The organism is Fluviicola taffensis DSM 16823, from assembly GCF_000194605.1.
GTDB classification, from domain to species: Bacteria; Bacteroidota; Bacteroidia; order Flavobacteriales_D; family Crocinitomicaceae; genus Fluviicola; species Fluviicola taffensis.
Genome location: NC_015321.1, coordinates 288,357 through 346,027, shown reverse-complemented (window position 1 = coordinate 346,027; position 57,671 = coordinate 288,357). Strand labels below are relative to the sequence as shown.

At 36.3% G+C, this 57,671-nt stretch carries 46 protein-coding genes (1 of these 46 only partly in view); 26 read left to right on the top strand and 20 right to left on the bottom strand.

Annotated features, from left to right (window positions below):
* Positions 1–517, top strand: the 3' portion of a protein-coding gene (locus FLUTA_RS01615) for a hypothetical protein (protein WP_043023568.1). Its footprint begins 5 nt before the window's first position; only the last 517 of its 522 coding nucleotides appear in the window; its start codon lies off the left edge, out of view; its stop codon occupies positions 515–517.
* A gap of 62 nt (positions 518–579) precedes the next feature.
* Here FLUTA_RS01615 and FLUTA_RS01610 read toward each other — a convergent pair whose 3' ends face one another.
* The 6 genes from FLUTA_RS01610 to FLUTA_RS20435 form a co-directional block, all read right to left on the bottom strand.
* Positions 580–1,119: a hypothetical protein gene (locus FLUTA_RS01610; RefSeq protein WP_013685105.1), complete on the bottom strand. Its 540-nt coding sequence runs from the start codon at positions 1,117–1,119 to the stop codon at positions 580–582.
* A gap of 11 nt (positions 1,120–1,130) precedes the next feature.
* Positions 1,131–2,330, bottom strand: a complete 1,200-nt coding sequence (locus FLUTA_RS01605) for a PDDEXK-like family protein (protein WP_013685104.1) — start codon at positions 2,328–2,330, stop codon at positions 1,131–1,133.
* Between the two features lie 31 nt (positions 2,331–2,361).
* Positions 2,362–3,384 carry a putative phage abortive infection protein gene (locus FLUTA_RS01600; RefSeq protein WP_013685103.1) on the bottom strand — a complete coding sequence of 341 codons (1,023 nt, stop codon included), beginning with the start codon at positions 3,382–3,384 and terminating at the stop codon, positions 2,362–2,364.
* 158 nt (positions 3,385–3,542) lie between these two features.
* Positions 3,543–4,430 carry a type I restriction enzyme HsdR N-terminal domain-containing protein gene (locus tag FLUTA_RS01595; protein ID WP_013685101.1) on the bottom strand — a complete coding sequence of 296 codons (888 nt, stop codon included), beginning with the start codon at positions 4,428–4,430 and terminating at the stop codon, positions 3,543–3,545.
* 1 nt (position 4,431) lies between these two features.
* Positions 4,432–4,686: a hypothetical protein gene (locus FLUTA_RS01590; protein ID WP_013685100.1), complete on the bottom strand. Its 255-nt coding sequence runs from the start codon at positions 4,684–4,686 to the stop codon at positions 4,432–4,434.
* A 25-nt stretch (positions 4,687–4,711) separates the two neighbouring features.
* Positions 4,712–6,463, bottom strand: coding sequence for a P-loop NTPase fold protein (locus FLUTA_RS20435; protein WP_148235370.1), 1,752 nt, complete (start codon positions 6,461–6,463; stop codon positions 4,712–4,714).
* Between the two features lie 186 nt (positions 6,464–6,649).
* On the opposite strand from FLUTA_RS20435, the gene FLUTA_RS01580 reads away from it, so the two are divergent.
* Complete coding sequence (locus tag FLUTA_RS01580) at positions 6,650–7,177, top strand: hypothetical protein (protein WP_013685098.1); 528 nt, start codon at positions 6,650–6,652, stop codon at positions 7,175–7,177.
* A 71-nt stretch (positions 7,178–7,248) separates the two neighbouring features.
* Here the strand turns inward: FLUTA_RS01580 and FLUTA_RS01575 are convergent, their stop codons facing one another.
* Entirely contained in the window at positions 7,249–8,205 is a 957-nt protein-coding gene (locus FLUTA_RS01575) for a T9SS type A sorting domain-containing protein (RefSeq protein WP_169312045.1), read from the bottom strand.
* Between the two features lie 587 nt (positions 8,206–8,792).
* Here FLUTA_RS01575 and FLUTA_RS01565 point away from each other — a divergent pair.
* Positions 8,793–11,684, top strand: coding sequence for an outer membrane beta-barrel protein (locus FLUTA_RS01565; protein ID WP_013685096.1), 2,892 nt, complete (start codon positions 8,793–8,795; stop codon positions 11,682–11,684).
* 351 nt (positions 11,685–12,035) lie between these two features.
* Here the strand turns inward: FLUTA_RS01565 and fumC are convergent, their stop codons facing one another.
* Together fumC and FLUTA_RS01555 are read right to left on the bottom strand one after the other, a co-directional pair.
* On the bottom strand, positions 12,036–13,424 hold the full coding sequence (fumC, locus tag FLUTA_RS01560; RefSeq protein WP_013685095.1) for a class II fumarate hydratase: 1,389 nt from the start codon (positions 13,422–13,424) through the stop codon (positions 12,036–12,038).
* 153 nt (positions 13,425–13,577) lie between these two features.
* On the bottom strand, positions 13,578–14,906 hold the full coding sequence (locus FLUTA_RS01555; protein ID WP_043024014.1) for a peptide-N-glycosidase F-related protein: 1,329 nt from the start codon (positions 14,904–14,906) through the stop codon (positions 13,578–13,580).
* Between the two features lie 308 nt (positions 14,907–15,214).
* Here FLUTA_RS01555 and FLUTA_RS01550 point away from each other — a divergent pair, with 308 nt between their 5' ends.
* Complete coding sequence (locus tag FLUTA_RS01550; RefSeq protein WP_013685093.1) at positions 15,215–16,141, top strand: lipid A deacylase LpxR family protein; 927 nt, start codon at positions 15,215–15,217, stop codon at positions 16,139–16,141.
* A gap of 145 nt (positions 16,142–16,286) precedes the next feature.
* Here FLUTA_RS01550 and FLUTA_RS01545 read toward each other — a convergent pair whose 3' ends face one another.
* From FLUTA_RS01545 to FLUTA_RS20425, 3 genes are all read right to left on the bottom strand, one after another.
* Positions 16,287–17,657, bottom strand: coding sequence for a formylglycine-generating enzyme family protein (locus FLUTA_RS01545; protein WP_013685091.1), 1,371 nt, complete (start codon positions 17,655–17,657; stop codon positions 16,287–16,289).
* Complete coding sequence (locus FLUTA_RS20430) at positions 17,650–18,171, bottom strand: RNA polymerase sigma factor (RefSeq protein WP_013685090.1); 522 nt, start codon at positions 18,169–18,171, stop codon at positions 17,650–17,652. Before FLUTA_RS20430 ends, FLUTA_RS01545 begins: the two co-directional genes overlap by 8 nt.
* 124 nt (positions 18,172–18,295) lie before the next feature.
* Positions 18,296–20,215, bottom strand: a complete 1,920-nt coding sequence (locus tag FLUTA_RS20425; RefSeq protein WP_013685089.1) for a T9SS type A sorting domain-containing protein — start codon at positions 20,213–20,215, stop codon at positions 18,296–18,298.
* 339 nt (positions 20,216–20,554) lie between these two features.
* On the opposite strand from FLUTA_RS20425, the gene FLUTA_RS01530 reads away from it, so the two are divergent.
* Complete coding sequence (locus tag FLUTA_RS01530; protein ID WP_013685088.1) at positions 20,555–21,001, top strand: SRPBCC family protein; 447 nt, start codon at positions 20,555–20,557, stop codon at positions 20,999–21,001.
* A gap of 21 nt (positions 21,002–21,022) precedes the next feature.
* Here FLUTA_RS01530 and FLUTA_RS01525 read toward each other — a convergent pair whose 3' ends face one another.
* From FLUTA_RS01525 to FLUTA_RS20420, 3 genes are all read right to left on the bottom strand, one after another.
* A complete protein-coding gene (locus FLUTA_RS01525) occupies positions 21,023–21,694 on the bottom strand; it encodes a MarC family protein (protein ID WP_013685087.1) in 672 nt (223 codons plus the stop codon).
* A gap of 153 nt (positions 21,695–21,847) precedes the next feature.
* The gene (locus FLUTA_RS21265) at positions 21,848–24,526 is read right to left on the bottom strand and encodes an AsmA-like C-terminal region-containing protein (protein ID WP_013685086.1); all 2,679 of its coding nucleotides are present in this window, start codon (positions 24,524–24,526) and stop codon (positions 21,848–21,850) included.
* A 122-nt stretch (positions 24,527–24,648) separates the two neighbouring features.
* Positions 24,649–26,505, bottom strand: coding sequence for a VWD domain-containing protein (locus FLUTA_RS20420; RefSeq protein WP_013685085.1), 1,857 nt, complete (start codon positions 26,503–26,505; stop codon positions 24,649–24,651).
* A gap of 214 nt (positions 26,506–26,719) precedes the next feature.
* On the opposite strand from FLUTA_RS20420, the gene FLUTA_RS01510 reads away from it, so the two are divergent.
* Genes FLUTA_RS01510 through FLUTA_RS01490 form a run of 5 tightly spaced genes read left to right on the top strand, consistent with a single transcriptional unit; the run spans position 26,720 to position 31,322 of the window.
* Complete coding sequence (locus FLUTA_RS01510; protein ID WP_013685084.1) at positions 26,720–27,649, top strand: PfkB family carbohydrate kinase; 930 nt, start codon at positions 26,720–26,722, stop codon at positions 27,647–27,649.
* Positions 27,650–27,686: 37 nt separating this feature from the next.
* Positions 27,687–29,384 carry a DUF349 domain-containing protein gene (locus FLUTA_RS01505; protein ID WP_013685083.1) on the top strand — a complete coding sequence of 566 codons (1,698 nt, stop codon included), beginning with the start codon at positions 27,687–27,689 and terminating at the stop codon, positions 29,382–29,384.
* Between the two features lie 3 nt (positions 29,385–29,387).
* Positions 29,388–30,050 carry a hypothetical protein gene (locus tag FLUTA_RS01500; protein WP_013685082.1) on the top strand — a complete coding sequence of 221 codons (663 nt, stop codon included), beginning with the start codon at positions 29,388–29,390 and terminating at the stop codon, positions 30,048–30,050.
* Positions 30,050–30,424, top strand: a complete 375-nt coding sequence (locus FLUTA_RS01495) for a hypothetical protein (RefSeq protein WP_013685081.1) — start codon at positions 30,050–30,052, stop codon at positions 30,422–30,424. Before FLUTA_RS01500 ends, FLUTA_RS01495 begins: the two co-directional genes overlap by 1 nt.
* On the top strand, positions 30,417–31,322 hold the full coding sequence (locus tag FLUTA_RS01490; RefSeq protein ID WP_013685080.1) for a DMT family transporter: 906 nt from the start codon (positions 30,417–30,419) through the stop codon (positions 31,320–31,322). Before FLUTA_RS01495 ends, FLUTA_RS01490 begins: the two co-directional genes overlap by 8 nt.
* A 76-nt stretch (positions 31,323–31,398) precedes the next feature.
* On the opposite strand, the gene FLUTA_RS01485 is transcribed toward FLUTA_RS01490, so the two are convergent.
* The gene (locus FLUTA_RS01485) at positions 31,399–33,852 is read right to left on the bottom strand and encodes a DUF5916 domain-containing protein (RefSeq protein WP_013685079.1); all 2,454 of its coding nucleotides are present in this window, start codon (positions 33,850–33,852) and stop codon (positions 31,399–31,401) included.
* A 41-nt stretch (positions 33,853–33,893) separates the two neighbouring features.
* Here FLUTA_RS01485 and FLUTA_RS01480 point away from each other — a divergent pair, with 41 nt between their 5' ends.
* Positions 33,894–34,778, top strand: coding sequence for a hypothetical protein (locus FLUTA_RS01480; RefSeq protein ID WP_013685078.1), 885 nt, complete (start codon positions 33,894–33,896; stop codon positions 34,776–34,778).
* Here FLUTA_RS01480 and FLUTA_RS20415 read toward each other — a convergent pair.
* On the bottom strand, positions 34,770–36,710 hold the full coding sequence (locus FLUTA_RS20415) for a ComEC/Rec2 family competence protein (protein ID WP_013685077.1): 1,941 nt from the start codon (positions 36,708–36,710) through the stop codon (positions 34,770–34,772). The two genes, FLUTA_RS01480 and FLUTA_RS20415, sit on opposite strands and share 9 nt — an antisense overlap.
* 109 nt (positions 36,711–36,819) lie before the next feature.
* Between FLUTA_RS20415 and FLUTA_RS01470 the strand changes: the two genes are divergently transcribed.
* From FLUTA_RS01470 to rplT, 6 genes are all read left to right on the top strand, one after another.
* Positions 36,820–37,674 (top strand): hypothetical protein, encoded by an 855-nt coding sequence (locus tag FLUTA_RS01470; RefSeq protein ID WP_013685076.1) that lies wholly within the window; start codon positions 36,820–36,822, stop codon positions 37,672–37,674.
* Between the two features lie 7 nt (positions 37,675–37,681).
* Positions 37,682–38,185 (top strand): hypothetical protein, encoded by a 504-nt coding sequence (locus FLUTA_RS01465; protein WP_013685075.1) that lies wholly within the window; start codon positions 37,682–37,684, stop codon positions 38,183–38,185.
* A gap of 62 nt (positions 38,186–38,247) precedes the next feature.
* Entirely contained in the window at positions 38,248–40,191 is a 1,944-nt protein-coding gene (gene thrS / locus FLUTA_RS01460; protein WP_013685074.1) for a threonine--tRNA ligase, read from the top strand.
* Positions 40,192–40,199: 8 nt separating this feature from the next.
* The gene (gene infC, locus FLUTA_RS01455) at positions 40,200–40,745 is read left to right on the top strand and encodes a translation initiation factor IF-3 (protein WP_013685073.1); all 546 of its coding nucleotides are present in this window, start codon (positions 40,200–40,202) and stop codon (positions 40,743–40,745) included.
* 106 nt (positions 40,746–40,851) lie between these two features.
* Positions 40,852–41,049 carry a 50S ribosomal protein L35 gene (gene rpmI, locus FLUTA_RS01450; protein WP_013685072.1) on the top strand — a complete coding sequence of 66 codons (198 nt, stop codon included), beginning with the start codon at positions 40,852–40,854 and terminating at the stop codon, positions 41,047–41,049.
* A gap of 144 nt (positions 41,050–41,193) precedes the next feature.
* Complete coding sequence (gene rplT, locus FLUTA_RS01445; protein WP_013685071.1) at positions 41,194–41,541, top strand: 50S ribosomal protein L20; 348 nt, start codon at positions 41,194–41,196, stop codon at positions 41,539–41,541.
* A gap of 733 nt (positions 41,542–42,274) precedes the next feature.
* Here rplT and FLUTA_RS01440 read toward each other — a convergent pair.
* On the bottom strand, positions 42,275–42,868 hold the full coding sequence (locus tag FLUTA_RS01440) for a hypothetical protein (RefSeq protein ID WP_013685070.1): 594 nt from the start codon (positions 42,866–42,868) through the stop codon (positions 42,275–42,277).
* A 171-nt stretch (positions 42,869–43,039) separates the two neighbouring features.
* Here FLUTA_RS01440 and FLUTA_RS01435 point away from each other — a divergent pair, with 171 nt between their 5' ends.
* A complete protein-coding gene (locus FLUTA_RS01435) occupies positions 43,040–43,528 on the top strand; it encodes an OmpA family protein (RefSeq protein ID WP_043023563.1) in 489 nt (162 codons plus the stop codon).
* A gap of 7 nt (positions 43,529–43,535) precedes the next feature.
* On the opposite strand, the gene FLUTA_RS01430 is transcribed toward FLUTA_RS01435, so the two are convergent.
* Positions 43,536–44,645: a fatty acid desaturase family protein gene (locus FLUTA_RS01430; protein ID WP_013685068.1), complete on the bottom strand. Its 1,110-nt coding sequence runs from the start codon at positions 44,643–44,645 to the stop codon at positions 43,536–43,538.
* Between the two features lie 332 nt (positions 44,646–44,977).
* Between FLUTA_RS01430 and lon the strand changes: the two genes are divergently transcribed.
* The 4 genes from lon (at position 44,978) to FLUTA_RS01410 (ending at position 51,973) form a co-directional block, all read left to right on the top strand.
* Entirely contained in the window at positions 44,978–47,404 is a 2,427-nt protein-coding gene (gene lon, locus FLUTA_RS01425; protein WP_013685067.1) for an endopeptidase La, read from the top strand.
* 175 nt (positions 47,405–47,579) lie between these two features.
* The gene (locus FLUTA_RS01420; RefSeq protein WP_148235369.1) at positions 47,580–49,316 is read left to right on the top strand and encodes a S41 family peptidase; all 1,737 of its coding nucleotides are present in this window, start codon (positions 47,580–47,582) and stop codon (positions 49,314–49,316) included.
* Positions 49,317–49,375: 59 nt separating this feature from the next.
* The gene (locus FLUTA_RS01415) at positions 49,376–50,821 is read left to right on the top strand and encodes an MBOAT family O-acyltransferase (RefSeq protein ID WP_245545462.1); all 1,446 of its coding nucleotides are present in this window, start codon (positions 49,376–49,378) and stop codon (positions 50,819–50,821) included.
* Complete coding sequence (locus tag FLUTA_RS01410) at positions 50,822–51,973, top strand: alginate O-acetyltransferase AlgX-related protein (protein ID WP_013685064.1); 1,152 nt, start codon at positions 50,822–50,824, stop codon at positions 51,971–51,973.
* 62 nt (positions 51,974–52,035) lie between these two features.
* Here the strand turns inward: FLUTA_RS01410 and FLUTA_RS01405 are convergent, their stop codons facing one another.
* Entirely contained in the window at positions 52,036–52,842 is an 807-nt protein-coding gene (locus tag FLUTA_RS01405; RefSeq protein WP_013685063.1) for a peptidase associated/transthyretin-like domain-containing protein, read from the bottom strand.
* A gap of 271 nt (positions 52,843–53,113) precedes the next feature.
* On the opposite strand from FLUTA_RS01405, the gene FLUTA_RS01400 reads away from it, so the two are divergent.
* The 4 genes from FLUTA_RS01400 (at position 53,114) to menD (ending at position 57,398) form a co-directional block, all read left to right on the top strand.
* Positions 53,114–53,539: a hotdog fold thioesterase gene (locus FLUTA_RS01400; protein ID WP_043024008.1), complete on the top strand. Its 426-nt coding sequence runs from the start codon at positions 53,114–53,116 to the stop codon at positions 53,537–53,539.
* Positions 53,536–54,507 (top strand): chorismate-binding protein, encoded by a 972-nt coding sequence (locus FLUTA_RS20410; RefSeq protein ID WP_013685061.1) that lies wholly within the window; start codon positions 53,536–53,538, stop codon positions 54,505–54,507. The genes FLUTA_RS01400 and FLUTA_RS20410 overlap by 4 nt, the downstream gene beginning before the upstream one ends.
* An 89-nt stretch (positions 54,508–54,596) precedes the next feature.
* A complete protein-coding gene (locus FLUTA_RS01390; protein ID WP_013685060.1) occupies positions 54,597–55,577 on the top strand; it encodes a hypothetical protein in 981 nt (326 codons plus the stop codon).
* Positions 55,578–55,697: 120 nt separating this feature from the next.
* Complete coding sequence (gene menD, locus FLUTA_RS01385; protein WP_013685059.1) at positions 55,698–57,398, top strand: 2-succinyl-5-enolpyruvyl-6-hydroxy-3-cyclohexene-1-carboxylic-acid synthase; 1,701 nt, start codon at positions 55,698–55,700, stop codon at positions 57,396–57,398.
* Positions 57,399–57,671: the final 273 nt, after the last annotated feature.

Genomic DNA, 57,671 nt, shown 5'->3' with positions numbered 1-57,671 from the left:
GGAACCAGATTGGATGATGGATGATCAATTGCGTAGCTGGAATAATGGCATTATGATTTGTCTCAACACGGCAACGTTTCTGATTCTTCCGATAGGTTTGATAGTAGCTTTTATCGATGATCCCAAATACATACATGCTTTGTGGGTAGGCATTGTTCTCCTATACCTGCTTTATGAACTCGGAGTGAATGCGTATATCCGCATTCGATATTTGAATGGCACTTTAACGTTTGAGCGCCCGCTGAGAAAATACAGTTTGTTATTTCGGAAGAGGAGAAGGGAACTGGTGATTCAACCCGATGAATGGACGGAATTGTATTGGTTTAGACCCAAAAGCAGTTTTGCCTATTATTTTAGAAACGATCATACTGCTGCGTATTTTGTAGCGGGTGACGGTTTTATGAGCTTGCATCGAAAACTGGAAAAGCTTTTTCCGGGTCGATTGAAGACCAGCCCGGATTTTCCGAAAGAAACGAAGAAAAGGATGAAGAAGGCAGAGCCAGGGAGGGTGTTTTAGGGGTTTCCACTAACAACGATACTATGTTTTTCTTTTTTATAGATTGCATTGTGGGGGATTATTTAAGAGTTATTTTCGTTTAAGATAGAAAGTCCCAAAATTTCTCTCATCGCATTAACTTGATTTTTATTGAAATTTAAATATTTGCCATCTTTTCTAGATTTATCAGTCATACGAGCGCCCGCGATTTTATTTTTACCCAAAGCTTTTTTCTCAATTTCTTTGAATGTATTTATATAAAAACCAATTGGTTTGAACTCTTCATCTAGAGAAATTAAATACAATTCGTCAAAAGCGTTATTACTTAAATTTATTGGAGCGATCGTTCTTGTTTTTGAATGTGCAGACACACATTTTACTTGAATCTTAAGTTCATCACGACTGCCAAATGTTTTATAAGTCAGGTCATGAGTGTCTCCAGCTTTTGCGTAATTAACAGAAACAATACCTTGTTGCATTTGGATATAACATTTTGCATAGTACTCACCAATAACACCCGTTTTTTGATCGCCTTTAGCAAGAATGTTTGCCTCTTGTAACCTCTCAAATTCATGATATAATTCGGCGTATTTTTTAATTAGATTTTCAATTTTAGCTTGCATGATATTTAAGTTTATGAATCGTGGTTATTCAAATATTCTTCGATAAGCCCTTTATTCTCGTTGAAATAATTCTGAAAGAATATTGCTATATGTTCAACTACTCCTGAAAAAAAATCTTCTGATTCATTTAGCTGTCTGATCAAATTGCTATTATCCATTCTTAGTTCAATTCCCTTATATGGCGGTATTCGTTCGAGATTAGACCAATATTGATTGTGGCGGTCAACAGATTCTAATTTCTCGAATTCTGAGTCGCCGTAAGTAAATGTCCCAACGAACATTCTGTCAGAGGCTTTGGTGCCAAAAGGCTCAATGCCGAACTGAACTTTTGCCTTACTGGTTGTTCTATTCAGTATCCAAACCTGTGCATAGGATAATGTGATTTTTGCTCCGGGAATGGCGAAGTAATTTGTTTCAACGAGCAACTTGTCTATTTGATTGATTACCGCACTTCGTAATCGTGTGCAAACCATTTCTTTTGCCTGATCAAAGTTTCGTGTGATTAACTCAGCAGCTTCGTAATTTTTGAGAATCAATTGCTGTAATTCTTCTTTATTAAGATTATCCATTGTTTTGGTTAGTTTCTGAATGAGAATCCGGTATTGTTTAATGCTTTCGCGCAGTATTGGTTCATTAGCAGCTTCCTTGATACAGTTATTCAACCAATTAATTATACCTTCTTTGTAAGATAATAAAAAGTAATGTTCACCTGATTTAAGCTCTCCTTTACTAGTTGTTTTTGGTTCTGATCCAAAAAGTGTCAAGTAAAAAACTCTGTTTCTATCACTATTATGATTTACGTATCGCTGAATTTGATTTGGTTGATCATCTGCATTAATTTTGTTCTCAATTGAAATACTTTGTCCTATCCCGTCTGAAAGGTAGATATCGATTCTTCCTCCAGTTTTTGTTAAATGATTTGTAGGTCCGCATGAATATTCAAGAACCACTGCTGTAGTATCTAACTTGATATGATCTGAACTGTCAATTTCTTCGAGAAATAACTTAAGAAACACTTTACCCATTAAGTGGGTACCTTTCGGATTAAGTAAGTTCCCAATAAAATTGGAATGGGTAGTGTTTTCCTTGGTTTCCATACCAAGGAGGGAAAATACATTGAAAGTTTCTCCTTTGGCTTTTTTTATTAGTTCTTCCTTGGAAATAAGTATTTGTGCTGAATCAAAAAGATGATTAAGTAGTTGTTTGTCCATGTTAGATTGGGGAATAATTCAATATCTTAATTTAATCGAGCTGGTGTTCAAAATATTTTTCAGGGAAATCACTTTCTCGAAAAAACTCAGTTTCCGGATTAAAAAATCCAGGAGGAATATTTTTTATCATTTTATACTTTATCAAGTAATCTTTTGTCCACCATCTGTTTCCTAATTGTGTTAATGAGTTTATATACAGAAGAGCTTGCTCATGGGTGGTTAATTGTGCCCTTAAAGCTTTGACATAAGAATACTTGTCAATATCTATTTTTTTTTCGTGGATAAAATCTACCGTTTGATATAAATGTCTGAAATAATGCCCCAATCTTGATTGGTGACCTTCAAAAGGAGTATATTGAAGTTTCCTTTCTTTCATAGCAACTAACTTTAAATCTTTATTATCGAATTTCAATTTAAGTAAATCGAATAAACCAGTTTTATTATAATGATTCAGTGCTATTTCTAATTGACGTGATGAGTTTGGACCGAAACCAAAAAATAAAATGAGATATGATACTTCCATCAATTGTCTACTATTTAAATTGATCCTTTCTTCAAGATTTATTTTCTGGAGTTTTATATGAATTAAACGAAACTCACGAATCAAGGTGACGAATATTTTTTTTCCGTAACTATCTCCGATTCCTATTTCAGCTACATTATCACGATGTAATTTTAACAATTCAAAGAATCTGCTTTCAATTTGTTGTAATTGGAATTGATCATTGACTAGTTTGTTTGCTTCAACTTGTGCATTAAATGCTAAATAGACAAGAACTGCCGATAGTCCATTTATAAATGGAGCGGTGATTCCCCCGATAGTATCTCCAATTTCATTGCTTTTACCATAACTATTGAAAATTGAGTTAGAGAAAATCCAGGGGATAAAAAGGATACCTATAATAATGAGTAGAATCATCATTATAATATTTGAATAATCTTTTTTATCCTCACTTTTTTTAAACTGTTTGGATATATTTCTTGTTTGGAGAAAAAGATAGAGCCCTAATCCAAAAAAAAGAATTGATATTATGAGAAGTTCATTATTACTCATATTACCCAATTATCCCATTAATAAAAGTCTCAATAAACTCCAATATTTTGTCTGTTAGTCGCTCGGCAGTAATTCTTGAATCAGTTAGTACCTTATCCACATGATTATTTCCATTGTTATCATTAATTTGTAGTTTGAATATTCTCATTTGTTTATCGTTAACTTATAATTCGATTTATTTGTAAGGGAAGAAAAATTTCTTTGTCATTTTCCTCAAATTTTTCACCAACTCGGCAATCAATATTAATATAAAAGACTGTATCAGCAAAAGCTATGGACTTTCTGACTTTAGGATCTCTCTCTAACAGTTTTTCAATTGCCTCATTTGGGATTTTTCCAATTAATTGCTTTAGTACTGTTAAATCAAAGTCAAAAGATACAGCGTATCTGCTCCCTTCAATCTCAGTACCGCTGGAGGTTGTAAACATATTATTATCAAGTTGACCGATATGTGTAATTGGAACACTAGGAAAGATTAAACTATTGAATTCGTCAAATCCTAAGCGTTTTAAATGTAATCCGAGATCTTTCGCAAGTTCTAAGTTTGATTTATTAAGTATTCTTTCAGGGGAAAGTACCTTCTTTAGATCACCCCAATAAACTGACAATTCTTTGATTGAAAAGTACATTATCGGATCGACTTTTTGAATGTGATATAGGGCAAACTCTTTCCCATTACACAAGCTAAAAAAATCAACACGAACCTCACTATGTATTGCATATGAATAAGCTTGCTCAACGTGTTTTGATTTAACAATAGATTGTAATGGAGACTTAGCATCTAATATCCATGCAGGAGTATTATTGACTTCAAATAAATAATCTGGAATAATATTGATCTTTTTCTGTTGAGACCCAATTGAAACAAAAGGATGCGTAAGATTTCTGCTCCTAATTATTTGAAATGGTTGTTGAGCGGAATAGCCTAAAGCTTTAACAATGGGAACCACTATTTCTTCACGAACAGAGTCTTCTTTAAATTCAGGGTCGTTTAACAATTCAAAATCAAAACCTTCTAAAACATTATATAATTTTTCACTTCTCATATTAGATCAACTTATCCCATTTGTAAACTTTACTTTCAAGATGTTGAACATATAAATCTTTTAAATAATCAGAAAGCAGTTTTGGGTCTTTGATGACTTTTATATTTTGAGTTGCGCCTTTTCCGAAATCATTCTCCAAAGCTGATTTAGTCCAGGGAGTTAATTGCCCAAGTTGGACGTTTGAGATGTCTACGTTGATTCGAAATAATTTATGACGAATGAATAAATAGTTTTCAATTTTGTCTTTAGTGATCATATTTAAGCGTCTTTTGAATTAATTATTAAGTTAGAACATCAAGGTGTTCAATTACTAAATCACAGAAATGTTTCTTAGAGAAATTTGTTATCCTTGGATTCCCAGGCATCATTGCGTGGTTGCGTTGATTAATTTCTGGATTTATTATTATGTCATAGTGAATATTTAAGTCACAATCTATTTCATAAGAATTTCCTGAATAATTTGTTGTTATGTTTTTCCCATTTGTTGCCCATGTTCCTAATCCTGCTAGAAGATGAGCTGACTGTTTTTGAAAATCAATTGAAGTTTTAAAATTCTTTGATTTTAATCGTTCGAATTTGAGAGATAATTCTCTGGAAGTATATAAATTCTTCAAGAAGCGAAGAGATTTATAGAACTGACCGTTTTCAAAAGGAGATGAAGTCGTATTTGTAATCCTAAAACTTTCAAAATCATTCAGCAATAATTTTAACATCTCTCTTAGAGATAATTCTTCTCCTTCAAGAAGAAGTCTTAAAAGCACACTGTGGGCAAAAATTCTGGGATCTTTAAATCGTTTCTTATCATAGGATTCTAAAATTTCATCAAGATATCCTTTGACACTGCTGAGATTTTCAAAAACATAAGGTCTTGTGCTATAGTACTTATTTATATAGCCCTCGAAATTAGTGTTCACGCCATATCTGTGATGAAAGATACTACGTATATTTTCAATGTCACAAACCAAGATGATTTTATCAATTCCAAACTTATTATGTGTTTCATTGCCGTTATACTTGTAAGTATCGTAATGCGCGGAAATGACATTTAGAATACGAAATATATGATCAGGATCCATTCTATCAAGATCTTCTATAATGAGAACATTTGGTATGTTGTTTCTTTCTTTAGTTCGTTCTAGTAATTGCCTAATAAGCTGACTATAAAAATTATCTTCAAACAATGATCCTTCTTGATCATATATACTTTTAATATATGTTTTTGCGGCTTCTTCGTCATCACTTTGTTGAGATTCATGATAATTAATTATTGGTTCCATGAATTTGTTAAATGCTTTAATAGATTTATCAAGCATTTCTGTTTGCGCATTGATTTTGGACACATTTCTTAAAAAAGAGAAAATCGTTTTCTTTGGATTGAGATAAACATATTCTTGAAAGGCTTGTTTAATATCGATTGAAGATTTATCGAATTCAATATCAAAGCCTAGTAATTGAAATAGAATGTCAGCTTTGATATACTTGAAAATATCTTCATTAGAAGCTACTGAATAATTAACAGGAAAAACCCGAAAAACGTTATATGATTTTTCATATGCCTCATTAAAGTAAAAATTTAGAAATGTAGTTTTTCCTTGACCAAATCCGCCGGAAAAAAGAATTTTTGAATTAGCTCTATTTTGTATAAAATCATGGAACAATTTAATTGGACTTTCAACATTAATACGATTTCTGCCTTTTTGAACTACAATTGAAATGTGAAAATCCTTCAATGTTGATTTTTCTGATAGATGTATTTCAACTAATTCAATATTTGGATCAGAAATTGGTGTAATCGAACTTATTCCATTTTTTGTATTAAGGGAATCTTGATTTGAAAAAATAATACTCTCTTCGATTATACCATGCTTAGCATGATGAAATTTGAAAACTACTTCTGCTATTAATGTGTTATTAGAAGACACTGTATTATAACCACTTCCTGAAGATGAAAACGAAATGTATGGGTCTTCGGGGTTATTTTCTATTTTAAGAAAAGATTCTTTTTCGTTAAGTTCTAGCTTTAAGATTTCCATGTTTTCAGTTGTAGAAAACAAACTTGCAAATTCCCCGTCACCCCACAATCGTTTTTAGTTGAAAATAACTTCTCCCACCATCATTTTCAGTATTTACCGCAATTCACCCTTTTCAAAAATGTGGTTTACCGAAGTAGAATTCAAACATTTCCTTAAAAACTACTACTTTCACGAAAAAATCAACCAATGGACATCCTTGATCAACCAACATCTCTTCATTTCAAAAACGGAAAAGTTTTCCCGCCAAATGTTGTTTTCATGGGATATATTGTTGTGGGTGCGGCTGTCGCAGTTTTTATTCTGGGAAATATCTTTATTGGATTTGGGGTTTTGCTCCTTTCACTATTTCTTTCGTTTACCAATTATGGCGTGGAGATTGATCCTGAAACATTCACAATTAGCGAGTATACGTCGTATTTGGGATTCATTAAAATCAAGAAGAAGATTGATTTTAGAAAGTATGCTATTATAACGGTTGTTCCAAGTAAGCAAAGCAATACCATGTATGCTCGAACGAATACTTCAACCAATTATACGGATTATTATCATTCCGTTTGCTTGCTCACTAAACAATACCGAGGTAAGAGAGAATTGACGAAGTTTACACAAAAAGCGCAAGGAGTGGAAGTCGCTAAGAATTTAGGGCATAGAATGAACTTGGAGTATTTTGACTATGATCCGCGAGTTATTCGAGATAAGATGCTGGGGCGATAAATCATTACTGACTCTTTCACCGCGAAGGACCCATAGGCGCAAAGATTTAGGCACTTTCCGTTCCTGACTCGTTACCAATTCTTTGTCAATCGAATAATTTCTGAGTTGCTATTTAGAAAACGTAGTAGATAAACACCATTTTCCATTCCAGAAAGGTCAATTAAAGCTTGATTGTCAGTCAAAATAGTTTGTCCCAAGGAATTGAAAACCTCATAAGAAGTTCCTTTGTAATTATCAGATAAGGTAAAGATTCCGTTTGATGGATTCGGGTAAATTTCTACTGGTGTTGCTGCGAATTCATTTAGTGATAAGAAGTTACCGCTGTATCCATAAACGTGAGAACGTGTAAAATTCCACCCGCCAAAGTATAGACGTCCGTTGTATTCCGCCCCCGAACCCAGGATACTTTCCGAATGTGGTAAGTTGTAGGTGGTCCACTGCAGTCCGTCCCAGCTGGCAATGTCGTTTGCAGTCTGACCTCCTATGCCGTCGAAATCACCAACTGCGAAAAGCAGGTTGCCGCAAGGTACGAGGTCGCGAATCCCATTTGCACTAGTACCAGTAACACTGCCGCCTACGTCCGACCAGGAAGTGCCGTTCCATTTAGCGATCTTTTTAGCTGGTACTCCGCCAGCTTCAACGAAAGATCCGGCCACGTAAAGCTCGTTTTGATAGATCACAGCAGAAGAAACGCTGCTGGCAACACCTGTTCCAAGAGCTTCCCAAGTAGTACCGTTCCACAAAGCAATATTGCGTACGGGAACACCTTCCAATGTGGTGAAATTTCCCATCACGCAAAGTTTTCCCTGGTACATGATCATTTCAAAAATAGAAACATTGCCACCCGTGGAGGTGTTGCGGAAGGTTTCGAAAGGCATATCAGGAGTCCTCCGGAGAATGTGTCCGTTGGAGGTAGCAATGTATAAATAATTGCCATCTGCCACCATGCTCCAGTAATTCGTGTGGGAACCGTTTTCCCAAAGTCCACCCTGTACCCAGTTCCCGAATGAGCCGTTCCATTTAGCCACACCAATATCCGAATCAGCAAGGAACTCCCAGTCTCCTACAGAGTAGAGGTCGTTATCGAAAATAGCAAATTTGCGCGGACCTCCGCCATAGATAACCGCAGTCTGGCGTTTCATTTCGGTGCCATTGTAATAGGCGGTCCAATAGCTCTGAATGGTATCCTGGAGCGTGGTGAAGTTTCCGCCGATAAAGAGTTTGTTGTCGTAAACGATCATGTCCCGGATTACCTGGTTAACATGTGAAATCGTATCGAATTGCGCGTTAGTATTTGAAACCGCAAGCAGAAGAAACAGAAACAAAACGGAAGTTTTCATGTGGTTGACTCAATTGATGATGGAACAAAAGTAGGCGTTTTAAATGAACCGCAAAGAGAAGAAGTATGCAAAGTATGTAATTGATTAAAACTTCCACGCCATGCGTCAACACTGAAGCTAAGGCGCAAGCGTTCCGCAGGAGACTTCGCAGGCACGATTTTTGCTTGTTGCTCCAATTCTTATGCTGAAGCTTTAGCGAAGGCATAGATTTTTTTCATGGTTTAACTAAACCTTTTGCCTCCGAAACAATCAAAGCTTTTAAACAAACCCATTTTATGCAGATTCGTTTTATACCTGAAGTGTTGAAACAATTACTTCAGGTCATTCTTCTAACAGTTCTTTTTGCTTTTAGTAGCTACTCACAAACTCAACTTTCAGGTAAAATTACCGATAAACAAACAGGCGAATTCTTAATGGATGCTCGGATTTCATTGCTTTCAATCAGTGACTCTTCGGTAGTTAAAGTTGCTGTTTCAGATGAGAGTGGGGAATATACAATTGCAGGATATGAACCAGGAGCGTATTTGTTGAAAGTAACTAGTTTGGAATATGCAGATCAGTTTAAACGCGTGGAACTTCCTGCGGGAAATACTAAGGTAGATTTTATACTGAAAACGGATACCAAACTCGATGAGGTAACGATAGAGGCAAAATCCGTTCGGGTGGAGCAAAAGGGAGATACCACACAATACAATGCGGATGCGTATAAAACGAATCCAGATGCTACGGTGCAGGATTTGATTACCAAAATGCCTGGAATTACGCTGGAGAATGGGGTTGTAAAGGCGCAAGGTGAGCAAATTACGAAGGTGATGATTGACGGACAGGAGTTTTTTGGAGACGATGCTGCGGCTGCGTTGAAAAACTTACCTGCGGAAATAGTTGCCAAGATTCAGGTGTACGACCAAGCGAGTGATCAGGCAAAGTTTACAGGGATTTCGGATGGAAATGAGGCGAAGGCTCTGAATATCGTGACGAAGGCTGGAAAGAATCAAGGACAATTCGGAAAAATTTATGCCGGTTACGGAACACCAAATAATTTGTACATGGCTGGAGCGAATGTGAATTTCTTTAAAGGAACGCGCCGGTTTTCGATTGTTGGAATGTCGAATAATGTGAATCAACAAAACTTTTCTACGGACGATATTTTGGGTGTTACTGGTTCTACGGCAAGTACACAGGGAAGAGGTGGTCCAGGCGGACGTGGTGGAATGGGCGGTGGTGATAATGAGAATTACCTCGTTTCGCAACAAAACGGAGTCAGTACTTCACACGGATTGGGCTTGAATTATTCCGATAAATGGGGAAAGAGCAAAACAACAAAAGTAACGGGAAGCTACTTTTTCAATGCATCGCGGACAGATAATTCGCAGTTGACAGGTAGAAGTTACGTGTTGTCAACCACTGCTGGCCAAAATTACGACGAAGACTTCTCTGCGATTCTGAAAAATGCGAACCACCGCTTGAATTTTAAATTTGATATCGCACTCGATTCTATGAATTCCTTAGTGATTACTCCAAAAGTGAGTTATCAAGGAAGTAACCGCACGCAAGGAACAAACGGAACAACCGTGGATGGGAATAGTGCTTTAATCAATCAAATTAACAATCAAACATTTAGTGATAATAGAGGATTGAATGCAAGTACAAGTGTTTTGTGGCGTCATCGTTTTGTGAAACCAAGAAGAACTTTTTCTGCGAATTTAACAGGAACTTATACCTTGAAAGAGGGAAGTAGTGGTCAGGAATCGCGATCGCGCTATTACGATGAGTTCAACAATGATTCCTTGGCTTCTATTAATCAAAACAGCAACAATCAAACCAACGGATACGGAGTAAATGGTCGTTTTTCATTTACAGAACCCTTGAGCAAATGGTGGTCGAGCGAATTTTTCTATGCGCCGGCTTATTCGGTGAGTAATGCAGATAAACGTACGTATGATTTTGATAATGTGACGAATAGCTATTACTTCATGGATACAACCCTTTCGAATGTGTTCAACAACCAAACGATTGTGCAAGAAGGTGGAACCAATTTTCGCTTTCAGAAGAATAAAGTGAGCTTTCAACTGGGATTGAGCTATCAGAATTCGATGTTGATGAATGTGCAGCAATTCCCAACGGATAGAGATACGAATTTATCGTTCAACTCCATCTTACCGAATGCACGATTCAAGTACGAATTTTCAAAATCGAAAAGTTTTATGTTGGGATACCGAGCTGGAACACGAAACCCAACGATTGACCAATTGCAAAATGTGATCGACAACTCAAATCCGCTGTCTTTGTCTTCCGGTAATCCAAATTTGAAGCAGCAGTATAATCACCGATTATTTGGTCGTTTTAATTCCACCAATATGAACAAAGCAACGAATTTCAACGTGTTTTTTGGTGGAGAAGCAAACAGTAATTACATTTCAAACGGAACAATCATTGCAACTTCAGATACTGTGGTGAATGGAAATGTGGTTTTGCAACGAGGAGCACAGTTTCGTCAACCAGTGAATTTAGATGGAAGTTGGAATGCCCGCACCACCGTTTCTTATGGAATTCCGTTGACGAAGTTGAAACTGAATATGAATTTCTATGTGGGAGGAGCGTATACCGTTGCACCTGGTTTGATTAACAATGTGGTGAATAAAGCAAAGACAACGAATGCAAACGGAGGATTAACTGTTTCAAGTAATATCAGCGAAAAAATTGATTTCACAGTTGGTTACACACTCAACTATAACAACGTGGTAAATACCCGTCAGAATGTAGCGAAGAACGAATACTTTGTGCACAATGTGAGCGCTCGTTTCAATTGGATCATCAAAGAACGTTTGGTAATCAACAGTACTTATTCTGTGAATGCGTATGCAGGTTTAGGTTCAGGATTCAACCAAACAATTATGTTGTGGAATGGTGGAATTGGGTACAAATTGTTGAAACAAAAACAGCTGGAACTCCGTGTTTCGGTCTTCGATATTTTAAACAACAACAACAGCATTAGTAGAAATGTTACCGAATCGTATATCGAAGATGTTCAATCCAATGTATTGAATCGCTATTTCATGTTCACGGTGACTTACAATATCCGCAATTTCGGAACAAAAGCTCCAGAGACGAAAGCAGAAAAACCACAAGAAGGAGGATTTGGCGGACCGTTTGGACCACCTCATTAATAAGTGTGAATTCCTGTCACATCGAGTGTTCGCCATGTGTTCTCGATACTTTACGCTTGTCATTTCGAGTGTCCCGACATTTCCTGTCGGGATGTATTGAGAAAACAAGCGTAAAACTCGAACTGACACGGCGAAAGTATCGAGATGGACATGAAATATTCGGGATATAGATTAGTATGTTTGATTAATCGAAAAATCTGCTACCCTTTGCTGCCATTGGGTAAATAGACACATGTCTATGTGTCATTTTAATCTTTATTCAACATCCAATATTTTAAGACCTTAGACAAGGATCTGTCTAAGGTCTTTAGTCTTTCATCTCAGGTCTTAACCTTTTCAATTCGTAATTCACTAAACCATTTTTTCTGGCACCACCCATTGATCAAATTCTTCAGCGGTCAAATATCCCAATTTCACAGCCATTTCTTTCAAAGTCGTTCCTTCAGCATGTGCTTTTTGAGCAATTTCTGCTGCTTTGTAATAACCGATTTTGGTGTTCAGCGCCGTTACAAGCATCAAACTATTATCTACGTGCTTTTTGATATTTGCTGTGATAGGTTCGATTCCTATAGCACATTTGTCGTTGAAAGAAACACAGCCTTCGCCAATCAATCTTGCAGAATGCAAGAAATTGAAAATCATCACTGGTTTGAATACGTTCAACTCGAAATGGCCGTTTGAACCACCAATTCCGATTGTAACATCATTTCCCATTACTTGAGCAGCAATCATCGTTAAAGCTTCACACTGTGTTGGATTTACTTTCCCAGGCATAATGGAAGATCCTGGCTCGTTATCTGGAATGTGAATCTCACCAATTCCACTGCGCGGTCCAGAAGAAAGCATCCGAACATCGTTTGCAATTTTCATCAAACTTACAGCAACGGTTTTCAATGCTCCGTGAGCTTCAACAATGGCGTCGTGAGCTGCGAGAGCTTCAAATTTATTTTCAGCAGTGATGAAAGGTAAACCCGTTAAATTGGCAATGTGTTTGGCTACGTTTTCAGAATATCCGGGAGGTGTGTTGATTCCTGTTCCAACAGCTGTTCCTCCCAAAGCGAGTTCGCTCAAATGCGCCAAGGTATTTTTGATTGCTTTCAATCCATGATTTAACTGACTCACATATCCGCTAATTTCCTGACCCAATGTCAAAGGAGTTGCATCCATGAAATGTGTTCGTCCAATTTTCACGACTTTCATGTAATCGGTACTTTTTTGAGCCAAGGTATCGCGTAGTTTTTCAATTCCAGGAATCGTCACTTGCATCAATGTTTGATACGCCGCAATGTGCATGGCAGTAGGGAAGGTGTCGTTGGACGATTGAGACTTGTTTACGTCATCGTTTGGATGTAATACTTTCTCCTTATCTGTCAAAGAACCTCCGTTCAAAACGTGTGCTCGGTAAGCAATCACTTCATTGACGTTCATATTGCTTTGAGTACCGCTTCCAGTTTGCCAAACAACCAATGGAAATTGATCGTCTAATTTTCCAGCTAAGATTTCATCAGCTACTTTTCCAATTAAGTCTGATTTTTCTTGAGGCAAAATGCCCGCGTCTAAGTTCGTAAGAGCTGCAGCCTTTTTTAAATACGCAAAAGCACGAATAATCTCTTTGGGCATTTTGTTGGTATCCTGAGCTATTTTAAAGTTTTCAATACTGCGCTCGGTTTGAGCTCCCCAATATGCGTTTGCGGGAACTTTCACTTCTCCCATTGTATCTTTTTCTATGCGGTATTCCATGTTCCGTTTTTTGAGATAAAATTAACGAGTAGTAAGTTACTGAATAATCCCCTTTTTAGGTGAATCTTTGAATAAAAATCTACTTTTAATTTGGTACAAAACAAAAAAGAGAAGTACGATGAATACTTCTCTTTTAAAACAAACGAATATAAATTATTGCTTTATGAAGCGCTGTCTACTATACATTCCATCGGTAAAACGAACTTGAAGAAAGTAATATCCTGAGTCTAATCCGATGAGGTTGATTGTGTTTTTAGTGTCTGTTAAAATTCTTTTCCCTGAAGCATCGATAATGTCAACTTGCTCTACTTCTTTTTCTGTTTGAAATTGGATCATGTCATTTGCTGGGTTTGGAAATAAATGAATGAATGACTGATTTAATTCTTCCAAACTCACAAAATCTTCGCTTCCTTGTAAGTAAAGAGAAAGGGGGAAATTTCCATCTTGTCCAGCGAATTGTGCAGCAGGTACAGCAATTTTGAATGTGTGATTTCCTGGTGCTAAAGTCCCTAAATTAATTTTGCGAATAGCAATTGTATCTCCAGGACACCAGTTGTTCCATCCTGTCCACCAAGAAGCCGATTGTGGACTTTGCCCATAAATTCCATTTCCTTGTGTGTTGAATTGACGGTATGGTTCACATGATTTTCCTCCTGGAGTATATGTTAATACTTGGTTTCCATCAAAAGTCACATTGTGTACGCGTCTTACGTATTCTTCTCCATTGTTACCAGCTCCATGATTGGAAGTGATTAAATAGAATTTCGCACCGTAAATAGTTTGAGTTGTTGTGAAATTAATCGTTTTAACGGTTGTTCCTACAGCATCCGTTGCGGCTGCGTTGTAGTTGTTAAAGTTTGCTTTAAAAGACAAGGGTTGAATGATGACACTTGGATCGTAGTTCGCAATTGGTCCATTAGTCACAAAATCTACTTTTCCTTTAAAAACATCATTTCTTCCAGAACAACCAGCAACTTGAGTATTTGCAGCATAAGGAACACCAAAAACTTCTAGTTCTAACCAAAAATCGTACAGTGCATTTAATTCAGATGAATTCAGAATTTGTGCAACGTTGTCTACCACAAAAGTATAAGGAACGGAAGTTGGTGATACATTTTTATTCATGAAAGGTGTAATAAAACGACCAACTTCAATTCTACCAACAGCATCTGGATTATAAGTGGTACTTCCTTTTGGAACCATTGCTAGGTTTACTCCTCCAATGCGATCGTAATTGTCACAAAGAGCAGAAATGGTAATATTAATCGTCAATTGATTACCAATCATATCTAATTGCTGAGAGGTAATTTGCTTGGCCATTAAATCATTTCTAAAACGAATAACGCCAGCTGGGGTTGGGTCACTTACAACACTGGCATAACCATCAAAAAACACAACATCATTCATGATATTAATGGTGGATTGAGCCGTTGCATACAGTGATGAAAAGATTACTGTAAAAGCTATAACTATTTTTTTCATATTCATATATTTCGCTAATTTCAAAATTAGCTCAACTTCGTTTACGGAAAGCAGAGAGTTCCTTTCAATAGGATGAGCTGTGAAATTTCGGGACATTTTTAGTTTGTGATTAAACATGATTAAAATACTGGTTTACAATTATTTATATTTATTATTTGTAGATTATGTTTAAAATTTAATGGAAGTATTGTCGTACAATTGTCGTGGTTTTGTCTCATTGATATTTTAGTAAATGGATGGAATTGGATGGTTTTTGGTTGTAAATAACGATTTATCGGATTTCTTTCCGCTGAAAAAATCCAATAATCGTGGAAGTTCGTATTTCTAGTATGCGTTTACTAGTGTTTGTCCCAATCATTCTTTTTACTTCTCAACTTTGGGCACAGGATAGTCTGGTGTATAAAGAAGCGTATACTATTCGGTATGAGAATGATTTGTTTGCTCGAAGAGATCAGTATTACTCGCAAGGTATTTTTTTACAATACGATCACTTGGACATCAATTTGAAATGGCTGAACAAGTTCTTCTTCAAGGTTCCAGATATTCAGCGGAGTTTGCAAACAGGAGTTACTCAAAAAGTCTATACTCCATCTTCTATTACTTCCGACACCTTGCTTTTGGGTGATAGACCTTATGCCGCAACTTATGGTTATACGGCTAAGTTTAGCGCTCGAAGCAAATCGAAAAATTACATCCTAAGTTGGAGTTTGAATACTGGATGGATTGGCAAACCAGCATTTGGAAAGGAAACGCAAACGGCCATTCACCGCTGGACAAATAATGAGAAACCACTGGGTTGGGAGCATCAAATTAATACGGGGTTGAGTATCAACTTGAGCTTTGGCTATACAAAGATGTGGTTTACAAATACCAAATGGTTACGAATCGAAGGAACAAGTTTCACAACCTTTGGAACTTTAACGAATGAAACACGTGCATTGGGAATCTTGAAATTGGGATACATCAGCAATCAAAAACAATACTTCATTTATTACAATCCAGAAGCTCGATTGGTCGTTTATGATGGAACACTTCAAGGCGCAATCTTTGTAAAACCAAGTGAGGTGCGTGTTGCAACTTCACAAATATCTCGCTTGATTTCTGAACAGGAGTTTGGTTTTAAAATTGTTCACAATCACTTTTCGTGTTCAGCTTATGGACACTTTCAATCCAAATTGTTTAAGAATGCAGCAAATCATGCTTGGGGCGGAATTGGGTTCAGTTATTATTTTTAAATGGGTATATAAATTGTTAGGGACGCGATGCACAATAAATTATGGGGATGGGATGTGAAAAATAAACTGTGGGGACGCGATGCGAAAAAAACTGTGGGGACGCGATGCGTCGCGTCCCTACTACAGTTTTTTTTACCAACCAATTTTATTTTTTGGGAACAACCAAAGAAGTACTGACCACTCGGAAGCCTATTGTTGGTTTGGGATCAATGACCCCTTTGTTTTGATCTGTGGCATAAATTTTTATTTCTTCTGAATTATTTCTCCAACTCCCACCAGCTGTTCCAGGTCCCACCTCATTGACTTCCTCGTAAACCATTTCTGCCACATTTCCACATAAGTTATAGAATCCTAATTTACTTGGCCAAAAGGATATCGAAGGAGCAATAATCATTATTTGCTTTGTATTTTTGTTCTTTTTGTTGATAGAATCTACGGCGGGATCGTATTTTTCCCAAATGTGATTTGCTAATATCAATCCTTTGGAATTTCGTACATAGGGTCCGTCCCATGTATAAGGAAGTTGCTTCCCTTCATTGCTTGCTGCTTTCACCCATTCTACCCGAAGTGGTAAACGAATATCATTTAAAAGAGGTTCTTTTTCATTACCAATGTATTTTCGAACTTCTTCGGAAAGCCAAAGACAATACATTTCTGCTCCTTCACGAGAAACATTGACTGCAGGATAATTGTTGTATTCAGTATACGAGAAGTAATTATTTTTATTTTGCTCAGCAACTTTTGGATGAATTCTCTCTTTGAACCATGCTTCTTGATTAGGCTTTGCTTTCAAAAACTCTTCGTTTCTTCCTTGTATCAATAAATCAAACAAAAAGGTGCGGTATTCAAAATTGGTAATTTCTCCAACTCCCATGTAAAATGCCTGAACAGAAACCTGTTTACCGTTGTAATCGAATGTGCCGCTTGGAACGAAGATATATTCATCTTTGTCGTGTTTGACAAATGCCTTCAGCATAGCCTTTTTCTTCTTTTTGGTAATGGCAATTTCTTCTTCGGTGAGTTTTGGAAAAGGAACTGGTTCGTCCAATAAATTTGGAGGTATTACTTGTTGATATGGTGGAACAATGATTTGATTTTCAAATTGGTTGTTTTCAGAAATAAAAGGGAGTTGTAACATTGGATTTTGGATCGAATTGAAGAAAGGATCAGGTCTTTGAATCGTTTTTTCATTCCTTTTTGATTCTTCTTGGATTTGTTCGAATTTCTCGTGTTTATTTACTGAAATAGGTTGGGTTTTATCTGCTGTATTGATTTTTAGGTCTGACTTACTAACTTCTTTGTTATTCCAAAATAGGAACAGTGAAAGACTGATTGCACTTACAGTTGTTAACATGATAATCCATTTTTTAGTGAATACTCGTTTTGTTTTGGTTTTATTCACCGAAATGGATTCCATAGAAGAAATGAAGCGATCACTCGTCTGTTCAAAAGACTGCGCTGCTTGATCTTGTTTTGCAAGCAAGAAGAGTTGATCTAAATGTGATTGCTTATCCATGACTTTCTACAATTTTTAAAGAAGATTCATAGGTGAGAATTTCCATCAATTTTTCCCGCCCCCTTTTTAATCGCTGTTTCACAGCTGATTCGGATGCGTTTTGAATGACAGAAATCTCTTGAATACTGAATCCCGAAATTTCAAACAGAATGATACTTTCTCGTTGGTCAGCAGATAGTTTAGCCAACCCTTCGTAGAGATAATGAACATCTGCATGCGATTGTGGATTGGCATTTCTATCCCAAACTTCCAAGTGAGCACTTCCTTCAGGAATTCGGGATTCACGCTTCTTTTGGTGATAATTCCCTAAAACACGTACACAAATGCTGAACAAAAATGAGAGAAAGGCTTCTTTTGATTTCAAAGAATCGAACTTTTCATAAGCCACTAGCAGACTATCATTCATTAAATCTCTAAAATCCATTTCATTGTAAACTCTAGCTCTGCAGAAGCGTTCAAACCGTTCATGAACCGGCTCGTAGAGTGTGAGAAATGCCTTTTGTTTTTCCTTCATTCTTGATAAATCACAATTGGGTACAACTGTATGTTTGACAAAAATGGAAAAAGTTACATGGATATTGCAAAAAAAACTGTGGCGACGCGACGCATCGCGTCCCGCGTCCCCACAGTTTTTATTTTTAGCTCGTTCTCTGCAATACAACCTTTCCGCTCAACCAATGATTGTTCTCATCTAAGTAACGAATGAGGTAGATTCCTGTTGGATATGCAGAAAGATCTACTTGAATACGTTCGTTTTTACTCAATTTTGGAAGTACTTGAAGTACTTTTCCACTTAAATCCGAGATATACAGTTCTTTGATATCCGCATTTGGAAGGATGTTGACAATTCCATTTGTTGGATTCGGATAATAACTCCAGGTAATATGTAAGGCTTTTGGATCACTTGCAGATGTATCGCTCGAATCTTTAATCGGAACGTTTGATACAATCGAATCTGGAATGTTCAATGCTAAATCAGGAATCTGTTGCTGACAATCGGTCATATAGGTATAGCTTTTTACGATTCGTACCAAAAGTGCATTCAGCGTTTCTACTTCGTAACTATCAGTTGACGGTTTAATGTGACTGTTTCCAATTCCGCTGTGATCGGTCAGAAACGTATAAGTGCCATTCGTTCCTAATGCCAATGCACGCATTAAATATTCCGTGCTTTTATCAATTCCGCTGGCTCCAATTGGAACAATCCGAATGCCTTTTTCAGCTGCTTGAAGAATTAATTTTTGCAATCGTTCATTTACTTGCGGACTTTGGTGAGGGGGAGCATCGAGAATCAAGAATAAAATTCGTGCTCTTGCATGTTCGCTCCAACTTAGGTTATTGATAGCAGAATCCAAACCTACATCCATTGCTTCGGGGAAATCGCCACCTCCGCCAGCATTTTGTTCGTCAATGAAAGCCGTTGATTCGGTTAGAATACGATTAAAGTTCATGCTTTTAGTAATGTATGAATCGGTCATATCTCTGTAAAAAACATTCGCAAATCGGAAGTTTAATTTGTTGCTAATTTTCCTTGATTCGAAAATAACATCGTTCATTTCTGCTTTCAAAAAGTTGATTTCATCACCCATAGAACCTGTAGCATCAACTACAAAAGCAACGTCTACATTTTCAACTTCTTGACAAGAAATTTTCAGTTTTTGGTGATTCAATCCTTTGTCGAAGGCAGTTACTTTATTAATTGTAACGGTTTTTCCATTGGTTGAAATTTGGATGGAGAGCTTTCCATTCAAAACAGGGGTTTCATTTTTGATGGTTAGCCAACATTCTGCTTTTCCTGTATTATCGCTTCTTGTTGTAAAAAGCACATCGCGATTCAGAAGCAATTGTACAACTGCATCAACAATCGGAATTCCGTCTTCTGATTGAAGCATCACGGTATATCTTCCTGATGGCGCAATTTGCCACATTTTTTGATAAGCTGACAATTCTCCTTTGGAAAGGTCTTGCCACATTTTCCATTTCGAAAAATCATTGATTTCACCCGCAGTTAATAGTTTTGAGCTGGCTGTGTTGGTTGAAAGCCCTTCAAATTCAAGATCTCCCGAGTGAGTGCTCATAACTCTACCGCTTGAAATAGTCGGAGAAGCATCATAAGCGTCGGTTCTACTTTTTCTTAAGGCTACTCCCTTTTTATCGCTTTTGGAACTAACTATTGCGACTTCTTCGATTTCACGCATTTCTTTTCTCAGATCTAGATCACCGTCATCTGCTTTTGTTGTTGGTTTTTTAGCCTTTGGATCTTCTTTCATTTTGAAATCAGCGACTTCATTTCCAGTTACTTTTATTTCTTTTGTGATAGGAGTGAATCCTGCATAATTCATCACACACACATACGTTCCTGTATCAAGTGCGATGGCAAAATTCCCTAATTTATCTGTGAGAACTGAGGCAACTAATTTATCTCCTTTGTAGATGTCCACATTTCCATAGCGAAGTGCTTCATTGTGGGATTCTGAATTCATGTTTCCAGAAATAGATTGGGAAAAAGCTATACTAGAACCAAGTAGTAGCATGCAAAGTAGAGCAACGAATTTCATAATGTCCAGTTTAGAATTATTACTAGTTACACCTAAGATGCCATTGGGTTCAAAAATCCATAAATCAATTACAAACTTCTAATTTCGAAAATGTGGTTCTGTGATCTCCTGTTTTTTTGTTGCACATATTTGTTATTGATGGTCCAATATTTTCTTGAACTTATAAATAAAGGTGCTTCATTTGGTTTACTGTAGTAGTTGATGATTTATATTTCATCGTTAAACAACGGCATTTGTTAGAAATCGTTGCAGACAACGGAGTAAAAACCAAACGTGTTCTAGTTCAACATCATTGAATGAACCTTCTTTGTTATTGAGTTGTTTATAAAATAAAAAAGTATGTACCAACTCAAACGCACCCAGTTTATCCCAGCAGATTTAAAAGTTTGCTGGGATTTCTTTTCCAATCCAAACAACTTGCAGAAAATTACGCCAGAATACATGCGTTTTCAAGTTTTGACAACTGTTCCAGAAAAAATGTATGAAGGATTGATGATTGGCTATACAGTCCGTCCTGTATTGGGAATCAAATTGAATTGGTTGACAGAAATCACCCATGTTCAGGATCAGCAATTTTTTGTCGATGAACAGCGTATTGGACCATATCGGATTTGGCATCATGAACATCATTTCAAAACAGTTGAAGGAGGGGTTGAAATGACCGATATTGTGACTTATCAACTTCCTTTAGGTTTTTTGGGAAAATTGGCGCATTGGCTTTTTGTCCGTAAACAATTGGAACAGATATTTACACACCGATTTGCAAGTGTAGAAACTCTATTTTGAATCTACCTATTCGAGAGCATTTTATGCAATAATAAGTGATTTAATACCTGTTATTCCAATTTGAAGCCCCACACAAAAAATGAGGAATGCCATGATTCGATTGAGGATTTGTTCTCCTTCTTTACCAATTACTCGAATTATTTTTTTTGTATTCAGATAGAAAAAATAAATAAGTAAACAGATTACAACGATTGCTGAAAGAATTGCCCCAGTATTGATTAGGTACATGTTTATATGGGCATTGGCGCTGTGAGCACTCAATGTGAAAAGAACCGAAATAGATCCAGCTCCTGTTGTTATTGGGAATGTAATGGGGTAAAATAATTTGTCCTGAATGAGTGTGTAATTGGAATTTGGACTCTCACCAGATTCATCTATGAGTGTTTTTTCTTCTTTTTTATCCGAGGAAAGAAATTCCCATCCTATCTTGCAAATCATTATACCTCCAGCAAGCTGAACTACGGGTATGGTGATACCAAAAATTTCCAAAATCCAATGCCCCGCAAAAAGAGCGATTGTACATAAAATGAATGCATAAAGCGCGATTTTCTTGACAGCTTTTCTTTTTTCTTGAATTTCTAAATTCGACAGATACGGATTTACAATAAATGCAGATCCAATTGGGTTGACAACAGGAAAGAGTGTGATTACTCCTATAAAAAGCATGTCAATAAAAGATTGAATCCCACTCATTCTAACATTTTTAGTGTGTAATAATACAGTATTATTATGAATATCTATGACCTGATCATGTCAAATCGAGTTTTCGCCATTTGTTCTCGATATCCCGTATTTCCAGGACTCGAACTGACAAGGCGAAAGTATCGAGATGGACATACTCCGTAACTAATCCACAGTAAATTCTTCTGTCTCTTCTTTTTTACCTTTTTCTTTGAGTTTCTCTCCAAATTTCTTGAGTCCTTTTTTTTCTTTTTCGATTTTCTTTTTCTCTTCAAATGGATTGACTTCTTCCTCTTTTCCAAATTCAATTTCAAGTACTTCGTATTCTTTCTTCGGAGGTTGGTATTTTTTGATGGTGGTATCTTTTTTAAACAATCCCAATTCTGATTTTAGAATGGAGATGGCTTCTGTTTTCGCTTCTTCACGGTTTTGTTTGGCGTCTTCTTTGCGTGAAGATTTATCCCATTCAATGATTGGATTTGCCAGATTTCCATACATGCGAACAAAGACTTTAATTCCTGTTCCGTCGTCTTCCACAATACCAAATTCAGATTCGTCTTTTGTTTGTTTCAATTCTCTAAAACGGAAAGCAAATTTGTAATCAATATCGTTGTTGAATTTGTGTTGTCCATCAATTGCAATGGTTAGCGCATTGGTCTTGATTTCCATTTTCGGAATAATAATCGTACTCTTTTTAATGAAAATCGTGTTTTCCAAGGTTTCAAACTGAATGTTGTTCAACTTTCCTTCTAAAGCAGAAATATCTCGTTGTTTTAGAATCAATTTTGTTTTGGCAGTTTTCAAATCTTTGGTCAAAGCAGTAAATGTTTCTACATTTTTTAATTGTCCGCCGATAATTTTTAGTTGAATCTGCGCTTCTATTTCATCCTTTAGAATTCCGTATTGTAGGTCAAAAGGAGCTTTGAAATCCAAAATAGCTTCGGCTCTTCCACTGATATTGTCTTCTTTAATAACGCTTTGATCAAAGTTGTTCCATTCTCTGAAAATGGGCTTAAAATAAATGTCTTTGGAGCTCAAATTCGTTGCCAATTGAAAATATTCGGGAGCAGATTCTACAATGGCTAAAGTTCCACGTACGGTTGCATTTCCAGTTATTCCGTGTAGTTTTTGGATAGAAATTGCTCTGTTTCCAACGGTCATTTCTCCATTGATTTGTGTAAAAACATGATTTTCCATATGAATAGCATCCACATTTAGTTTCACATTTCCATTAATTAAGGTTGGCAGCATCCATTCACGAGCAGTTGTAGTCGCTTTTGGATCTCCAGCAATCGTATTGGTGAAATCTTTCAGATTGATTTTTTTACTTTCTGCAATAACGGATACATCTAAAGTGTGTTTGTCTTGTAAAAATTGATCGATGTAATTAAAACTTCCATTTAACTGTAAATCAGACTCGCCAAGACGAACTTTCAAATCCTCCAAAACGGCATCGCTGCGATTTAAAATCAGATTTCCATAAATGTCCTTGAATTGTCGAGAATCTTTTTCCATACTAAAATCAACATTGTTCATCAGAGCAGTGCCATTTCCATCTCTAATTTCTACAACTGCTTCGTTGTTTTCAAAAACAGTTTCCAAATAAAAATTGGTATTGACAGTTACTTTTCCTGAAAGCTCTTCAATTTTCGGAATTTTAAATAGTGCATGAATAACTTCTAAATCGAGAGCACCTTTAGCAGATCCTTTATAGCTTGGTTGCGAGAATCTTCGGATAGCTAACTTTCCTGAAAATGGTCCGCTGATAGTTTGAAACGACACATTTCGAATGGTCAATTCTTCCTTGTTTTTTCCTTTTAATGAAGAATATTCTCCTTTCAAATCAATATTGCTCAAGGTGAGTCCTTTAGTAGGTTCAGTCAGTTTTCCATTGTCAATAGAGAAATTACACGCTACTTTTGGATAGGAATCTTTCTTGAGTTCATTGTTCATGGAAAGGTGAAAGCTTCCAGTTCCTGATCCCTTCAATTTTGAAACGGTTTCTACTTCCTTAAAAGCGAGTTTATTTGCGAGTTCAGCCAAAGGAATTTTATCTGCATCAATATTTAGTTTGATGGATGTTGAGTCGACCTTCAAATTAAAATCGAACGGAATTTGCGCCAGTAACAATTTTCCATTATTAATTTCAAACAGTTCTTTTACTTGGTCTATATGAATTGAAACTTGGGTAGAAGCCTGCTGATTGATTACGAAAGGAACCAATCCGTTTTGGATACGCTGAATGTAAAAATCTGCATTGGTTGAAATATCAAATTGGTCTTGTGTGAAATTACCTACAAGCTGAATGTCTTGAATTTTGGCTTTGTAACTATTTTCATTCACTTTGTTTGAATACGAAAATCGGATGCCAGAAGCTTTGATTGATTCTAGAGTTAACTTGAAAGTTGTTTTCTCCTTCGAATCAGATTCTTTTAATATGTCATAATTCTCCTCACCATTTTTGCGAATTTTCAATTGAAGCGTTCCTGGTTTGATGACTATTTTCTTGACATGGTAATTTTCGTTCCAAATATCTGCTGGACTAAATTTCAACCGAATTTGTTCTGTGTATAGAAGGGTGTCTTTTGATGTGGAGTTTTTGAAAGGATCTTGAATGAATACGTGATTGAAGTCCAGGCTTAAATCTGGAAATGTAGCCCAGAAAGTAACATCAATTTTATCAACGTTTACTTTTGCTTTTAACGATTTATTAATTTCTGAAACAGCATAATCAATAATATCGTCTTTGAATGCATAGAGAAGGATGGTAATTAGCAAAAAGAGGCCTGAAAAGATTATAAAGAACCATTTCAATGTTTTCACCAGCCACTTTTTCCACTTCATACATCAAATTTACATCGAAAGAAAGGCTTTTTTGAGCCTACCTACAAATAGTAATTAACGTTCGATTCTTAATTTGTTTCAAAATTGGGTAAAAAGAAAGGAGTCCGAAGACTCCTCTCGCGTTAACCACCTCTTCTTATAGGGGTAGTTATTGGTTTTGAAGGGGTTGTAACTGGTGTCGAAACTGGCGTACTTGCAGGACGCTGAACTGGTTTCGGTACCGGGTTACTTGGTGGAGGTGTATATCTTGGTTCTGATTTCACCGGTTCCGTGCGAATAGGTATTGTTCTTTCAGGTTGAGCCCTCACAGGCTCCGTCCGAATAGGTTCTGTTCTTATCGGTTGAGTTCTTATGGGTTCTGAGATTACAGGTTCCTTGCGGATAGGTTCTGTTCTTTCTGGTCGTTTAATTTCAGGTTCTTTAACTGGTTCATTACGAATTGGCTCCGTTCTTTCTGGTTTAGTCACTTGTGGCTCTTTAATAGGCACATTCACTTTTTCTTCAACGGGTTTTACAGTACCTCTTCCTGTAGTCGAAACAGGTCTCGTTCCAGGATTACTTACCGCACCAGGATCTTGTGGAATTGGTTTAATGGGTTCTCTAACGACTGGTTTTTCTGTTTCAATTGGACTAGTATTCCGAACTTTGGGTTCTTCAACTATTGGAGTTGGATAACGTTCTCTGAAAGGCTTTTGACCTGGGTTTCTATTTGGAGATGGAGTTCTTACCGGATCCAATTGTCTTCCTGTCGTGCGGTTTGGGATAGTTGGTTTCGGAGTAGGTTCGATACGCAAGAAACCATTGTCATAAACACATGCACTTAAATCATACCCCGTAAACCCTCTACGTTCGCACTCTCTTTGTGCACGTCTGCGGTCATCATCGTTTAAATCACCTAAAGTTCTATGAACACGAGGAAATGACTCATCGGTGAATGCAAAAGTACTTTGGTTGAAACCGTAATCAAATAAAGATTCTTCTGGGGAAATGCGGTATTGTCGTGCAAAATCTTTGGCTAAAAACGCCAAGTATTCTTTCTCTAAAACCTGATCACGTTGGTTAGTTGATCCAAAAACACCCATGTTCCAGTTAGAAGAAGCGATTCCTCCTTGTGTGTTACGAACATCGAAGTCGTCTGAACTTCTTCCATTTGCATTTCCTAAGATTCCATCAAAATTATCAGCACAAGGATAAATTTCTACTGCAATATTATAGAATCCCATCCCTCCAGTTTGTGAAGCATCTAGTTTCACACGTTCGCCAGTTGGCCATGTTACCACATAGTCATTTTTAGATGAACGACTAATCGTTCCACCATGTTCTAGGTAATAATTTTCACCTTCCACATAAATGGGTTCGCCTCCAATACGAAGTGGTGTAGAATTATTTCCATCGGGTTTTTCATTGGCATAAAAACAAACGCGGTCTCCACCAACATTCATTGCTACTGCTGTGTTTAGTGAAAAGTCATCAGATTGATTGCGCTGACGTACTTGTACATTCATGTTACCACTTCCAGATTTAACCAAAGTGAATTCTCCTACAGTTTGAAAGGAATAAGTCGCTCCATCAAACGATTTTAAATGCGGGTCTCCATAAGTTCGACCCATTACAGGTTTGCAATTGGGAGTTCTTGAAGTAAAACTGTTTAAACGATTCCATTTCGTGCGAGAGATACTATCAGAATTAGTAGTTGAACGTTGAATTTGACCCCTTACTTTTTCTTGTGTAGCAGTTGGCATCGCATTAAACATTTCTGCGGGAGTATATTCTTCCGGAAAATTACGATCCGGCGTCGGTTTTTTATCCGCCATTGCCTCCATAGAAGAAGCTAGCCATTCACCGCGCACTGCATCCCAAGCAACCATTTCTTTTCTGATTGATTGAAAATCTGACCCTAAGGCTGAATTTTGCTGAGCATGAAGTGTTCCCAATGCCGCTAGAGCGAATAGTCCAAAGAAAGTAAAGTATTTTTTCATAACTGTTGGTTTAATTCTGAAATCGATTAATCAATAAGCGTACCGAAAAATGAAAAGATCAATTTTTGTTAAAATAATTACAATTTACCATTCAATCACATTTAAATTTAAAACTCAAGAAATGCTAAAACAGGCTTTTTTGACAAATAGATAATAGATTTTGAGCGATTTAAACCTAAATAAATGTGTACATTTGCCCAAATAAATTAAGAAAATGAGTCTATTGACAGTTGGTAGTGTGGCTTTTGATGCCATTGAAACACCTTTCGGAAAAACAGATAAAATTGTAGGTGGGGCAGGAACGTTTATTGCGTTATCAGCATCTAACTATGTGAAAGATCAACGAATTGTTTCCGTTGTGGGTGATGATTTCCCTCAAGAGACCTTGGATTTACTAAAATCAAAAGGTGTTGCTTTGGAAGGTTTGCAAATCAAAAAGGGAGAGAAAACGTTCTTTTGGTCTGGTCGCTACCACAACGATATGAACTCTAGAGATACTTTGGTTACTGAATTAAATGTATTGGGCACTTTTGACCCAATTATTCCTGAATCATATCAAGGAGCTGAGTATTTAATGCTTGGAAATTTGAGTCCACAAGTTCAACGTCAAGTAATTGAGCGTTTAACAACCAGACCCAAGTTAATTGCAATGGATACCATGAATTTTTGGATGGATATTGCATTAGATGATTTGAAAGAAACACTGAAATTGATTGATGTTTTAATCATTAATGATGAAGAAGCGCGTCAATTATCGGGAGAATACTCTTTGACTAAAGCGAGTAGAGTTATTCGTGCAATGGGTCCAAAAACATTGATTATTAAGAAAGGTGAGCACGGAGCATTGTTATTCCAAGAGGAGAAAGTATTCTTCGCGCCAGCTTTGCCTTTGGAAGATGTATTTGATCCAACAGGAGCAGGAGATACATTTGCAGGAGGATTTATTGGATACATTGCTTCAACGGATGATATATCTTTTGATAATATGAAACGTGCAATTATTGCGGGTTCTGCCTTGGCATCTTTCTGTGTAGAAAAATTTGGAACACAGCGTTTATTAGAAATTTCAAAAGAGGAAATCGAAGCAAGAATTGATCGTTTTGTGACTTTAACAAATTTCGAAATGTCAACTGTAGTTGGTTAATTATTTGTAAATTGAGAAACCACTAAAAAGCTTTATCATGGAAAAGGCAAGTTTGTTAGAAGCATTAAAAAATCTCGTTCAGCAAGAGGATGCGCTTTCAGTAGCGCGAGAAGTGAGTGAATTACGCAATCAGTTTGAAGACGTAATATTGGAAGAGGATCGCCAATTTCAAATAAAGCAATTGGAGGCTAAAGAGAATGGTGAAACGGTTGAAGAACGACCTTTTGATACTGTTCGAGAAGAGTTTTACAATTTACACAACGAATTCCGTGATCGCAAAAAATCGCTTCAAAATGCGAAGAAAGAGGCTGAAGAAGCTAATTATCGCCGAAAGAAAGTGTTGCTTGAGCGCATGAAGGATGTGGTTGAAAAAGAAGAAAATATTGGCGCAGCGATGACTGCATACAAGGAAATACATGATGCTTGGAAAGAAGTGGGAGATATTCCTCGTGAAAAACGCCAAGATATTCAATCAGAATACTCGCGTTTACTCGAGACTTTTTTCTATCACATCAAAATCTACCGTGAATTACGCGAGCATGATTTACACCGGAATCACCAATTGAAATTGGATGTGATTCAGCGAATTCAAGAGTTATCAAAAGTAGAGAATTTGAAGGATGTTGAACAAGCGATCAAATCACTTCAAAACGAATGGGACGAAACGGGTCCTGTTGGAAATGATGCATGGGAAAGCTTGAAAAATTCCTATTGGGATGCAGTAAGAGCTGTTTATACTCGCATTCAAACGTTTTATGATGAGAAGCGAACGGAACTAGCTGCAAATCTAGAGCTTAAAAAAGAAATTGCGAAGAAGGCTATTGAAATTGTAACTGATTTTACATCTACCAATACAAAAGATTGGGATACTGCAACAGCAACTTTGTTGGCGTTACAAGAAGAGTGGAAAAAAATTGGTTTCGGTCCGCGAAAAGAAAATGAAGATGTTTGGAAAGAATTCCGTGCTGCTTGTGATGAGTTTTTCGCGAAGAAGAAGACGTTTTTCGATTCAATCAGAGGGAAGTTTGATGAAGTTGCCACTAAAAAACAACAATTGGTTGATAGATTGGATGAAATGAAACATTCTACTGATTGGAAAGCAACAACTGATCAAATCTTGAGCATTCAAAAAGAATGGAAAAATTTAGGAAGTGCTGGTCAACGTTTTGAACAAAAATTATGGAAAGATTTTCGTGCTGCTTGTGATCATTTCTTTGAAGCAAAACAAACTCATTTCAGTTCAAAAGACAAAGAGTTTGAAGGCAATTTGGCTTTGAAAATGGAATTGATTGAGCGAATTAAAACAACTGAAATTCCCGAAGATAAAAAAGAAGCATTGTCGTTGTTAAAGACTTTCGCAACGGAGTTCAATGAAATTGGGCATGTTCCAATGAAAGAGAAAGATCGTGTTTTCAATGCGTACAAAGAGGTTTTAGATGGTCACTATAAAAAATTGAAACTAGAAGGTGCAGAACAAGAGAAGATGTTGTTCCAAGCTCGTTTAGAAACTTTAAAGGGTGATCCAAATTCAGATAGAGCTCTTGCACGTGAGAAACACGATTTGAATGAAAAGATAAACAGATTGAAATCGGATATTTTGCAATTCGAGAATAACTTGGGCTTTTTCGCAAAATCGAAAGGTGCTGATTTATTGAAAAAAGAAGTAGAATCAAAAATTTCAGCTGCGCAACGCAAAATTGAAGAGCTGAGAGCAAAGATTAAAATGATCCAATAATCGATGAATCGATCTATCAATATTTTACTAATATTCTTTTCGTTTCCTTCTCTTGCATTTATTATATGCTTAGCGTTTGATATCCGTTTTTTGAATATTCCAATTGCGGATTTACCTTACAGATTCCACATTTTGGTAGGAGTAGCAACATTCTTGCTCTTACTCATTATTCGGAGATCTGTGAGTCGCTGGGTGGGTGTTACGATGACCCGCAAACCAGAACGCTTTATTTGGAGTACGCCTGTTTCGAAAGACCGAAAAAAGCAAGTTCGTTTGTTTTTAATTTTGGAAGCAGTCATTGCGTTTTTTGCCATGATAGCAGTATTGATGTTAACGGATGAAGCTTGGCCTGTTGCACTAGTTTACGGAATTATGGTGATAGATCAGTTAGCTTTTTTACTAATTGCTCAGGGCTGGTTCCGAGTAGGGATTACACACAAGGCAGTTGTGGTGGCAGATAGAGAAGTGAGATTGTTGTTTTTCTCTGGATTGAGAAGGGTTGAAACTCATCAGCAAACACTTTATTTTGAATACATAGAAGATTTACAATTGTCTTTTCCAATCAATTGTATTCCAAAAGAAAAGTATCCTGAATTTCGTGAAGTAATGGAAGAACGTGTAAACCGAGATCGCGTATTCTTTTCGGAAGGATTTAAAGCCTTGTAATGATGAAAAAGTTAGTCGAAAAGCCATTTTTAATTGGAATCTTAGTTTCGGTTTTATTGTTCATTGTGTGCTTGTTTATTCGAATTCCGATGTATGATGGCATTTTTTATTACGATAACGCATTGGTACATTTTCAATTAGAGTCTAAAATCGCATTGAGTTATTTCATGGGGATTGGATTAGATAAAGCAAGTGTGAATGGAGTTCCTCCAACACATTTCGAATTTAAACCCATTGGTTACGTTCTTTTCGCGTTAATCCATATTGGGCTTCCAGCATTAATTATTATTCGTTTCAAGTTGAGTAATGCTCGCAACGCTTATGCTAAAGCTTCAGAAAAGGAACAAAAGCTCGAAAATTTTTCGAATGACTAAGGATTTTCGGAGCTGGATTTTCTTATTTATTTTAGCACTTATTTGGGGTAGTTCATTCATTCTGATGAAGCGTGGAATGTATGATGAACTTGGCCAATCCATTTTTTCCGATTCACAAGTTGGCGCGCTCCGAATGGCTATTGCAGGTTTAGTCATGCTTCCTTTTGGGATTTGGAGTTTACGTAGAATTACCCATTGGAAACAAGTTTTCTATTTGTTAGTAGTTGGTACTTGCGGAAATTTTTTCCCCGCATTTTTATTTACGTTTGCAGAAACAAAACTGTCATCTGGATTGGCTGGAATGCTAAATAGTTTTACACCATTTTTCACCTTGATAATTGGTTTTTTGGTTTTCAAACAGCGTGTGCAACTCAAACAAGTACTCGGACTTTTCATTGCTTTTGCAGGAATTTGTATTTTAGTCGGAATACTGAATAATGCACCACTTGAAATTTCTATGTTACATGTTGGGGCAATTTTGCTAGCAACCTTGATGTATGGAACCAGTTTGAATACCATTAAGTATAAATTGGCTGAGTTCAAATCGTTGGAGATTGCTTCCTTAGCGTTTACTTTTTTAGCAATTCCATCTTGGATTACAACTTGGAATTTGGATACTCTGAGCGTTTTTAAAACAAATAAACATGCATACGAAGCCTTGTTTTATATCAGTATTTTGAGTGTTTTCGGAACCTGTTTGGCACTTCTTATCTTTAATCAGATTATCAAGTTGAAATCTCCCATGTTTGCCAGTTCGGTTACTTATATGATTCCGATTGTTGCTGTTATTTTGGGGGTCTTTTTGAATCAGGAGACGTTTCATATCTCTCAGTTTTTAGGGATGATTGTGATTGTTGGTGGAGTTTATTTGGTGAATTCTAGACAAGTTAAAAAGTAAAATTCTCAATTATTAATTATCAAGGTTGCAACTCTTCTTGATAATTAAGTCATTCATAATTGATAATTAGTTTGAATCATACCACCTTCTTTCGAAACCACTTCCCTGCATCAATATAAAAAAGAGCCTTCACAGAAAATGAATTCAAATACGGATTGTCGAATAAATTACGGAACGTATTGAAATAACCTTCATCCAATCCTTGCTTCGAAGCATAAATATTGTATTTCCACACAAAGCGAATTTCACTTCCTGGATAAATCACCCAACGCAAATCAAAATCTACTGTAAATGCATTGAAACTCGTATTGTGGTAACTTTGACCTAATGAATCAACTCCTATATAGGAAGAACTTGTGTAGCTTCCATCATTGTGTAATTCCATGAATGATTTATAGGCAACCTCCTGCCAATAATGGTTGAAGCGCAATTTCAATCCGAAGGTTTTGGTAAAGTTATAATCCAAAGAAATGGAGTTGGTGACAACCCAACGTTCTCGATTTCCGAGCGTAATTTGATCCGTATAATTGGTATCCGTTACTCGCACATATCCAAAATTGTTGAAAAAGCGTGATACACTGGAGCTCAAAACAGTAAATATTTTGGGTGTAATTCGAATTCTCGGACTCAGATTCAAATCCAGGTTTGACATTTCTTTTCGATCAAAAATGCGGTGATAAGCGAAGAAGTCTAAAGCAAATCGCTTGGAATAATCGCTGGAATAAAATCCTCCATACTGAAAGGAAGCAGGGAAATGAACTGGAATTCCAAAACTACGCGACTCGAAAAAATCGTGTTCTCCCAAAGGGTATAAATTGAGTGAAACACCTGTGGAAAGGAATTTTTTCGTGGTGATAATGTATTCTGTGTTAATGGACCAATATCCAATTTTTGTTGGTTTGTACAAGTATTCCAGCGTGCTTTCGACGGAGAGATTTCTGCGCAATAATTTTTTAGTTGCTTTATATCCTGTCCAGAAATACTCGCCGTTAAATCCTAAAAAATTGTTTCGAGCAAGAAACCCTAATTCATTGGAATTGTATTTATGGTCTGAATCGTAATAATCAATATTAAACCGATGCGCGCCTTTTACCTTTCGGAAACTCAAAGAAGACGAACGACCAACAGTCATTGAATTTCCAATTGAATTTAGCGAAATTTTTGTATTTCCTGAAAGACTGTAATCTCTTGATTTATTGAAAACCAAGCCTTCAAGTGTACTTATATTTGATATGAGATTGATTTCAGGACGAAAAACATTGGTGTTTAGAAAAGAAATATTTGCATTGTTTTTTAAGTTTTGAGATAAAACAAAGACGTTGTAATTGGAAACCGGATGTGCTAAAATTTTGTAATCATTTCCTGCTGAATCCTCATAATGTAGGAAGGATTTGTTCTCAATTGCATTAAAAACACCAATTCCCAACCCGCCTTTTGTGCGACCAGAAATTTTTAATGCGTTGATTAATTGTGCTCTGTCAGGAACAGAAGTAATCCTGTTATTTGGATCTTTGGAGGCGGAGTCAACGGCTTCGTATTTCAAATAACTTTCCGCACCAATTCTGCGCGAGTAAAACAAATCGCCAATTCCGAACAAGTCCATTCCTTCTAAAAAGAAAGGTCTGTTTTCGGGATAGCGTACTTCGAATGGAGAAAGATTCAGAACCAATCGATCTGAAACTGTTTGTCCAAAGTCTGGAATTAAAGTGGCATCTAAGGTGAAAGATTCGCTTAACCCAAGTTTCATGTCCATTCCCAATCGAGGTCTAAATCCCCAATCTTGACGTTGTTTGTTTTCGTCATAACTGTCTTCCAAATAGATGGTGGAATAAGGTGAAAAGGAAAGGCGAAGAGGTGAACCTAAATTCTCGATTCCTTTGATATATCCGCTTTGTGCAATTTCTCCGTATTGTTGCGGGTCCACTGCCGACCAATGAGAAGTTTCGCGGTTTCTGCGTACGTTTCTAACGTAATTAATGCGCCAGTTTTGAACTAGTTCTTTTGGGAATCGCAATTGAGTGAGCGGAATCCGAATCTCAATACTCCATCCTTCGGATATTCGTTTTACTTTACTTCTCCAAACAGCATTCCATGAAAAATCTTCCGTGGTTTGATTGATGATAGCATCCAATTCAGTTCCAGCAGCCGTGACATAAAACCCAAATGCATTTTGTCCAGCACCGTAAGGATCGATTAAGACACCAAACCAATCCGCATTCCCAAAGTCATCTCTTTCTGATAAAAATGCAATAATTGAATCGGGTTGATTGTCTACTAATTTCGCTCCAATATAGATATACTGATCGTCGTATAAAAAAGTCACTTCACTTTTATAACGGCTTGCATTTCCGGGATCGGGATAATTATTGATGAAATCAGTTGCTTTTTCACCTTCATCCCACGCTACTTCCAACAGCATTCCATCCAAAGTAATGGCATGATTTATTTTTTTTCCAGAAACTGTTTTTTGTGCAAAAAGAGATCCCGAAATCAGAATAAACGTTATTAGAATGGAGTAGCAAGATTTCACCCATCAAAAATCGTTATTTTTGAGAATATAAAGTCATCATTATGTCAGGAATTCATTTTCCCTTTCGTTTCATTTGTTTTTCACTTCTTGCAATTGGATTACATGCTTGTGGATTGAAGTTTACGCCGAGTCCGAGTTTGGCTGAATTGGCTAATACACGAAAAACGAAGTTAGAAGATCAATTAAGAGCAGATTTTGATGCCGTAAATAAAGCATATATTCCATTAACGTATGGACAATCAGTTACGGTGAAACCCATTTCTTATCAGAGATTGGATTCGTTGTTTGAGGCGAAATACCAACTGAGTCAGCGCGGAATGTCGACCAAAGAAATAGATCCACAAATCGAAACTCAAAAAATGATTTTGCTTTCAGATACCACAGAGGTCTTGTTTATGGAGACTCATTGGTTTGAATTGGTTCAGGATACAACTTATGAGTTTATTATTGCGAATTGTTACCTGAATAATCGCAATATACTTCGGAAAATGGAGTATGTGGATTATTTCACTACTGGAAAATGGAATCATACATGGGCGGAGCGCTACATGGAAGAAGATTGGTTTACCCAGAATCTAGGATATACTCCGAATGAAGATCTGAAGTTTTATGAAATGATGAAAGGGAAGGAGTTCAATTTGGTAGGAGAAGAGAAGGCTGCTTTTTTGGAGAATGTTTTTTTAGTCATGCGCTTTGCAAATGGAGCTGGAAATTTGTCGTACCAAACGATTATGATAAAGCTTGCTGCTCATCAATTGAAAAATGAAATTCCCGATTTTAAAGTGGGGGATTATGAATTCTCATTCAAGAAGGAGTTGAATCCATTTACAAAACAAACGGAATACATCGTTGAAGCGCTATCAGTTGAGGATAAAAACATCCTTATTACACGCAAATATGATTCATTTTTCATGCCCTTAAATTGAAATTTTAAAAGGTTGAATTGTTTCATTTCCGTATAAGTATCGTTGCAATTTTACACTCATTAATTGCTTGTTTTCAAAACTATTGGGCGTTCCTTTTGTTCGATACTGAATCTTCAATGTATCTACATGAATTTCCCAGCCATTTTTTGTTTGATTAATCAGGAGATTTTTCTTTCCAATAATTAGCTTGTTACTCGATTGAAGAATGATTGGCTTCGTGAGATTTAATCCTGAAAAACGAACGGCGTTTTTCAATGTTTGTTCAATACTCTTATTTCCTTCAGGAATTTCCGAGAAAGTAATAATTTGTCCATTCCATTGAATCATTCCACAAAAATGCTTGCTTGAAAACAAGTAAAGATTGTTTTGATTGAATTTCTCTTCGCGTTTCCATGAAATAAGAAAAAAGCAGAGAGCTAATGCTAGAAAAGCACCTTTAGGAATGAGTTTTCGAACCAAAAACTGATGAGCACAAAATCCAATCAAAGACGCAGTCACTAAAAATTCAACGAAGCTCAATTCAAATCCAGCTGAAACTCCGCCAGGAATGTCATTTACCCACTGAATTCCAAGGATTAATAGTTGAAGCGATAAAGCAGTGAGAAAAATAATGAGTGTTTTGAAATAAGGAATCCAAGCAGTAGCCATTAGAATAATAGGCAATAATAGCACAACAAAGCCGAGAAGCATCACCACAATGTTGGACAGCAAAAAGTAATTGGGAAACTGATGAAACCAATAAAGCATAAATGGAGTAGTGGTAATAGTTGCGGCAATCCCAACAGCACTTCCTTTCCAAATCCAATCTAGTGGTTTGTTTGAAACATAAATGAGTTTGTAGATAGGAGTTTGAAACAGAAAAATCCCAACAAGTGCCACATAGGAAAGCTGAAAGCCAATGTCAAATAAGTAATAGGGATCATACATCAAGAGTAGAATGGCTGAGAAAATGAGGTTATTTAATCCGCTGTTTTTTCGATTTAAAAGCTGTCCTAAAACAAGGATGCTGAACATCACCACTGCTCGGATAACAGAAGGTGAAGCACCACTTAGTAACCCAAAGCTCCAAATCAAAACCACGGAAAGAATGATAGATTGTTTTTTTGAAATCCATCTGCTAAACAATTGAAGAATCGCTTGAAAAATAATTAGAATGATTCCTACATGTAAACCTGAGACTGCTAATACGTGCATAGCTCCTGTATTGGAGAATGAATCCAGAACTTCCTGATTAATATCTGTTTTTGCACCAACTAGTAAAGCGATTCCAATGCCGGAAACAGACTCAGGAAGCCATGATTTTAGTTTTTCCGCAATTTCATTTTGCCTTTTTGAAAAGAAGAGTGAGATGCTTTCTCCAGTACCGATTTTTGAAATTAAATTCGAGGAAATAAAAGCTCGACCAACGTAATGATGTGTTCCATAATAATATTCAGCATCAAAGCTTCCTGGATTTGTTTCGTTTTTAAAAGCTTCAAGAGTTGTTTTGAACGCAATGATGTCTCCAATAGTGAATTTTCCCTCCAAGGTATCTAATGTTAGAATAACTGACCCATTTACTGACTGAAAATAATCTCCTGATTGTTGTTTTTCTAATGAAACATGAATGGTTTGATAACCAGATTCTGAAATTTTGGTTCTAAAAACTGTCCCTATGTTTATTTTATTCGACAATGTTTCCAATTGGGAGGTTTCCTGCTTCGACAGTTCGATGAGAAGAACGCCAACGAGCATGGAAGCAAAACCAAAAGCAAGTGGAGTAAGTTTCCTCTTCATACTATTTTTTTGAAATAGGCTAGCGAAAAACAGAGAAAGACATGTTGCTGATAATCCAGAAGTAATGGATAAAACGACGATTTTTGGGCTGTCATTAAAAACAACAGGGCAGAAAATGCCTATAACTAGGCCAATTAAAAGAGGGAGTAGTGGCATAAATGTATAGTGGTGTTATTTTGATACGAATCTAAATAAAATGTAACAATTATGCACGCTAAATAAAATTTCTTTGTTTCTTTACATTCAAAATTTTACAAACCAAATTATGCTGAAACTGAATTACTTCGTGCCTGCTTTTGCTCTTACACTAAGCTTAACATCTTGTGGAGGTGGTGAATCTGATAAGAAAGAAGCTGCAACAATTGAAACTACCGAAGAAACTACTGAATCTTCTGATGATGATTACGTTTTGCCTCAGCCGATAACCATTGCAAATGCATTTAAAGCTGCTGGTTTGAAGTATGTTGCAGGAAAAACGAATCCAACTTCAAGTATTGATAAGTATTCTGTGAAAATAGACCAACTAATCAACTTGGGAGTTTATTCAACAGATTTGGCATATTGCGCAATCAATTCTAAAACACAAGAGGCTCGGGAGTATTTAGTAGCTGTTCAGAAATTGGGTTCTAAAGTTGGTTTGGAAAGTGTTTTTTCAGATAAAGAAATGATCAATAAGTTTGATAAAAGCTTAGGCGATGTAAATGCTTTGGAAGACATGATTTATGATATTCAAGATAAATCAGATGAGTACATGCAAAACAATGATTTGAAGTATTTAGGAGATATTCAATTTGCTGGTGCTTGGATTGAAGGATTGTATTTGGGAATTGATAATACAAGAGATAAAACTGGAATTGGTAAATCATTGGTGGAACAAATGAGTTTGTTGAAAAACATTATCAAAGGAATTAAAAGTCATCCTGCACAACAAGATACGCGTTTGAAAGATGTTCTTAAAATGTATGAAGGTATTTTATCTACATATGAAAGCATGGCATCCGTGAAAAAAGTATCTAAAAATATCAATGTAGAAACACCACAATTGTCTGAGGAGGAATATCAATCTTTGGCAAAAGAGGTGAAAATGGTACGTGATAATATTGTAAAACCTGGTAAATAAAAATCGAATGATCAAGCTATTTAAAAACACATTGCCTTTATTCATCATCTGCTTACTATGGATTCCATTGGTTTCTGGAGATGATGATAGCGCTTTAGAAGCTCAAATGAGTACCTTGAAACAAGAATGTAAGGAGCTGATTAAAGGAACTCGCTACGAAGGTTCAAAAATCACCTATTACACACTTGGATCAAAACAAGTTAAAAACATTGAGGTTTATACTTTTTTATTGGATGAATATCGCTTTGCAATTAGTGCGAAGAAATGCAGTGTATCATTGAATATCAAAATTTATGATGCTGGGTCAGACAACAAAGACAGACTTTTGATTAAAGAGTTTAAAAAAGTGCAAGGAAAAAATGTGAAATTCGGAACCAAAGAATTGAACGATTTGTACGTAGCTAAAAATCCAGATGCAGACCGCTTGAGAAATATTCACATTGAATATAGTATTGGCTCTGGAAAACCAGCTAAAGAAGGGATTGTTTTAGTTTACGGGATTGAACCTTAATTACAGTAAAATGTGCTGTAATTGCTAGATAAAGCCTATTTTTGCATTAAAATTTATAAGTGATGATTAATATAACTCTTCCTGATGGATCAGTTAGACAATACGAAGCAGGAGCAACAGCATTAGATGTTGCTCTTAGCATTTCTGAAGGATTGGCTCGTAACGTATTGGCAGCCAAAGTAAATAACGTGGTAATTGATGCGAATATTCCATTGACCAATGATTGTACATTGCAATTGTTGACCTGGAATGATTCTGAAGGAAAGTCAACCATGTGGCACTCTTCAGCTCACTTAATGGCTGAGGCACTGGAATTTTATTATCCTGGAATCAAGTTGGCGATTGGACCTCCAATTGCAAATGGATATTACTACGATGTCGATTTTATGGATCAACCTTTCAAGGAAGAAGATTTAGAGAAAATCGAACAAAAAATGAAAGAACTTGCAAAGCTAAAGAACCCTTATGTACGTAAGGAGGTTTCTAAAGCAGATGCATTGGCATACTTTACGGAGAAAGAAGATCCATACAAGTTGGAATTGATTCAGGATTTACCGGATGGTTCCATTACGTTCTACACACAGGGTAATTTTACCGATTTGTGTCGTGGACCACATATTCCAGATACTGGATTCATTAAAGCAGTGAAATTGATGTCGATTGCTGGTGCATACTGGCGTGGCGACGAAAAAAATAAGCAGTTGACGCGTGTTTACGGAATTACCTTCCCAAAACAAGCTGAGTTAACGGAGTACTTGGAGAGAGTGGAAGAGGCAAAACGTCGCGACCATCGAAAAGTAGGGAAAGAATTGGAATTGTTTACTTTTTCTCAAAAAGTAGGACAAGGTTTGCCATTGTGGTTGCCGAAAGGTGCTGCATTGCGTGAGCGTTTGGAAAATTTCTTAAAGAAAGCTCAACGCAAGGCTGGTTACGAACAAGTAATCACTCCGCATATTGGAAACAAAGAATTGTATGTGACTTCTGGTCATTACGAGAAATATGGAGCAGATTCATTTCAAGCGATTAAAACTCCAGATCCGGATGAGGAATTCTTGTTGAAACCAATGAATTGCCCGCATCACTGTGAGATTTACAAAAGTAAGCCTCGTTCATACAAAGATTTACCAGCTCGCTTTGCAGAGTTTGGAACTGTTTATCGTTATGAACAAAGTGGGGAATTGCATGGTTTAACTCGTGTTCGTGGATTTACACAAGATGACGCACATATCTTCTGTACGCAAGATCAGGTAAAAGAAGAATTTAAGAAAGTGATTGATTTGGTGTTGTATATTTTTAAAACACTTGATTTTCAGAATTTCAAAGCTCAAATCTCTTTGCGTGACCCAGAAAATCCATCTAAGTATATTGGTTCGGATGAGAATTGGGAAAAGGCAGAAAGCGCAATCATTGAAGCAGCCGCTGAGAAGAATCTTCCAACAGTAGTTGAATTAGGTGAAGCAGCATTCTACGGACCGAAATTAGATTTCATGGTGCAAGATGCATTGGGAAGAGAGTGGCAATTGGGAACGATTCAGGTTGATTACAATTTACCAGAGCGTTTTGAGTTGGAATATACAGGTGCTGACAACCAAAAACACCGTCCAGTAATGATTCACCGCGCGCCTTTTGGATCGATGGAACGTTTCGTTGCTGTATTGTTAGAGCATTGTGGAGGAGACTTCCCATTGTGGTTGGCAACAGACCAAGTTGCAATCCTACCAATTAGTGATAAATACAATGAATATGCGAAAGATGTTTTGGAATTGCTAAATAATTCCGATATTCGCGGATTCGTTGATGACCGTAACGAAAAGATAGGCAAGAAAATACGCGAGGCGGAATTGAAAAAAATCCCATTCATGCTGGTTGTTGGAGAGAAAGAAGCTGAAGAAAAGCAAGTTTCTGTAAGGCAACGTGGTGAAGGAGATAAAGGTTCCATGTCAATAGATGCTTTTGCAGCTATTGTAAACCAAGCGATAGAAAAAGAATTGTCGACAAATGTTTAATTAATTGAATGAGAAAAGACAGTAGAAAACCAGTAAGAAAAGAAGACAACGACCAACACAAAATAAACGCTAAGATCACAGCTCGTGAGATTCGTTTAGTTGTAGAGGGAGAAGAACCACAAGTTTTAACTTTGTCAGCAGCTTTGCAATTAGCTGAAGAACAAGACATGGATTTGGTGGAAATCTCTCCGAATGCCGTTCCTCCGGTTTGTAAGATTATGGATTACCGTAAATTCTTATACAACCAAAAAAGAAAACAAAAGGAATTAAAAGCGAAGCAAAGTAAAGTTATTTTGAAAGAAATTCGTTTTGGTCCGAATACAGATGATCATGATTTTCAATTTAAATTGACACATGCTCGTAAGTTCTTGGAAGAAGGTTCAAAAGTGAAAGCGTATGTGTTTTTCCGCGGTAGAACAATTGTCTTCAAGGATAGAGGTGAAATTCTATTGTTGAAATTTGTTCAAGAATTAGCCGATTTGGGAACATTGGAACAAATGCCAAAACTAGAAGGGAAGAGAATGATTGTAATGATCAACCCTAAAAAGAAGTAAATGAAGAATGCTGAATGTAGAATTGAGAGAGAACTTCTCTACATTCTTAATTCTGCATTCTAAATTAATAATTGATAAAGTGTTCATTTTTTAAAAGAGAAAAGAAATGCCAAAAATGAAAACAACATCCAGTGCAAAGAAGAGATTCACTGTAACTGGGTCTGGTAAAATCAAGAGAAAACACGCTTTCAAAAGCCACATTCTTACGAAAAAAACCAAGAAGCAAAAACGTAATTTAACGCACGCAGGTTTGGTTCACCAAGCTGATTTGTCGAACGTTAAATTAATGTTGAACATGAAATAAAATAGAACGTAAGTTCTGCTTTATTTTAAAATTTAATCTCGTGGTGGGTGTTAGACATCAAAAGCGAGAGGTATTGTTAACCAAGTATTGAGTACAAAAGTCAGTTGAGATAATACTGCACTCCATATTAAAAACGAAAAAGTTATGCCAAGATCGGTAAATCACGTTGCTTCAAGAGCTCGCAGAAAGAACTTTATGAAGTTGGCCAAAGGATACTACGGCCGTAGAAAAAATGTTTGGACAGTAGCAAAAAATGCTATTGAAAAAGGATTGAATTATGCTTACGAAGGTCGTAAGCAAAAGAAAAGAAACTTCCGCTCATTGTGGATCATGCGTATCAACGCTGGTGCTCGTGTACACGGAATGAGCTATTCTCAATTTATGGGGGCTGTAAACAAAAGCGATATCGAATTGAATCGTAAAGTTTTAGCTGACTTAGCAATGAACCACCCTGAGGCGTTCAAAGCTGTAGTTGACTCTGTGAAAAAATAAAAATCGAAAATACACTTTATCAATAGGAAAGGCGGTTCGTAAGAATCGCCTTTTTTGTTGGGATGATTTGAACGAGATGGAATAACTAAAAGAATTAGTTATTCCATTTATGAAATCTATTTATTCACTTATCATTTTCTATTCATCTATTCATTCATTCATTCATTCATTGCTTTTCTCAGAATATACATCCTTTATTTATTTATGAGGGAACTCAGTCCTTTAAAAGATAGCAGCATTGTTTGATTGTACCAGAGGAAGGATGATGAATAAGGAACGAATGGATAGCTTAAAGCTAGAATTGAAACGTCTGAATGATCAATTTTACCTTATTTTTGGAAAGGCCTGTTGATTTCTCTTCTGTTTCTTTTGTATAACTCTTCGTGTCAGAGAGTGTGAAGTAAGCGAGTTTTTTTTGTGTCTCAGACAGTCAGGCTGGAACCATTTAGGATATTTGAATCAGGAGAATCATCCTTTGATCAAATGAAAGTATATGATGATGAAAATTTGGTGATTACAAGTAATTACTACTATCTGGGTAATTGCAAAAAGATGGAAATCGTTAAGGAGTATTGTATCCGAAAAGGGCTTTAAGTAGTAAGTTACCTTGTTTTATATTTCGACTTAATTTCGTTTAGATACAAAATCGAACCAACGATTGAAATCATTCAAATTGATTTCAACAAAAAAGGGTGTCTAAAATTTTAGACACCCTTTAATTCAAGATGAAAAATTAAAGTTTTCCAAATGAAATTCCAAGTCGAAGACCACCTTCAACATATTTTGAAACGTTCATGTAATAACCAAGAACTAATCCTACACTTTTAGCATGGATATGAATATCAACTCCAACTGGTACAGTAATGTAAGAATGCTTTTCAGTTAGGTATTTGTTTCTTTTTGCTTTTGCGTCCTTACCTGTAACAGAAGAAACTGCATCACCAGTAATACCTGAAACTGCATTAGCAAGAGCGTCTAATTCATAGGTAGTTACAATACTGTTTTCCATTCCAATTCCAACATATGGAACGATAGTTATTTTTTCTGAAGTAGAACTTGCAAATCCAATTCGTAAATTATATCCAGTATAAGATGATTTCACATACGCATCGTAACGTCTTCCGAAAAAACCAATTTCTCCACCAGCTCTAAAATATAAACCGTTTTTAAGTGCAAAATTAAATCCTACAGTACTATTTAGAATCCCGTGTCCTCTTAATGTAGTAGCGCCACCAAATTGAATATCTCCAAATGCCTTTATGGCTTTTTCTTGTGAGAAAGTTGTTGATGATATCAATAATAGAATCGTGAAAAGAGTAAATTTCATAGTTCAGTTTTTTCGGGTAAAATTAACATTATTTATTAAATTGATTTAAGATAGCTCGCTAAAAATCCCAAATTCAGAAAAATATTAATGATCAGGTATCATTTCACTTCAATATCTGTTGGAATCATCTTAAAGGAAGTTTACCTTTTGTATGAAATGACATATGTGTTTATGAGAAAATTAGTTCCATTTACTCTGCTCTATCTTTTGTTTTCTTTTCTGGGAAATACACAAGGAATCTTCAGATTATCTGATACAATGTTTTGTATAGGGCAGAAGTGTCGATTGACAGATATTCCTTACCCATTAGGCGGAAAACATCATCTATTTATGGATACTCTGATTAGTATTCAACTCGACAGTGTTGTGCTTTTTCTGCAGCAGAATAAAAATGTTTCTGTTGAAATTGGAGTGCATACAGATTGTAGAGGGAATGATACTATGAACTTAAAATTGACACAAAGGCACTCTGAATATGTGAAATATTTTCTTGTAAAAAGATGTGTTCCTGAATCACAAATAGTAGCCAAGGGCTATGGAGAAACTGAATGGATTATTTCTGAAGAAGAAATCAATAAATACCGAAAGACCAATAAAGCTCACTACGAAAAATTGCATGTGATAAATCGCAGAACAGAATTAAAAATAATTGGGATTTAATTACTTTCTAAGACTGCGCAGTCATTGGATTAGGTTTCCCTAACTGATATAAAAATGCAAAATGTGAACTCACGGCATCCATAAATGTTCTGTTTTCCAAATAAGGAACACCAAATTCTTCTGCGGTTTCTTTTACAATGTGTGCAATTTCCGGGTAATGAACGTGTGAAATGTAAGGGAATAAATGATGTTCTACCTGAAAGTTCAATCCTCCAACATACCAAGAAACTAGTTTGCTTTTACGTGAAAAATTGGCAGTTGTTTGCAATTGATGAATGGCCCAATCATTTTCAATAATTCCTTCTTCATTTGGAAGTGGATGACTTGTTCCCTCAACGGTATGAGCCAATTGAAACACAAGTGCAAGTATGAATCCTGCAATTGCTTGCATGATAATGAATCCTGCAATAGTTGTTCCTAGAGGCAAACCAATGATTCCAATGGGTAAATATAAAATAATGAAAAAGTAAACAGCTTTTAGGGAAATAATCTGAATAAACTTGCGGACATTACTTTTCTTTTCTTCACAAAAAGCCTTGTGTTTGCGGTATTGAATGAATTGAACAAAATCCTTTAAAGTAACCCAATACAAGGTCAAAATAGAATAGAAGAAAACTACGTATATGAATTGAAAACGGTGATATCCTTTGCGTTCAGAATGTGGGCAAAAACGCATCATTAATTTATCGTCAATGTCTTCATCCATATCTGCAATATTGGTATAAGTATGGTGTAAAACATTGTGCTGCATTTTCCAATTACAAACAGATCCACCCAATAAGTTCAGTGAATGTCCCATGATATAATTCAGTGTTTTGTTTTTAGAGAAGGCGCCGTGATTGGCGTCATGCATGACACTCATACCAATTCCTGCTAAAGCAAAACCCATGATAGACCACAAAATCAATTGCATTCCATTCGAAAAAGGAAGGGTTAGAAGAAGAATGAAAGGGGTGAGATAAACGCTCAAAAGAATGGTTGCTTTAAGATACAATTTACGATTTCCTTGCTTTTTGATTTTATTTTCACTGAAATAACCATCAACGCGTTTTTTTAGTGTAGGAAAGAAATGCGCCATGTCATTTTTCTTCCATTTCACTGAACCAATTTCACTCATTTAAATTTGTTAGATGCGAAAGATAGGTATAAAATATTGCTTAGTCTCCATTTGGAAATCCCGTTTCCAAAAGATTTCACGTTTTTGACTTGTGATAATAAGTTTAAAACAAGTTACTTCAGCTAAAATAAAGACTAAGAGAAGTTTAATCAATCATAGGAATCCAATATAAATTAGATTATTCAAATTAATTCCCGACTTAGAAAAGATGTCAATTCGTCAGTATTTATGTCTTGGCACAACACTTGACAAACCAAGTCGTCGAACATTTATTGGAAACTTATTCGATTGAACGATAAGAACAATGACATTTTGACGTTAAATACACATACATGAAAGATTCATTCGATAATAGCACATTAATAGTCTCGTCAGGAGTTGAAGAAGATGCGGAGTTTTTGCCGTTGATGTCTCAAGACGATGAAGACAATATGAACAAAGAAGTCTTCCCAGAAGATTTACCGATCTTACCTTTAAGAAATAATGTTCTTTTCCCAGGAGTAATGATTCCGATTACTATAGGTCGTGATAAATCATTGAAGTTGTTGCAAGATGCAAATAGTGGGAAGAAGATTATTGGAGTTGTTGCGCAGATAGACCAAGACGAAGAAAGTCCGGAGTTCAATGATTTACATAAAATTGGAACAGTTGCACAAATTGTCCGTTTGCTGAAAATGCCTGATGGTTCTTCAACAGTCATTATTCAAGGGAAACGGCGGTTTGAAATTGTAGAACCAAATCAAACGGAGCCATATATGCGGGCAAAAGTGAAATTCTTGTCTGAAGTTCTTCCTGAAAAGGATGATCACGAGATGGATCTTTTGTTCCGAAATGTAAAAGAGTTGGCTCTTCAAATTATTAAAGACAGTCCGAATATTCCTTCTGAAGCGGCATTTGCGATTGGAAATATTGAATCGCCAACGTTTATGGTGAATTTCATTTCTTCCAACATGAATGCAGATGTGAAGAAGAAACAAGAGCTTTTGGAAGAATTGGATTTCAAAGCGCGTGCACGGTTGGTGGTAGAGCATTTAACTTTAGAATCTCAATTGCTGGAAATGCGAAACGAGATTCAATCGAAAGTGCGCTTAGACATGGATCGTCAACAACGGGAATATTTTTTGCATCAACAAATTCGTACTATTCAGGATGAATTGGGAGATAATCCACAAGAACAAGATGTGCGTGATTTGGAAGAACGTGCTTCGAAAAAATTATGGACAAAAGAAGTTTCGAAGTTGTTCTACAAAGAACTCTCGAAATTACAACGTATGAATCCGCAAGGAGCTGAATATACGGTTCAGTTGAATTACTTGGATACCTTGTTGGATTTACCTTGGAATGAATACTCAATCGATAATTTGGATTTAAAACGAGCTGCAAAAATTTTGGAGCGCGATCATTTTGGATTGGAAAAAGTCAAGGAGCGTATTTTAGAGTACTTGGCAGTTTTGAAGCTAAAAGGCGATATGAAATCACCTATTTTGTGTTTTTATGGCCCTCCTGGGGTTGGAAAAACATCTCTAGGGAAATCAGTTGCTGAGGCTTTGGGTCGTAAATATGTGCGTATGTCTTTAGGCGGAGTACATGATGAGGCCGAAATTCGCGGTCACCGAAAAACATATATTGGTGCAATGCCAGGTCGGGTGATTCAACATTTGAAAAAAGCAGGTTCGGCCAATCCAGTTTTTGTATTGGATGAAATTGATAAACTGGGAAGAAGTAATCACGGAGATCCATCTTCGGCATTATTGGAAGTTTTAGATCCGGAACAAAACAGTTCTTTTTATGATAATTATGTGGAAACGGAGTTCGACTTATCTAAAGTGATGTTTATTGCAACTGCAAATAACTTGTCTTCTGTTCAAGGTCCCTTATTAGACCGAATGGAAATTATTGAAGTCAATGGTTATACAATCGAAGAGAAAATTGAAATTGCAAAAAAACATTTGTTACCCAAACAACTCGAAGCACATGGTATTACTAAGAAACAGTTGGTTGTTGATCGTAAAACCTTAGAGAGAATAGTTGAAAATTACACCAATGAATCAGGAGTTCGCGGTTTGGACAAAAAATTAGCAAAATTGGCTCGTCACAGAGCAAAACAAGTTGCTTTGGAAGAGAAATTCGACGAAAAGATTGATGTCGAAGAATTGACAACTATTTTGGGGGCAGGTCGTGAAAGAACAAAATACGATAATAACGATGTTCCGGGTGTAGTCACTGGTTTGGCTTGGACAAGCGTTGGAGGAGATATTTTGTTTATCGAATCTTCCTTAACGAAAGGAAAAGGAAAATTGACTTTGACAGGAAATTTAGGAGATGTCATGAAAGAATCTGCTGTTATTGCTTTGGAGTTTTTGAAAGCACACAGCGATTGGTTGGATTTGGAACAAGAATTATTTGACGAAAAAAATGTACATATCCACGTTCCAGAGGGTGCAACACCTAAAGATGGTCCAAGTGCTGGTATTACTATGTTGACTTCATTAGCGAGTTCCTTTTCTGGTCGAAAAGTGAAGAAGAACTTAGCAATGACGGGTGAAATTACCTTACGTGGTGAAGTACTTCCTGTTGGAGGAATCAAAGAAAAAATCTTAGCAGCTAAGCGAGCTAATATTAAGGAAATAATCTTGTGTGAACGCAATCGGAAAGATGTTGAAGAAATCACTGCGGATTACGTGAAAGGATTAAAATTTCACTATGTTAAAAAGATGCGAGAAGTCATTGACTTGGCATTGGAGAAAAAAGAGAAATAAGAATCCGCCATGTCGGATTAAGACTTCGTATACTCTTACAGGACGTCATGCGAAAGATAAAAACAAAAAAAAGTAGGGCTATGATTCATCTCAGCCCTACTTTTTTTTGCACTAATTTACATTCGTTGACATATATTTAGAATGACGTAATTCATCTTTGTGTCAAACCAATGTTATGTCAATAAACCTACGAAAAACCGCTTTATTTGTTTTGATTTGCGCTTGTGCGATCTCTTGCGGAGTAAATAACAAGAGTCAAGTAGATTCTTCTCCAAACAGAAAAGAATCGGTTGTGGAAAAGCTAAAAGAGCTGGATTATTCACCTGTTGAAGAGCGAATTTCCCTTTATTACAAACTCAAAAAAGAACATTCCAATACCTACGATTTTCGGAATGAACTCGAATTGACCTTATATGGTTATTCTTTGCTTTGGTCTGGGAAAACAAATGAATCCATTGCTATATTTCAATTGCTTAGTGGAGAATTTCCGACTTCTTCCAATGCTTATGATTGCCTAGGTGATGCGTATCTGGCAAATAGCGACAGCACTCTTGCAATGAAGAATTACAAAATTTCTCTGGAAATGGATCCCGAGAATTTCCACGCGGAAGATCAAATCTTATTGATCCAGTTTCCAGACAGCATTTACCCGACTTCACAGGAAAAGTTCTCTCAAAAATTCTTGGTAGAAGAGTATAAAGCTGATTTGGATGAACTGGGTCAGCTGTTATTGAAAATCCATCCCAATGCCCTCAAGTTTATTTCGAAAGAAGCGTTCCTTAAGGTTGTTGAAGCAAAAAAAGCATTGATTAACGATCAAACTACTTATGGTGAATTCACCTGGCATTGCAGTGAAATTGTTGCCAGCGTTCAATGTTCACATACTTCAGGCGGATTTTACTATGAGAACGAAATGTTGCCTTCTGATTTCCGGTTTCCATTGCAAACACATTTGATTGGAGGACATTTGGTTGTCGTTGATCCGCTCAGCAATACAGGGAAAGTTAAAGTAAAAGATGAGATCATACGCATCAACGGAGTTTCTGTTTCAAATCTGGTTAGCTCGATTTATCCACATATTTCTGCGCAAGGATTGATCCAAACCACCAAACGGCATGTATTTAATTGGTGGTCAACTGGAATGATAGCTTATGCGCTGGGACTTCCGGAAAAGTATACAGTTACTCTTAATGGAAGTGATGAAACAATCGAATTGGATCCGATCAAATCGTTTACAGCGCCGTATGATGATCCACTACACCAATGCAGAGGCCTTTGTCTGGAAGTTCGCAAAGACAAAACTGCTTTACTTACCATCGAATCATTTAATTATTATCCCTGGAATAATCTCAATTTTTTCGAACATTTTATGGACAGCACGTTTAAAGAGATCAGTCAAAAAGATATTCATGACCTGATTATCGATGTGCGCTTCAACTTCGGAGGATCTTCGGAATCGAGTATTTATTTGTTGAGATACCTGGCTAAAAAGCCGTTTGTCTACTATTCCAGGTCTGAATTTGAGGGAAAAACTCAACCCTTGTATGGAGAAAATGAAATCCAGCCGTTTAAAAATCGCTACAAAGGCCAGCTTTGGTTCCTGATCGATGGAGTGGGGAATTCTACCACCGGGCATTTTATGTCGCTGGTGAAAACCTGGAAACTAGGAACGATTGTAGGGGAAGAATTAGGTTCCAATCAATTTTGTTCTGCCGGACAAAAAATCCGCAGGCTCAAGAACACCAAAATGCTCGTTTTTATAGCTGATAATACGCATGAATCAACCGCCACAACGCTTCCAGATGAAACAGGGATTTTGCCCGATTACCAGATTAGTCAAAGCATGGAAGATTATTTTGAAAGAAGAGATGTGGTGAAGGAATATGCTTTGGAATTGATTAGGAAGAAATAAAAAAGAATTATTTAGATCTGTTTGGAAGCAAGGCTTTGTGTCCACACATTTTTTTATCTTTGAAAACCAAATATCTCAAACGAGTGGTTTTTAGTAGTACGCTTTTTCTTTTTTACTTCCTGCCATTCTTTTTACTGGTTTATCATGTGGTTCCGAAATCATTAAAAAACTGGGTCATTTTCTTTTTTAGTATTCTTTTCTACACGTGGGGAGCTCCTGTTTTTATTTTTATCCTCTTAGGAACTTCGTTTTTAGATTTTTTATTGGTTCGAATAATTCACCGAACGCATCAAGTCAGGAAAAAGAAAGTGCTCTTGATAATTTCTGTAACTATCAATCTAGGTCTTTTAGCCTATTTTAAATATTCAAACTTTTTCATTGAAAATGCAAATGCGTTGTTAAATGGATTTGGCTTTAAGGAAGTGAGTTGGGCGACGGTTATTATGCCTATAGGAATTTCATTCTTCACCTTTGAGTCTATTACTTATACTGTTGATGTTTATAGAGGTAAGCATGCTCCACTACGCAGTTTGAAAGACTATTTTGTCTATTTATTGGCGTTTCCAAAGTTGATTGCTGGACCAATTGTTCGTTTTCAAGAAATAGCAGATGAGGTAACAGAACGTACAGAGAATATCGATGAAAAACTCATTGGATTTTTCCGTTTTTGCATTGGTTTAGCAAAGAAAGTATTGATTGCTAACATGATGGCAAAACAAGTTCAGGCTGTTTTCTGGAGCGACTTTAATCAATTAGATGCTACAACAGCTTGGATCGGAATGTTTGCTTATACGATGCAGATTTATTTCGATTTTTCGGGATATTCAGACATGGCAATTGGACTGGGTAAAATGATCGGCTTCCATTTTCCAGAGAATTTCAATAGTCCATACAGTTCTAAGAGTATTACCGAATTTTGGAGACGTTGGCACATGACATTAGGAAATTTCATGCGGGATTACCTGTATATTCCACTTGGAGGAAATCGGGTTTCATCTAAAGCACGGTTGTATTTTAATTTGGGACTAGTCTTTATTTTATCCGGATTTTGGCATGGCGCCTCTTGGAATTTTATTATTTGGGGTGCTTACCATGGTCTTTTCTTGATTTTGGATCGCATTTTTTTAGCAAAGTTATTGGGGCGTTTGGGAGCGTTTGTTGCAATTCCATTTACGTTTTTAGTGGTTATGGTTGGCTGGATTATCTTCTGTATAGAAGATTTAAACGGAATGGGGATTTATTTACAAAAGCTGATTGATTTTGACTCTGTTTGTTTGGTGAATGTATTTCCTTCTTTCTGGCCCATTGCTATTTTGGCCATATTCTTTTCTTTTATATACGCTTTCCCAATTGGGAAGAAAATGCAAGATTTTGTATTTGCTAGAAACACCTATTCTCTGACAGGATATTTTGGATTTCTATTCCTTTCGCTTGTTTTGTTTGCATTGAGTGTTAGTTCTATTGTTTCTTCTGGGTTTAATCCATTTATTTATTTTCGATTTTAGATGAGTGAACAACGAACATATAAACGATTGAAGCAAGTATTGTTTTTCGGAATCATTGGAGCTTTGTTTATGCCAATGGTTCAACATAAATTTCGATTCACTGCCGAAAAGCCATTGATTGGATCTTACGTCTTATCGGAAAAGCCGAAAATCACTCTTGAAAATTGGTTCTCGGGAAAATATCAACAAGCACAAGATACTTATATTACGGAACACGCAGGATATAGACCAGGTTGGGTTCGTTTGTATAATCAATGGAATTACTCGCTTTTCAATGAAACAAATGCTTCGGGAGTTATTGTGGGGAAAGAAAACTACCTCTATGAAGAAGGGTATATTAAAGCGTATTATGGAATCGATTTCATTGGAGATGAAAAAATCAAACAAATCACTCAGCAATTAAAGTTTGTTCAAGACACGCTGAAGAAGAAAGGGATTGATTTTGTAGTTGTTTTTGCCCCAGGAAAAGGGAGTTATTATCCAGAATACATTCCCGATTATTACAAACATGTTGGGATTGGCAAAACTAATTATGAAGCGTTTAACAATTGTTTTAAACAACAAGCAATTAATTACATTGATATGCATAGTTGGTTTAAGTCGATGAAGAAAACCACTAAATATCCATTGTTTTCAAAAACAGGAATCCACTGGAGTGCCTATGGTCAGTACTTTGCTGTTGATTCACTAACAAAGTATATTTCATCTATTCGCAATTATCAAATTCCCTATTTTGTTCTTGATACAATTGTCGAATCAACTAAACCGATTCTTGGAGATGATGATATTGGACTTGGAATGAATTTATTTTTTCAAATTCCAGATATAAAATTGGCTTATCCAAAATTTCATACCAATAGAAAACCAAAGAAGGATGATCCAAAAATATTGGTAATTGGGGATAGTTTTTATTGGAGTTTGTTTAACTCGCATGTTTCTGCGGATTTATTCAATAACGGAGAGTTTTGGTACTACAATGAACAAGTTTATTCAGCCTCTTATAGCAAGGAAGTTCTGGTGAAAAACCAGAATTTGAAGCAGAAGTTATTAGAAAATCAGGTGGTCGTTCTACTGTTAACTGATTCAAACTTACATAGGTTCGGATTCGGATTTGTAGAACAAGCCTACAACAGTTATTCCAAAAAAAAATAAGGAGCCTGTTTTCACAAAACCCCTTATTTGACTTTAGGTTGTAGGTGGAAAATCGGTATTCATTATTTCGGATTAATTTCTTTCGGTTTCTCAATAGTTAGATTACTAGTAGGTTCAACTTCCATTACAGGGATTCCAGCTGTTGGCGGGTCGTAATAATCAGGTGCAATTTCACCTTCTACAATCATTTCTCCTGGAACAGCAATAGGAACTTCTCCACGGGTTACATTACACTTCGTAGCTTCCGCTTTTAGAGTGAGAATCAGTTTTTGTCCTTTTTTAAAAGAACTTAATTGCTGCTTTTTTAACGTGTCAGCAAGGTGACTCTTTGCCAAATAAATCAACTCAAATGTCTCGCTTTTCAAATCTTTTCGATTCACTACCAGCTCAAAATTTCCGCTTTCGTCCGTATACCCTTTGAGGATCGTTTTGCCATCCTGCTGAATTTCTACTGGAGATTTCGCCAAAGGCTTTCCCGTTTTTTCATCTTTCAGCTGACCACTGATGGTCATTGGAAACTTCAATTTGTTGAATGCTTTTTGTTTCACAAATGCTGCATCGTCCTTCGCTGACTCACAAGAAGTAATTACCGGACCCAAAAAACCAAGTATACCTAGTAAAGATAATCCCACTCGATAGGAAGCATTGGACAATGCAACATGTGATGTTTTAGAACTGATTTGGTCATTATTAAAAACCCCACAAACTTTTTTAGGGCTCGAAGTGATAATTTGTTTGATTTCAGTAGGTGATTTATGACGAAAATCGGTCAGTACCTTTTCACAATTGGAACAATAATAACCACCATCTCGCTTTTCCATCTTCGTATGAGATTGATTACAAGGAAGTGACATGATCGGCTTGTTCATAATCGTAGTTTGATGAGATGAAAGTAAAAATTATTTGAATCTACCTATGAGAAATAACTTAAAGTGTATCATTTTTTGATTCGGAGGTTTTAATTGGGTATTTTGAGCCGTGGAAGTTGGATCTAGATTTGTTTATTTTAATAAAATGGGTGCAAGAAAATTACTTACCTATTACTTCTCTCTCTTAATAAGTATTAATTTTATAGATGTTAATGTTTGCGAATGTATTGGTTTGTTTCAAATTTCAATGGCGCAAATAGAATCAGTATCTATGAGAAAAATCAAAAGCGTTCCGCTGGAAGAAATTAATAAGTATGCAACCAATACTTTGTTGGGACATTTGGATATTAAATGCGTTGAAATTGGTGAAGATTACATTGTGGCTACCATGCCTGTAGATCACAGAACGCATCAGCCAATGGGCCTCTTACACGGTGGTGCAAGTGCTGCTTTAATCGAATCAATTGGATCTATTGGCTCCACTTTGTTAATTGATATCACGAAAGAAGCTCCAGTTGGAATAGAAATTAATGCGAATCACATTGGAGGTGTAAAATCGGGCTCAGTAAAGGCAATTGGAAAAATTGTTCATGCTGGTTCGCGTACACATCTTTGGCAAGTAGATATTTTTGATGAATCCAACGATAAATTGATTTGTACAGGTCGATTAACTGTTATGATTGTTCCAATAACGTGAAAGACTTATTGATTTATAGATTGCCCACGGAAAAAGCACCTCACATTCAAAGAGGAACATTTTCGATTCTCAAAGAAGGAGATAAACCGTTGGGTTTTGTGATTTCCGATTTCCTGCACGAGCAAATCTTCAAGTTTGAAGAAAGTCCTGAATCTGAATCTAACTTTAGTTTTCATTACAGTTCCGAAATTCCAACAATTATTTCGCGAAGAGATTATCAAATCGAAGCTCAAGCTTTTTTAAATTCATTTCCGCTTCTAGGAGTGGAAAAAGGAGTGTATTCTCGTATCAAGCAAGTTCCCTTTAAAGGAGAAAAAGCGGTTGAACTCTTTCATTTGCTGGAAAAAACGTATCCGAATGCCTTTTGTTACCTCATTTCTTCAGCGCATTTTGGAACATGGATAGGAGCAACCCCCGAATTACTGATGAACCAAGAAGGAATGCTTTGTAAAACGGTTGCTCTGGCAGGAACTCATGGTGAAAACGAAGAGCATGAATGGACTCCGAAAGAAATGAAAGAGCATCAGTTTGTTGTTTCAGCTATTCGCGAAGCATTGGAACGCAATGAATGTGTCGAAATTGAAGCGGATGGGCCTTATGTTGTTCAAGCTGGACCAGTTCAGCATTTAAAAACGGATTTTAAAGCACTTTTAACTAAACCAAATGCTTGGTCAATCGCTTTGGATTTACACCCAACACCAGCTGTTTGTGGAACTCCGCGACTAAATGCCATGGAAGCAATATTAACTCGAGAAATGCATAATCGGGAATTGTATACAGGTTTTATTGGCCTTTTTGAAGAAGGAAATACAAACTTGTTTGTAAATTTGCGTTGTGCTCAATTACTTTCTGACAAGGCTTTTTTATACGTTGGTGGAGGATTTACCATTGATTCAATTCCAGATTTAGAGTGGGATGAAACAGAAAAAAAAGCAGAAACGTTGTCCCGTGTGATGAAGCAGATTTGATTCAATTTACTCATTCATTTCTCAGTTTTACTCGGTGATTTTGACCCCACTTAATCATTTCATCGACTAAAGGTTTTAAACTCTTACTTATGAAAATTAGAATACTCCCTATTTTAGGTTTAGCATGTTTGTTTACCCATCTTAGTTTTTCACAGAACTTAAAGCCCGAAAAAGCAATTTCGCTAAAGATTGATATTCCTCCAATCAATTTGGACTATATTGGTCTTACAAAGATTTATGTACAACCAAGTTCAACGGATTTTGCGAATATTCGCGGATTATTCCTGAAACGTTTCAATGAGCGTGTTTATACTTTTGAAAGCTCGATAGAAGCGAGTGAGTTATATTTTACTTTTCAGGTAAATCGGATTGTGAAGAAAAACACTGTTCCTTCTACTTCATCTTCAGTAAAGACGGATAAAAAGGGCAATAAAACAACCACGACTACTTATCGCTACGATGGAGAAGAGCAAATTGACTTTACTTTCACTTTGAATTTGGCAAATGGAACTCCTGTGAAAATGTATCAAGAATCTGGTTATAGCCAATATAGTGGGACTTCTACATTGAATTACGAAAGTGCAAGAACCGAATATGGTACCAATAAATCTAAAAAAGTTGCCTCAACAATAGAGGAAATGGTTGGAAGAGTTTATGCAAAAATTTGTGCCGATTATTTCATTGGAAATCGGAATATTGATTTGTATGCAATCGGTGTAAAATCAAGAAAACAAGATTATTCAGACATCAATAATGCGGGTGATTTATTAACGAACTGGTTTGCAACAAATCCAACGGATGCATTGGCTCCTGATGTTGTTAAAGCACTATTAATTTACGATGAAGCGTTACTAGAGCATGAGCCAAAAGATAAAAAAGCCCGTATTGATAATGAAGTGGCAGCAGTTTGTTATTATCAAAAAGCATGTGTGGAATTTTATCTCAAGAATTATCGAAAAGCGGAAGAATTGATCTTGAAATCCGAATCGTTGGATAAACGGATTCATTTTAGTCAGGAAAACTTGAAGGATCTGTTAAAACTATTGAGAGACCGGAAGGTTTTTAATTAAGAAGTTCAAACGTTCAAAATGGACTTTAAACATTCTGTTCTCTTGAAGGGTTTAAACTATTTGAACATTTTTTTGAACCTTTTCAACTCTTTGAACCTTTAAAGGAGCTAAATTTACATCATGATTTCAAGCGCAAAATTGGAGGTTCAACTTTTGGTTGATGGATGTAAAAAAGTAGGTGTAACTCATGTGGTTATTTCTCCAGGATCTCGGAATGCTCCTTTGAGTATTGCTTTTGATGAAGATCCAGACTTTCAGGTATTTGTTGTTCCAGATGAGCGTGTTGCGGCATTCTATGCACTTGGGATGGCTCAGAAATTAAATCAACCAGTTGTTATTACTTGTACTTCCGGTTCAGCTCCTTTAAATTACTATCCAGCTATTGCAGAAGCTTTTTATCAAGAAATTCCACTCATTGTTTTATCGGCTGATAGACCTGCAGAATGGTTAGATCAAGGAGATGGACAGACAATTCGACAAGAAGGTGTTTTTAATCAGATGGTTTTGAATAGCGCTCAATTGAATGAAATCCATACAGATAATCAGCGTTGGTATTTTGAACGAAAATTGTCTGAAGCACTTCAAACGGCAGTTGGAAATAGAAAAGGACCCATTCATTTGAATATTCCATTTTCGGAGCCATTGTATGAAACAACTTCTGATATTCAAGCAATGAGTAATTGGATTGAACTTGCTGAAACAGAATGTGTTTTAACCAAAAACAGTAGGAGTAAATTAGAATCCATTTGGTCAAATTCTGAAAAGCGGTTGATAATTGTTGGTCAACAACAAAACGATTCTCATTTGCAAGAATTACTTGAAAGTCTTGCATTGGATGGCTCTGTAGCTGTTTTGGTTGAGCACACATCAAATTTGTTTAGCCCATATTTTGTTTCCAACATTGATCGCGCTCTAAATATCATTCCTGAGTCTGATTTGTCTTCTTTTTATCCGGATTGTATCGTGACAATTGGTGGTGCAATTATTTCGAAAAAAATCAAAGTCTTTTTACGTCAATCAAAAGCACCAGTGATTCGTTTTGGAGTCGATTTTCCATTTATGGATACGTTTCAAAATTTGAAGTTTACTGCTTCTATTTCTGCGATTTCAGGGATTCAATTGTTCCACTCTTTTATCAAAGAGAAACCACATAAATCACGCTTTGGATTTGCGTGGAAAAAAATAGATCAGTTTGGGGCTGAGGAACAAAAGCAGATTTGCAATGCGCAGCCATGGAGCGATTTAAAGGCGATGGAGTTTGTGATGGATGTTATTCCAGATCAGTGTAATTTGCATATTTCGAACAGTTCGCTCATCCGCTATGCATTGTTATTTGATCCTATCAAAACGCTTAAATATTGGTGTAATCGAGGCACCAGTGGAATTGATGGAAGTAGTTCTACAGCTGTTGGTTCTGCCATCGTTTCTTCGAAAGAATCTCATGTATTGGTAACAGGAGACCTTTCTTTTTTCTATGATTCGAATGCTTGGTGGAGTAAATACCTCCCTTCCAATTTGAGAATCATTTTAGTGAATAATGGAGGAGGTGATATTTTCAATATTATCCCAGGTCCGAAGTCGACCAATCAATGGAAAAAGATTTTTGTTGCAGAACAAGAGTTGTCAGCTGAGAATATTGCCAAAACGTATGGATTAGATTATTTTGAAGCTTCATCTCTTTCTGATTTAGAAGGAAATTTGGAATTATTTTTTGGTGAAAGTTCCAATGATAAACCGAAAATACTGGAAATAAACACGATGAATGAGCAGAATAGCGCGGTTTTGGAGACGTATTTCAAGTCGTTTAAGAAAAGAGTATAAAATGTTCAAATGTTCAAATGTTCAAATGTTCAAATGTTCAAATGTTCAAATGTTCAAAATTGACTTTAAATATTTTGATTCTTTGAAATTGATTTTTTGTTTTGAACTCTTTTAACCATTTGAATCACTTTGAACTTTCTGAATAACAAAGAGAGCCCAAACTGCTAAAAACTACTACGAAAAAGACAGCTGGACTCTCTGATTGGTTTGAATGCCTCATAATAGGGCAAGGTTCAATAACGCTAATGTAAGTAAATCAGAGTTTTAAAACAA

Coding starts and splice junctions, on each gene's coding strand:
- FLUTA_RS01610 (WP_013685105.1), bottom strand. CDS start 1,119: ATGCAAGCTAAAATTGAAAATCTAATTAAAAAATACGCCGAATTATAT.
- FLUTA_RS01605 (WP_013685104.1), bottom strand. CDS start 2,330: ATGGACAAACAACTACTTAATCATCTTTTTGATTCAGCACAAATACTT.
- FLUTA_RS01600 (WP_013685103.1), bottom strand. CDS start 3,384: ATGAGTAATAATGAACTTCTCATAATATCAATTCTTTTTTTTGGATTA.
- FLUTA_RS01595 (WP_013685101.1), bottom strand. CDS start 4,430: ATGAGAAGTGAAAAATTATATAATGTTTTAGAAGGTTTTGATTTTGAA.
- FLUTA_RS01590 (WP_013685100.1), bottom strand. CDS start 4,686: ATGATCACTAAAGACAAAATTGAAAACTATTTATTCATTCGTCATAAA.
- FLUTA_RS20435 (WP_148235370.1), bottom strand. CDS start 6,463: ATGGAAATCTTAAAGCTAGAACTTAACGAAAAAGAATCTTTTCTTAAA.
- FLUTA_RS01580 (WP_013685098.1), top strand. CDS start 6,650: ATGGACATCCTTGATCAACCAACATCTCTTCATTTCAAAAACGGAAAA.
- FLUTA_RS01565 (WP_013685096.1), top strand. CDS start 8,793: ATGCAGATTCGTTTTATACCTGAAGTGTTGAAACAATTACTTCAGGTC.
- fumC (WP_013685095.1), bottom strand. CDS start 13,424: ATGGAATACCGCATAGAAAAAGATACAATGGGAGAAGTGAAAGTTCCC.
- FLUTA_RS01555 (WP_043024014.1), bottom strand. CDS start 14,906: ATGAAAAAAATAGTTATAGCTTTTACAGTAATCTTTTCATCACTGTAT.
- FLUTA_RS01545 (WP_013685091.1), bottom strand. CDS start 17,657: ATGGATAAGCAATCACATTTAGATCAACTCTTCTTGCTTGCAAAACAA.
- FLUTA_RS20430 (WP_013685090.1), bottom strand. CDS start 18,171: ATGAAGGAAAAACAAAAGGCATTTCTCACACTCTACGAGCCGGTTCAT.
- FLUTA_RS20425 (WP_013685089.1), bottom strand. CDS start 20,215: ATGAAATTCGTTGCTCTACTTTGCATGCTACTACTTGGTTCTAGTATA.
- FLUTA_RS01530 (WP_013685088.1), top strand. CDS start 20,555: ATGTACCAACTCAAACGCACCCAGTTTATCCCAGCAGATTTAAAAGTT.
- FLUTA_RS01525 (WP_013685087.1), bottom strand. CDS start 21,694: ATGAGTGGGATTCAATCTTTTATTGACATGCTTTTTATAGGAGTAATC.
- FLUTA_RS21265 (WP_013685086.1), bottom strand. CDS start 24,526: ATGAAGTGGAAAAAGTGGCTGGTGAAAACATTGAAATGGTTCTTTATA.
- FLUTA_RS20420 (WP_013685085.1), bottom strand. CDS start 26,505: ATGAAAAAATACTTTACTTTCTTTGGACTATTCGCTCTAGCGGCATTG.
- FLUTA_RS01510 (WP_013685084.1), top strand. CDS start 26,720: ATGAGTCTATTGACAGTTGGTAGTGTGGCTTTTGATGCCATTGAAACA.
- FLUTA_RS01505 (WP_013685083.1), top strand. CDS start 27,687: ATGGAAAAGGCAAGTTTGTTAGAAGCATTAAAAAATCTCGTTCAGCAA.
- FLUTA_RS01500 (WP_013685082.1), top strand. CDS start 29,388: ATGAATCGATCTATCAATATTTTACTAATATTCTTTTCGTTTCCTTCT.
- FLUTA_RS01495 (WP_013685081.1), top strand. CDS start 30,050: ATGATGAAAAAGTTAGTCGAAAAGCCATTTTTAATTGGAATCTTAGTT.
- FLUTA_RS01490 (WP_013685080.1), top strand. CDS start 30,417: ATGACTAAGGATTTTCGGAGCTGGATTTTCTTATTTATTTTAGCACTT.
- FLUTA_RS01480 (WP_013685078.1), top strand. CDS start 33,894: ATGTCAGGAATTCATTTTCCCTTTCGTTTCATTTGTTTTTCACTTCTT.
- FLUTA_RS20415 (WP_013685077.1), bottom strand. CDS start 36,710: ATGCCACTACTCCCTCTTTTAATTGGCCTAGTTATAGGCATTTTCTGC.
- FLUTA_RS01470 (WP_013685076.1), top strand. CDS start 36,820: ATGCTGAAACTGAATTACTTCGTGCCTGCTTTTGCTCTTACACTAAGC.
- FLUTA_RS01465 (WP_013685075.1), top strand. CDS start 37,682: ATGATCAAGCTATTTAAAAACACATTGCCTTTATTCATCATCTGCTTA.
- thrS (WP_013685074.1), top strand. CDS start 38,248: ATGATTAATATAACTCTTCCTGATGGATCAGTTAGACAATACGAAGCA.
- infC (WP_013685073.1), top strand. CDS start 40,200: ATGAGAAAAGACAGTAGAAAACCAGTAAGAAAAGAAGACAACGACCAA.
- rpmI (WP_013685072.1), top strand. CDS start 40,852: ATGCCAAAAATGAAAACAACATCCAGTGCAAAGAAGAGATTCACTGTA.
- rplT (WP_013685071.1), top strand. CDS start 41,194: ATGCCAAGATCGGTAAATCACGTTGCTTCAAGAGCTCGCAGAAAGAAC.
- FLUTA_RS01440 (WP_013685070.1), bottom strand. CDS start 42,868: ATGAAATTTACTCTTTTCACGATTCTATTATTGATATCATCAACAACT.
- FLUTA_RS01435 (WP_043023563.1), top strand. CDS start 43,040: ATGAGAAAATTAGTTCCATTTACTCTGCTCTATCTTTTGTTTTCTTTT.
- FLUTA_RS01430 (WP_013685068.1), bottom strand. CDS start 44,645: ATGAGTGAAATTGGTTCAGTGAAATGGAAGAAAAATGACATGGCGCAT.
- lon (WP_013685067.1), top strand. CDS start 44,978: ATGAAAGATTCATTCGATAATAGCACATTAATAGTCTCGTCAGGAGTT.
- FLUTA_RS01420 (WP_148235369.1), top strand. CDS start 47,580: ATGTCAATAAACCTACGAAAAACCGCTTTATTTGTTTTGATTTGCGCT.
- FLUTA_RS01410 (WP_013685064.1), top strand. CDS start 50,822: ATGAGTGAACAACGAACATATAAACGATTGAAGCAAGTATTGTTTTTC.
- FLUTA_RS01405 (WP_013685063.1), bottom strand. CDS start 52,842: ATGAACAAGCCGATCATGTCACTTCCTTGTAATCAATCTCATACGAAG.
- FLUTA_RS01400 (WP_043024008.1), top strand. CDS start 53,114: ATGAGAAAAATCAAAAGCGTTCCGCTGGAAGAAATTAATAAGTATGCA.
- FLUTA_RS01390 (WP_013685060.1), top strand. CDS start 54,597: ATGAAAATTAGAATACTCCCTATTTTAGGTTTAGCATGTTTGTTTACC.
- menD (WP_013685059.1), top strand. CDS start 55,698: ATGATTTCAAGCGCAAAATTGGAGGTTCAACTTTTGGTTGATGGATGT.